Origin of the sequence: Paenibacillus ginsengarvi (assembly GCF_003626695.1) — a bacterium.
Taxonomy (GTDB): Bacteria; Bacillota; Bacilli; order Paenibacillales; family NBRC-103111; genus Paenibacillus_AB; species Paenibacillus_AB ginsengarvi.
Genome location: NZ_RBAH01000001.1, coordinates 57,079 through 114,749, shown reverse-complemented (window position 1 = coordinate 114,749; position 57,671 = coordinate 57,079). Strand labels below are relative to the sequence as shown.

At 54.4% G+C, this 57,671-nt stretch carries 57 protein-coding genes (2 of these 57 only partly in view); 56 read left to right on the top strand and 1 reads right to left on the bottom strand.

Annotated elements, in window-relative coordinates; genetic code table 11:
* The 37 genes from D7M11_RS00585 to D7M11_RS00405 form a co-directional block, all read left to right on the top strand.
* On the top strand, positions 1 to 1,070 hold the 3' portion of the coding sequence (locus D7M11_RS00585; protein ID WP_120745208.1) for a chemotaxis protein CheA. It extends 991 nt beyond the left edge of the window; 1,070 of the gene's 2,061 nt are visible here — the last part of the coding sequence; the start codon falls outside the window, past its left edge; it ends in the stop codon at positions 1,068 to 1,070.
* A 14-nt stretch (positions 1,071 to 1,084) separates the two neighbouring features.
* A complete protein-coding gene (locus D7M11_RS00580) occupies positions 1,085 to 1,546 on the top strand; it encodes a chemotaxis protein CheW (RefSeq protein WP_120745207.1) in 462 nt (153 codons plus the stop codon).
* 2 nt (positions 1,547 to 1,548) lie between these two features.
* The gene (locus tag D7M11_RS00575; RefSeq protein WP_120745206.1) at positions 1,549 to 2,169 is read left to right on the top strand and encodes a chemotaxis protein CheC; all 621 of its coding nucleotides are present in this window, start codon (positions 1,549 to 1,551) and stop codon (positions 2,167 to 2,169) included.
* Positions 2,166 to 2,660 (top strand): chemotaxis protein CheD, encoded by a 495-nt coding sequence (locus D7M11_RS00570; RefSeq protein ID WP_120745205.1) that lies wholly within the window; start codon positions 2,166 to 2,168, stop codon positions 2,658 to 2,660. Before D7M11_RS00575 ends, D7M11_RS00570 begins: the two co-directional genes overlap by 4 nt.
* Positions 2,661 to 2,662: 2 nt before the next feature.
* A complete protein-coding gene (locus tag D7M11_RS00565; protein ID WP_120745204.1) occupies positions 2,663 to 3,067 on the top strand; it encodes a hypothetical protein in 405 nt (134 codons plus the stop codon).
* A 14-nt stretch (positions 3,068 to 3,081) separates the two neighbouring features.
* Entirely contained in the window at positions 3,082 to 3,867 is a 786-nt protein-coding gene (locus D7M11_RS00560) for a FliA/WhiG family RNA polymerase sigma factor (protein WP_120745203.1), read from the top strand.
* 26 nt (positions 3,868 to 3,893) lie between these two features.
* Complete coding sequence (locus D7M11_RS00555) at positions 3,894 to 5,300, top strand: FapA family protein (RefSeq protein WP_120745202.1); 1,407 nt, start codon at positions 3,894 to 3,896, stop codon at positions 5,298 to 5,300.
* Positions 5,301 to 5,379: 79 nt separating this feature from the next.
* Positions 5,380 to 5,700: a hypothetical protein gene (locus D7M11_RS00550; RefSeq protein ID WP_120745201.1), complete on the top strand. Its 321-nt coding sequence runs from the start codon at positions 5,380 to 5,382 to the stop codon at positions 5,698 to 5,700.
* A gap of 97 nt (positions 5,701 to 5,797) precedes the next feature.
* The gene (locus D7M11_RS00545; RefSeq protein WP_120745200.1) at positions 5,798 to 6,400 is read left to right on the top strand and encodes a beta/alpha barrel domain-containing protein; all 603 of its coding nucleotides are present in this window, start codon (positions 5,798 to 5,800) and stop codon (positions 6,398 to 6,400) included.
* Positions 6,393 to 6,905 carry an MltG/YceG/YrrL family protein gene (locus D7M11_RS00540; RefSeq protein WP_120745199.1) on the top strand — a complete coding sequence of 171 codons (513 nt, stop codon included), beginning with the start codon at positions 6,393 to 6,395 and terminating at the stop codon, positions 6,903 to 6,905. Before D7M11_RS00545 ends, D7M11_RS00540 begins: the two co-directional genes overlap by 8 nt.
* Positions 6,906 to 6,950: 45 nt before the next feature.
* Positions 6,951 to 7,160, top strand: a complete 210-nt coding sequence (locus tag D7M11_RS00535; protein ID WP_120745198.1) for a hypothetical protein — start codon at positions 6,951 to 6,953, stop codon at positions 7,158 to 7,160.
* A 232-nt stretch (positions 7,161 to 7,392) separates the two neighbouring features.
* Positions 7,393 to 8,091, top strand: a complete 699-nt coding sequence (rpsB, locus tag D7M11_RS00530; protein ID WP_120745197.1) for a 30S ribosomal protein S2 — start codon at positions 7,393 to 7,395, stop codon at positions 8,089 to 8,091.
* A gap of 138 nt (positions 8,092 to 8,229) precedes the next feature.
* Positions 8,230 to 8,880 carry a translation elongation factor Ts gene (gene tsf / locus D7M11_RS00525; RefSeq protein ID WP_120745196.1) on the top strand — a complete coding sequence of 217 codons (651 nt, stop codon included), beginning with the start codon at positions 8,230 to 8,232 and terminating at the stop codon, positions 8,878 to 8,880.
* Between the two features lie 123 nt (positions 8,881 to 9,003).
* Positions 9,004 to 9,732 carry a UMP kinase gene (gene pyrH / locus D7M11_RS00520; protein ID WP_120745195.1) on the top strand — a complete coding sequence of 243 codons (729 nt, stop codon included), beginning with the start codon at positions 9,004 to 9,006 and terminating at the stop codon, positions 9,730 to 9,732.
* Complete coding sequence (gene frr, locus D7M11_RS00515) at positions 9,732 to 10,286, top strand: ribosome recycling factor (protein ID WP_120745194.1); 555 nt, start codon at positions 9,732 to 9,734, stop codon at positions 10,284 to 10,286. The genes pyrH and frr overlap by 1 nt, the downstream gene beginning before the upstream one ends.
* 73 nt (positions 10,287 to 10,359) lie before the next feature.
* A complete protein-coding gene (locus D7M11_RS00510; protein WP_120745700.1) occupies positions 10,360 to 11,124 on the top strand; it encodes an isoprenyl transferase in 765 nt (254 codons plus the stop codon).
* Positions 11,125 to 11,150: 26 nt separating this feature from the next.
* Complete coding sequence (locus D7M11_RS00505) at positions 11,151 to 11,945, top strand: phosphatidate cytidylyltransferase (protein ID WP_120745193.1); 795 nt, start codon at positions 11,151 to 11,153, stop codon at positions 11,943 to 11,945.
* Positions 11,946 to 11,974: 29 nt separating this feature from the next.
* Positions 11,975 to 13,120, top strand: coding sequence for a 1-deoxy-D-xylulose-5-phosphate reductoisomerase (locus tag D7M11_RS00500; RefSeq protein ID WP_120745192.1), 1,146 nt, complete (start codon positions 11,975 to 11,977; stop codon positions 13,118 to 13,120).
* 128 nt (positions 13,121 to 13,248) lie between these two features.
* A complete protein-coding gene (gene rseP, locus D7M11_RS00495; protein ID WP_120745191.1) occupies positions 13,249 to 14,511 on the top strand; it encodes an RIP metalloprotease RseP in 1,263 nt (420 codons plus the stop codon).
* Positions 14,512 to 14,615: 104 nt separating this feature from the next.
* On the top strand, positions 14,616 to 16,064 hold the full coding sequence (gene proS, locus D7M11_RS00490) for a proline--tRNA ligase (protein WP_120745190.1): 1,449 nt from the start codon (positions 14,616 to 14,618) through the stop codon (positions 16,062 to 16,064).
* 162 nt (positions 16,065 to 16,226) lie between these two features.
* Complete coding sequence (locus D7M11_RS00485) at positions 16,227 to 20,537, top strand: PolC-type DNA polymerase III (RefSeq protein ID WP_120745189.1); 4,311 nt, start codon at positions 16,227 to 16,229, stop codon at positions 20,535 to 20,537.
* Positions 20,538 to 20,720: 183 nt separating this feature from the next.
* The gene (rimP, locus tag D7M11_RS00480) at positions 20,721 to 21,182 is read left to right on the top strand and encodes a ribosome maturation factor RimP (RefSeq protein ID WP_120745188.1); all 462 of its coding nucleotides are present in this window, start codon (positions 20,721 to 20,723) and stop codon (positions 21,180 to 21,182) included.
* 36 nt (positions 21,183 to 21,218) lie between these two features.
* Complete coding sequence (gene nusA / locus D7M11_RS00475; RefSeq protein ID WP_120745187.1) at positions 21,219 to 22,316, top strand: transcription termination factor NusA; 1,098 nt, start codon at positions 21,219 to 21,221, stop codon at positions 22,314 to 22,316.
* A 60-nt stretch (positions 22,317 to 22,376) separates the two neighbouring features.
* A complete protein-coding gene (gene rnpM, locus D7M11_RS00470; protein ID WP_120745186.1) occupies positions 22,377 to 22,694 on the top strand; it encodes an RNase P modulator RnpM in 318 nt (105 codons plus the stop codon).
* On the top strand, positions 22,678 to 23,010 hold the full coding sequence (locus D7M11_RS00465) for a L7Ae/L30e/S12e/Gadd45 family ribosomal protein (protein WP_120745185.1): 333 nt from the start codon (positions 22,678 to 22,680) through the stop codon (positions 23,008 to 23,010). The genes rnpM and D7M11_RS00465 overlap by 17 nt, the downstream gene beginning before the upstream one ends.
* The gene (gene infB / locus D7M11_RS00460; RefSeq protein ID WP_120745184.1) at positions 23,003 to 26,236 is read left to right on the top strand and encodes a translation initiation factor IF-2; all 3,234 of its coding nucleotides are present in this window, start codon (positions 23,003 to 23,005) and stop codon (positions 26,234 to 26,236) included. Before D7M11_RS00465 ends, infB begins: the two co-directional genes overlap by 8 nt.
* 6 nt (positions 26,237 to 26,242) lie before the next feature.
* Positions 26,243 to 26,602: a 30S ribosome-binding factor RbfA gene (gene rbfA, locus D7M11_RS00455; RefSeq protein ID WP_120745183.1), complete on the top strand. Its 360-nt coding sequence runs from the start codon at positions 26,243 to 26,245 to the stop codon at positions 26,600 to 26,602.
* Positions 26,599 to 27,597 (top strand): DHH family phosphoesterase, encoded by a 999-nt coding sequence (locus tag D7M11_RS00450; protein ID WP_120745182.1) that lies wholly within the window; start codon positions 26,599 to 26,601, stop codon positions 27,595 to 27,597. Before rbfA ends, D7M11_RS00450 begins: the two co-directional genes overlap by 4 nt.
* Positions 27,594 to 28,532 carry a tRNA pseudouridine(55) synthase TruB gene (gene truB, locus D7M11_RS00445; protein WP_120745181.1) on the top strand — a complete coding sequence of 313 codons (939 nt, stop codon included), beginning with the start codon at positions 27,594 to 27,596 and terminating at the stop codon, positions 28,530 to 28,532. The genes D7M11_RS00450 and truB overlap by 4 nt, the downstream gene beginning before the upstream one ends.
* Positions 28,533 to 28,547: 15 nt before the next feature.
* Positions 28,548 to 29,525, top strand: coding sequence for a bifunctional riboflavin kinase/FAD synthetase (locus tag D7M11_RS00440; RefSeq protein ID WP_120745180.1), 978 nt, complete (start codon positions 28,548 to 28,550; stop codon positions 29,523 to 29,525).
* Positions 29,526 to 29,725: 200 nt separating this feature from the next.
* Positions 29,726 to 29,995: a 30S ribosomal protein S15 gene (gene rpsO, locus D7M11_RS00435; RefSeq protein ID WP_120745179.1), complete on the top strand. Its 270-nt coding sequence runs from the start codon at positions 29,726 to 29,728 to the stop codon at positions 29,993 to 29,995.
* Between the two features lie 205 nt (positions 29,996 to 30,200).
* Positions 30,201 to 32,306: a polyribonucleotide nucleotidyltransferase gene (locus D7M11_RS00430; RefSeq protein WP_120745178.1), complete on the top strand. Its 2,106-nt coding sequence runs from the start codon at positions 30,201 to 30,203 to the stop codon at positions 32,304 to 32,306.
* A gap of 167 nt (positions 32,307 to 32,473) precedes the next feature.
* Positions 32,474 to 33,490, top strand: a complete 1,017-nt coding sequence (locus D7M11_RS00425) for a polysaccharide deacetylase family protein (RefSeq protein WP_120745699.1) — start codon at positions 32,474 to 32,476, stop codon at positions 33,488 to 33,490.
* Between the two features lie 122 nt (positions 33,491 to 33,612).
* Entirely contained in the window at positions 33,613 to 34,872 is a 1,260-nt protein-coding gene (locus tag D7M11_RS00420; RefSeq protein ID WP_120745177.1) for a M16 family metallopeptidase, read from the top strand.
* The gene (gene dut / locus D7M11_RS00415) at positions 34,856 to 35,302 is read left to right on the top strand and encodes a dUTP diphosphatase (protein ID WP_120745176.1); all 447 of its coding nucleotides are present in this window, start codon (positions 34,856 to 34,858) and stop codon (positions 35,300 to 35,302) included. The genes D7M11_RS00420 and dut overlap by 17 nt, the downstream gene beginning before the upstream one ends.
* Before the next feature lie 164 nt (positions 35,303 to 35,466).
* Positions 35,467 to 36,366 (top strand): dipicolinate synthase subunit DpsA, encoded by a 900-nt coding sequence (gene dpsA, locus D7M11_RS00410; RefSeq protein ID WP_120745175.1) that lies wholly within the window; start codon positions 35,467 to 35,469, stop codon positions 36,364 to 36,366.
* Positions 36,363 to 36,965: a dipicolinate synthase subunit B gene (locus D7M11_RS00405; protein ID WP_120745174.1), complete on the top strand. Its 603-nt coding sequence runs from the start codon at positions 36,363 to 36,365 to the stop codon at positions 36,963 to 36,965. Before dpsA ends, D7M11_RS00405 begins: the two co-directional genes overlap by 4 nt.
* A gap of 61 nt (positions 36,966 to 37,026) precedes the next feature.
* Here D7M11_RS00405 and D7M11_RS36835 read toward each other — a convergent pair whose 3' ends face one another.
* Positions 37,027 to 37,197 carry a hypothetical protein gene (locus D7M11_RS36835; RefSeq protein ID WP_193556069.1) on the bottom strand — a complete coding sequence of 57 codons (171 nt, stop codon included), beginning with the start codon at positions 37,195 to 37,197 and terminating at the stop codon, positions 37,027 to 37,029.
* A gap of 46 nt (positions 37,198 to 37,243) precedes the next feature.
* Here D7M11_RS36835 and dapG point away from each other — a divergent pair, with 46 nt between their 5' ends.
* The 19 genes from dapG to D7M11_RS00310 form a co-directional block, all read left to right on the top strand.
* Positions 37,244 to 38,461 carry an aspartate kinase gene (dapG, locus tag D7M11_RS00400; protein WP_120745173.1) on the top strand — a complete coding sequence of 406 codons (1,218 nt, stop codon included), beginning with the start codon at positions 37,244 to 37,246 and terminating at the stop codon, positions 38,459 to 38,461.
* A 46-nt stretch (positions 38,462 to 38,507) separates the two neighbouring features.
* Positions 38,508 to 39,389, top strand: coding sequence for a 4-hydroxy-tetrahydrodipicolinate synthase (gene dapA / locus D7M11_RS00395; protein WP_120745172.1), 882 nt, complete (start codon positions 38,508 to 38,510; stop codon positions 39,387 to 39,389).
* Between the two features lie 196 nt (positions 39,390 to 39,585).
* Positions 39,586 to 41,262 (top strand): ribonuclease J, encoded by a 1,677-nt coding sequence (locus D7M11_RS00390; RefSeq protein WP_120745171.1) that lies wholly within the window; start codon positions 39,586 to 39,588, stop codon positions 41,260 to 41,262.
* A 197-nt stretch (positions 41,263 to 41,459) separates the two neighbouring features.
* Complete coding sequence (locus D7M11_RS00385) at positions 41,460 to 42,188, top strand: ClpP family protease (protein WP_120745170.1); 729 nt, start codon at positions 41,460 to 41,462, stop codon at positions 42,186 to 42,188.
* On the top strand, positions 42,185 to 42,403 hold the full coding sequence (locus tag D7M11_RS00380; RefSeq protein WP_120745169.1) for a YlzJ-like family protein: 219 nt from the start codon (positions 42,185 to 42,187) through the stop codon (positions 42,401 to 42,403). The genes D7M11_RS00385 and D7M11_RS00380 overlap by 4 nt, the downstream gene beginning before the upstream one ends.
* Positions 42,404 to 42,598: 195 nt before the next feature.
* Complete coding sequence (locus D7M11_RS00375) at positions 42,599 to 45,169, top strand: FtsK/SpoIIIE family DNA translocase (protein WP_120745168.1); 2,571 nt, start codon at positions 42,599 to 42,601, stop codon at positions 45,167 to 45,169.
* A 132-nt stretch (positions 45,170 to 45,301) separates the two neighbouring features.
* Positions 45,302 to 46,132, top strand: coding sequence for a spore cortex-lytic enzyme (gene sleB, locus D7M11_RS00370; RefSeq protein WP_120745167.1), 831 nt, complete (start codon positions 45,302 to 45,304; stop codon positions 46,130 to 46,132).
* A 149-nt stretch (positions 46,133 to 46,281) separates the two neighbouring features.
* Complete coding sequence (gene yfmF / locus D7M11_RS00365) at positions 46,282 to 47,562, top strand: EF-P 5-aminopentanol modification-associated protein YfmF (protein WP_240040907.1); 1,281 nt, start codon at positions 46,282 to 46,284, stop codon at positions 47,560 to 47,562.
* Between the two features lie 3 nt (positions 47,563 to 47,565).
* Positions 47,566 to 48,855 carry an EF-P 5-aminopentanol modification-associated protein YfmH gene (gene yfmH, locus D7M11_RS00360; RefSeq protein WP_120745166.1) on the top strand — a complete coding sequence of 430 codons (1,290 nt, stop codon included), beginning with the start codon at positions 47,566 to 47,568 and terminating at the stop codon, positions 48,853 to 48,855.
* Complete coding sequence (gene ymfI, locus D7M11_RS00355; RefSeq protein ID WP_120745165.1) at positions 48,852 to 49,601, top strand: elongation factor P 5-aminopentanone reductase; 750 nt, start codon at positions 48,852 to 48,854, stop codon at positions 49,599 to 49,601. The genes yfmH and ymfI overlap by 4 nt, the downstream gene beginning before the upstream one ends.
* A 111-nt stretch (positions 49,602 to 49,712) precedes the next feature.
* Positions 49,713 to 49,964 (top strand): DUF3243 domain-containing protein, encoded by a 252-nt coding sequence (locus D7M11_RS00350; protein ID WP_120745164.1) that lies wholly within the window; start codon positions 49,713 to 49,715, stop codon positions 49,962 to 49,964.
* Between the two features lie 305 nt (positions 49,965 to 50,269).
* Positions 50,270 to 51,043, top strand: a complete 774-nt coding sequence (locus D7M11_RS00345) for a DUF3388 domain-containing protein (protein WP_120745163.1) — start codon at positions 50,270 to 50,272, stop codon at positions 51,041 to 51,043.
* Between the two features lie 48 nt (positions 51,044 to 51,091).
* Positions 51,092 to 51,997 carry a helix-turn-helix domain-containing protein gene (locus tag D7M11_RS00340; protein WP_120745162.1) on the top strand — a complete coding sequence of 302 codons (906 nt, stop codon included), beginning with the start codon at positions 51,092 to 51,094 and terminating at the stop codon, positions 51,995 to 51,997.
* Positions 51,998 to 52,158: 161 nt separating this feature from the next.
* Positions 52,159 to 52,650: a YajQ family cyclic di-GMP-binding protein gene (locus tag D7M11_RS00335; RefSeq protein ID WP_120745161.1), complete on the top strand. Its 492-nt coding sequence runs from the start codon at positions 52,159 to 52,161 to the stop codon at positions 52,648 to 52,650.
* 107 nt (positions 52,651 to 52,757) lie between these two features.
* A complete protein-coding gene (gene rimO, locus D7M11_RS00330; protein ID WP_120745160.1) occupies positions 52,758 to 54,086 on the top strand; it encodes a 30S ribosomal protein S12 methylthiotransferase RimO in 1,329 nt (442 codons plus the stop codon).
* Positions 54,083 to 54,661 (top strand): CDP-diacylglycerol--glycerol-3-phosphate 3-phosphatidyltransferase, encoded by a 579-nt coding sequence (pgsA, locus tag D7M11_RS00325; RefSeq protein ID WP_120745159.1) that lies wholly within the window; start codon positions 54,083 to 54,085, stop codon positions 54,659 to 54,661. Before rimO ends, pgsA begins: the two co-directional genes overlap by 4 nt.
* Positions 54,662 to 54,711: 50 nt before the next feature.
* Positions 54,712 to 55,962, top strand: coding sequence for a competence/damage-inducible protein A (locus D7M11_RS00320; RefSeq protein ID WP_120745158.1), 1,251 nt, complete (start codon positions 54,712 to 54,714; stop codon positions 55,960 to 55,962).
* 248 nt (positions 55,963 to 56,210) lie between these two features.
* Entirely contained in the window at positions 56,211 to 57,260 is a 1,050-nt protein-coding gene (gene recA, locus D7M11_RS00315; protein WP_120745697.1) for a recombinase RecA, read from the top strand.
* A gap of 114 nt (positions 57,261 to 57,374) precedes the next feature.
* A protein-coding gene (locus D7M11_RS00310; RefSeq protein ID WP_120745157.1) for a regulatory protein RecX crosses the window boundary here: on the top strand, positions 57,375 to 57,671 show its start. Its footprint extends 396 nt past the window's final position; 297 of the gene's 693 nt are visible here — the first part of the coding sequence; it begins with the start codon at positions 57,375 to 57,377; its stop codon lies off the right edge, out of view.

Sequence of the window (57,671 nt, the reverse complement as noted above, 5' to 3'; positions counted from 1 at the left end):
GTCTCGAGCAGCTCGCGAGCGAGGTGCGCCGCAGCGATCTGACCGAAACGGTAGAGCATATGGCGCGGGTCAGCAGCGATCTGCAAAATATCGTGCTGAAGCTGCGCATGGTGCCGGTCGACAACGTGTTCAACCGGTTTCCGCGCATGGTTCGCGACCTGGCCAAGTCGCTCGACAAAAAGGTGGATCTGATCATAACCGGCGCCGAAACCGAGCTTGACCGGACCGTCATTGATGAAATCGGCGACCCGCTCGTTCACCTGCTGCGCAATTCCGTCGACCATGGCGTGGAAACCGTGCCGGAGCGATTGGCCGCGGGCAAACCGGAAACGGGTACCGTCCATTTGCGGGCGTTCCACAGCGGCAATCATGTCTTCATCGAAATCGAGGACGACGGCAAAGGCATCAACCGCAATAAAGTGCTCGATATCGCCTTGAAGAGAGGCGTGGTCAGCCCGGAGCAGGCGAAGACGCTGACCGACGAAGAAGTGTATATGCTGCTGTTTGCCGCAGGCTTCAGCACGGCCGATAAAATATCCGATATTTCCGGACGGGGCGTCGGACTCGACGTCGTCCGAACGAAGATCGAATCGCTCGGCGGACGCGTGCATGTCACTTCGAATTACGGCAAAGGAACGAACTTTTCCGTTCAGCTCCCGCTTACGCTATCGATCATATCCGCGATGCTGGTCCGGCTCGGGGACGAGAAGTATGCGATTCCGTTATCCTCGATCGTGGAAACCGCCGTCGTTCGCAAGGAGCAGGTTCGCAGCGTGCACGGCAATAAAATGATGGAATACCGCAGCGGCATCATTCCGCTTATATCGCTAAGCACGTTGTTCGATGTGCCTGGTTACTCCGAAGCGGATGAGGAGGAAACAGAAATTGTCGTCGTCCGCAAAGGCGAAAAGCTGGCCGCCTTGATGGTAGACGAGTTTATCGGACAACAGGAAATTGTGCTTAAATCGCTTGGCAAATATTTGACGAATTTGTTTGCCGTCTCCGGTGCGACGATTTTGGGAGACGGGCAAGTTGCGCTTATCGTCGATTCGAACGCTTTGATTAAATAATGGGGGGATTTAAGATGGCAGAAGAGCTGAAAGTGATCGTGTTTTCGCTTGCCCACGAGCAGTACGGCGTCGAGGTGGATAAAGTTCGGACGATTGAGCGGATGCAGCCGCTCACCCGCGTTCCGAAAACGCCCGCCTTCGTCAAGGGCGTCATCAATTTGCGCGGCGTCGTCGTGCCGGTTATCGATCTGAGAGGCCGCTTCAATTTGGAGGAGGCCGAGTATACCGACAATTCCCGGATTATTATCGTTGCCGTAGGCGAGATGGAAGTCGGGATGATCGTAGATTCGGCGAACGACGTAGTCGATGTGAACAGCGACGAAATCGAGCAGCCTCCGGAAATCGTAGGCGGCATTCGGGCCAAATATTTGCGGGGACTCGCCAAGCTTGGAGAAGGCAAAATCCTCGTGCTGCTGAATCTGGAGGAAGTTCTGAACAAGAGCGAAATTGTGCAGCTTGAACAGTTCGGTGAATAACGATGAGTGACCTACATAACCTGGAAGACTTTCAACTGGACGTATTGAAGGAAGTGGGCAATATCGGGGCGGGCAATGCGGCGACCGCCTTGTCAAAGCTGATGTCGCGGCCGGTCGACATGCAAGTGCCGCTCGTAAACCTGCTTCCGTTCGAAGATATTATCGAGATGCTGGGCGGTTCGGAACAGACCGTCCTCACCATTTATTTGCGCGTCACGGGCGATTCGCCCGGAAATATGTTCTTTCTGCTGACTCAGAATTCCGCCAAAAAGCTGCTCAAAAACTTGGCCGGCATGGAAAGCGACAATGCGGAGCAATTTTCCGAAATGGAGCTGTCCGCTTTAAACGAGATCGGCAATATTTTGGCTGGCTCCTACTTATCCTCGCTCGCCGATTTTACGAAACTGAGCATGTCGCCTACCGTCCCGTCTCTGACGATCGATATGCTTGGCGCCGTCGTCAGCTACGGACTTATGCAATACGGGGAAATGGGCGATAAAGCGCTGTTTATCGACACGAAGTTTTTGGAAGGTCAAGATGCCGTAGAGGCTCATGTGTTCTTCGTTCCCGATCCGGATTCTTTCGGCAAAATTTTCCGTGCCTTGGGAGTGCCTGTCGAATGACCCCAGACTCTTACATCAAGGTCGGCATGGCCGATTTGCAAGTAGCCTCAGGGGCCGGGATTTTGAAAACGACAGGGCTTGGCTCATGCGTAGGGGTTACGCTCTACGATCCTAAAACGAAGGTTGCCGGGATGGCCCATGTCATGCTTCCGTCCTCCGAGATTGCCAAGGAAGGGGCGATTAACACGGCCAAATATGCCGATACGGCCATTCCGGAGATGATAACCCGGATGAACCGGATGGGCGCGGTCAATTCGCGGATGATTGCCAAGCTGGCGGGAGGCGCGCAAATGTTCGCCTTCGGCACGACGAGCGATACGATGCGAATCGGCCCCCGTAACGTGGAATCGTGCAAAATGCAGCTCAAACTGCTATCCATTCCGATTGTTGCGGAAGACACAGGAGGAAGCTTCGGCCGAACGATCGAGCTGAACTCGGAGAACGGCATCCTTCTTCTGCGAACCGTACAACAAGGAGTTAAGGAACTGTAGCCATGATTGGAACTGTGCGCTGGAATCTTATTGTCGGGTTGGGCGGTTTTTTGCTTACCTTTTTCATGTCGATGTCCGAAAACTTTATATGGCGGGCACTGCTTCACGGCATGTACAGCTTTTTGATTTTGTTTGCCGTTGTTTATGCGCTTCGCTGGGTGCTCGGTACGCTGGCGGGGTTGAAAAACGTTGCCGCACCGAACGAGTCGGCGGACGCTTCGGCCGGACAAGCGGTCAACGAAACGACGCCTGACGATCAGGAGATGTTGAATCAGATGCTGAAGGATCAGCTGAGCGCGGGCTCGGACGATTCGTTCATTCCGCTCCAGCCGAAAAAACTCGTTTCCGTGTCCGATACAGCCCCTGAAAAACTTGCGGGCGCGCTGCGACAAATGAAAGAAGAGTAAGGAGTGCTGGCCCCATGATTCAATTGAAGCAATCCCCTTTGTCCAACATCGAGATATGGAATCAATGGAAAAGTGACGGTTTGCTTTCGGCCAAACAATCGCTCGTGGAACAATATTTGCCTTTGGTCGATTATGTAGTCGGCCGCCTCCTCGTCGGTTTGCCGAAAAATGTTTCACGGGACGATATTTCCAGTTATGGTATAATGGGATTAATCGACGCGATCGAGAAGTTCGATCACGAGCGCGGCTTACAGTTCGAAACCTACGCTTCCTGGCGCATTCGCGGAGCGGTCATCGACGGTCTGAGGCAGGGGGACTGGGTGCCTCGTTCCGTCCGCGAAAAGGCGAAAAAAATCGAGGAGGCGTACCAGACGCTGGAGCAGCAATATTTGCGTTCGGTAACGGATGCGGAGATGAGCGCATACTTAAACGTGAGCGAAAAGGAATTTGCCCATATGCTCCAGGAAATTTCGAATACGGCCGTTTATTCGTTCGACGACCCGATCAAGGAAGAGGAATCCGAGACCCGGCTATCGCTTATGGTGGATGAGAAGGCGAAAAATCCGGAAAGCCGGGTGAGCGAGTTTTTCTTGAAGGAGTCGCTGGCGAAGGCGATCGACAAGCTGACGGAGAAAGAACGTACCGTAGTATCGTTGTTTTATTACGAGGAATTATCGCTGAGCGAAATTGCGGAAGTGATGGCACTTTCTCCTTCGCGCATATCGCAGCTGCATTCGAAGGCGATCCTGCGGCTTCGCGGATCGCTGGGAAGATGGAAAGCGCAGCTCATGCAGCCATAACGTAATCTTTGAAGGGGGAGATTGAATTGTCCACCATATTGCCTTTGGAGCACTATTTGAATGTGAGCCTGGCCGAGGACAAATTTTCAGCCTCCATCCAAATCGCTACACTTTCGGATTCCTTCCAATTTACGGCCCACGACATCGTCTCGTTTCTAGATAAAAACAATATACGTTACGGCGTTCAACTAGACGTTATTAATCGAATCACCCGAGAGCCGATGTCATTCATGCAGACGAAAACCGTTGTCGCTGTCGGCGAAGTTCCCAGCGAAGGAATTGATGGTGAAATTCGGAATTTGTACGACTTGGATGAGCAAGCGAAAAGGCCGGCTGAGCTCGAGGATGGGACAGTCAACTACAAGGAGCTGGTTCGGCTGGCCAATGTCCGCAAAGGACAATTGATAGCTGAACGCACTTTTGCCAAGGACGGAGCGCCGGGAAGAACGGTGGGTGGCGATATCGTGCCGGGCCGAAAAGGGAAAGAGGCACGGTTCAAAATTGGCAAAAACGTCGTTGCCGACGGCGAGCAAAAGGCGCTTTATGCGGCAATCGACGGCATGGTCGTGATCACGGACAACGGTAAAATCAATGTATTTCCGATCTACGAAGTGAACGGCGACGTCGACTACCGGACAGGCAACATCGACTTTTTGGGCACAGTCGTCATTCGCGGAAATGTGCTTTCCGGCTTTACGGTCAGGGCGGCGGGAGATATCCGCATCACCGGAGGCGTGGAAGGCGCCGAAGTGGACGCGCTGGGCTCCATTGAAGTAGGCGCCGGCATTCTCGGTCATAACAAAGCGGTCATCCGGGCGGGAGTTACTCTGAAAAGCTCGTTCATTCAGGACGCTACGATCGAAGCCGGACAAGACGTCATCGTATCTCAGAGCATCCTTCACTCCCAGGTGCGGGCCGGGCAAGCGATCCTGTGCAACGGACCGAAGGGACTCATCGTAGGCGGAACGATTCAGGCGGGCGAGAGAGTGACCGCCAGAACGATAGGCAATACGATGTCCACGCCCACCTCGATCGAGGTCGGTGTCGTCCCGGAGCTGCGCAATGAGCTGACTTCGCTGCGCCAACAGTTAAGACAGCTGCAAGAAGGACTCGACAAAACCGACAAGGCGCTCGTTCTGCTCGATCAGCTCGCCGCAGCAGGATCGCTGTCGGCGGAGAAGCTGGCCATGCGCATCAAGCTGTCCCACACGAAGAAGCAGGCGATGGAAGAGCAGATTTCGCTCAAGGAGCGCATCCTGGACATCGAGAAGACGCTTGAGGATACGGACCGGGCGAAGGTGCAAGTCATATCCGTCGTGTACGGCGGGACGAAGATCGTCATCGGAAGATACACCCGATTTGTGAAGGACGCAATCTCCCGCGTGTGCTTCGTGTATTCCGATGGAGATATTGCGATGCAGCCGAACGTATAAGCCGTGTTTGGCCTTATCATTACCGTTACAAAATAAGCTGCACGCCCAGGGCATATAAATCCGTATGGGAGGGATAGGCATGAGTTTCAGATCGGTTGAAATGCAGATTGCGATACCCCGCACCAGCGAGATCGGAAGCGCGCAAACCCATTTGATGCACAAGCCGGCTTATGACCAAACGGCACTGGCTGACAAAATATCGCAGCAGAAAGAACGGGAGCTGCTCCAAAGCACGAAGGTTGAAGAGCCCTCGGCGGCGTTTGTCCGCGAGCATCTTAACGATAAAGGCGGCAAGCGGAAGGAACGTCAGAAAAACAAGTCCGAAAAGCCGCAGCAAGCGGCGGAGGCCGAGCGTGCCGCTCACCCTTACAAAGGGCAGCATATCGATTTTTCGCTGTGAGAATAAACAATAGCTCGCTTATACAGCTTTCGCACATGCTCGCAGATGCGGAAGCTGCTTTATTTAGAATCGAAGAAAGCACAAAGGATGAGAACCCGTGGCAGATGCTTGGTTGTATATCGTCCTGCTTGGAGGAGTCATTGTCGTTTACGCCAAGTTCGTTCCGAAGCGCGAAACCGATACCAAGCAGACGCATGTGATCAAAGAAATCGAACAAACGATGGAACAGTTTTCCGCCGATCTGGAGGAAGAAAACCGCCAGTTGCTTCAGCTCGTTTCCGATATGAAACACGACCATCAGGCGCACACCGCCAAGCTGGAAGGCCGGCTCGAAGCCGTAGAACTGCAAAATCGCGCGATCGGAGAGCAGATCGCCGTTTTACAGCGTTCTGAGCAAATCCGTAAGGAAGAACAGGAGGCCTTCCTTCGGACGCAGTCCGCTCCGACGGTTAAGGCAGATCATAGCGGAAGCGCCCTGCAATCGCCGGCAGGCGCCCCAATACAGGACGAGCCTGCGAATCAGCCAGACACGTCTGCCGGTCAAGGTCCGATGAGTATTCGGCAGCGATACAGCGGCGTGTTCGAATTGTACGACCAGGGCAAGTCGACCGAGTACATTGCGAAAAAGCTGGAAATGAACAAGGGTGAAGTGACGCTAATTATTCAACTGGCAGAGCGGGAGGCTCAGGCTCGTGTTTAAAAACAGACTGTTTTTGTATGGCCTGGGGCTTGGCCTTATCGTGGGCGCTGTCCTGCTCCAGCTGATGCTGAAGGTGGATCAGTTCGAAAACGGATCGCCGGACCCGGCAAGCGCAGCTACGGCGGAGCAGCTTCAAGCTTGGGCGGACAAGCTGAACTATAAGCTTTATCCGAAGGAGCAGACGATTTATACGGAGAAAGATTTGGAGACGATCCGAGCGAAGATCGCAGAGGAAGAGCGGACGAAGCTGGCCGCTCAGGCGCCCGGCTCGTTACCGCAAGCTCCGGCCAAAACGGTTCATTCAATCTATATATCCGAGCGGATGGAAGCCTACAATGTCGCGGATATGCTCGTCAAAGCGGGAATGTTTACCGACGCCTCGCAGTTTATATCCGCCTTAGCGCAAAAAAAGATGACGACCCGCATACGAGCCGGTTCGTATACGTTCGAAGGACCGGTTACGATTGACGACATCATTGCCAAAATCACCATCGCCTCGCCGTAAATTTCACATCATTTCTTCATTAAAGTAGAAAGGGCGTGGAGCCAAGTGGCGAAGTTTTCGGTTTTATTTTATTTTGTCGGCGGAGGAACGCATCTGATGGAAGTACAGGCGGATACGTTCACGCAAGTGTCGATGAGCATTACGCAAAATCGCGACGGCTGGTTCGGCAAGCAGGGAGATTTGATCCATTTGGCTAACGTGGCGCGGGTACAAATCAGCGAGTCGGAGGAACGCGGACCCAGAATCGGCAAATAATCGTGTCGAAACGGGGACAAAAAACACCCGATGATGCGAACCTTGTTGCAAACCGTGTTTCATTTGTGGTATAGTAATTCTCGGTGTCAAACCACACACGCCTTTTAATTCCGCTGAAGGTGCTCCGACAGCTCCGCTTAACCGCAGGAGACCGACTCGTTCGGAAGGAGTCTCAACGGAAGATGCGAAAGGCGGCGGAAACCCAAAACCAATTACAAGGAGGTGCGTGAAGATGGCAGTAATCTCCATGAAGCAGCTTCTCGAAGCTGGGGTACACTTCGGTCATCAGACTCGTCGCTGGAACCCGAAAATGGATCGTTACATCTTCACCGAAAGAAACGGCATTTACATTATTGACCTGCAAAAAACGGTCAAAAAAGTGGAAGAAGCGTACAACTTCGTAAAATCGGTCGCTGACGACAACGGCACGATCCTGTTCGTAGGAACGAAGAAACAAGCGCAAGACTCCGTAAAAGAAGAAGCAGAGCGCTGCGGCATGTATTACATCAACCAACGCTGGCTCGGCGGCACGCTGACGAACTTCGATACGATCAAGAAGCGGGTTAACCGCCTGCACGATCTTGAGCGTATGGAAAACGACGGCACGTTCGAACTGCTTCCGAAAAAAGAAGTCATTTTGCTTCGCAAAGAAATGGAACGCCTCGAGAAATTCCTCGGCGGCATCAAACATATGAAAGCTTTGCCTAGCGCCCTGTTCGTCATCGACCCGCGCAAAGAGCGCATCGCAGTTGCAGAAGCGCGCAAATTGGGCATTCCGATCGTCGGTATCGTTGACACGAACTGCGACCCGGACGAAATCGACTACGTTATCCCGGGCAACGACGACGCGATCCGCGCCGTTAAACTGCTCACAGGCAAAATTGCCGACGCAGTCGTAGAAGCTCACCAAGGCGAGCAAACAACAGCTTAATTCAAATCGATGGACAAAAAAAGGGTGGTGAAGGTTATTTAACCTCTCGTCGCCCTTTTTTGAAGAGAATAAATATAATAGGCTAGGCTCGTTGGTACGGAAAACGGACAACGGGAAAAACAAAGGAGGTCTAGGCGAATGGCAGTAACGGCACAAGCAGTAAAAGAATTGCGCGAAAAAACAGGAGCAGGCATGCTCGATTGCAAAAAAGCTTTGGAAGAGGCTAACGGAGATTTGACGAAAGCTTCTGAAATCCTTCGTGAAAAAGGACTTGCGGCTGCAGCGAAAAAAGGCGACCGCGTTGCAACGGAAGGCGCAGTCGAGTCGTACATTCACGCAGGCGGCCGCATCGGCGTTCTCGTCGAAGTCAACTGCGAAACCGACTTCGTAGGCAAAACCGATTCGTTCCGCGAATTCGTTCGCGACATCGCTATGCAAATCGCGGCAACGAGCCCGCTGTACGTCGGTCGCGAAGAAGTGCCGCAAGAAGCACTTGACAAAGAACGCGAAATCTTGAGAAACCAGGCGCTTAACGAAGGCAAGCCGGCTCACATCGTTGACAAAATGGTGGAAGGCCGTTTGAGCAAGTATTACGAAGAAAACTGCTTGCTCGAGCAAGCGTTCATCAAAGACCAGGACAAAACGATCAACACGCTGCTGAACGAAAAAGTAGCTACGATCGGCGAGAAAATTTCGATTCGCCGTTTTGTACGTTTCGAGCTTGGCGAAGGCCTCGAGAAAAAGCAAGACAATTTCGTTGAAGAAGTTATGGCTCAAGTGAAACAATAAGGTCGTTCGCAGACAACCAATACCGCCGCTTTTTCTGGTATTGGTTGTCGCATCATAGTCTGGAATAAGGAACACGCGGTGTTCCTTATTTTGTAACGGAAAGCTGCATAGGAGGAGACCCTATTGGAACGACCGAAGTATAAACGAGTGGTGCTCAAGCTTAGCGGGGAAGCGCTCGCCGGCCAGCAAGGCTATGGGATCGACTCGAAGATGATCGCGGAAATCGCGGCGCAAGTAAAAGACATCCACGATCTGAACGTGGAAACGGCCATCGTTGTCGGCGGAGGCAACATCTGGCGCGGTATTGCCGGAAGCGCTAAAGGCATCGACCGTGCGACCGCCGATTATATGGGGATGCTTGCGACAGTCATGAACTCGCTCGCTTTGCAAGATGCTTTGGAACAGATCGAGGTTCCTACGCGGGTGCAGACGTCGATTACGATGCAGCAGGTCGCGGAGCCGTACATTCGCCGCAGAGCGATTCGCCATCTGGAGAAAGGGCGCGTCGTCATTTTCGCAGCCGGTACCGGTAATCCTTATTTCTCCACCGATACGACGGCGGCGCTGCGTGCAGCCGAAATCGAAGCGGAAGTCATTCTTATGGCGAAAAACAAGGTCGACGGCGTATACAGCGCCGATCCGTTCAAGGACCCGACCGCAGAGAAGTTCGAAACGCTAACTTATATGGAAATGCTCAATAAAAACCTCGGCGTTATGGATTCCACCGCATCGTCGTTGTGCATGGATAACAACATCCCGCTTCTCGTCTTTTCGATTACGGAGCGCGGTAACATTAGAAGAGCCATTTTGGGCGACAAAATCGGAACGATCGTGAAAGGAAGTGTGGAGTAATGCCACAATCGATCAAGAAGTCTGCCGAAGACCGGATGGAAAAAGCGATCGCTTCGCTGAAAAAGGAGCTTGCCAGCCTGCGCGCCGGCCGGGCTACTCCTGCGCTGCTCGATCGCGTTCAAGTTGAATATTACGGTTCGATGACCCCGGTGAACCAGCTGGCGAACATCAATACGCCGGACTCCCGCACGATTATGATTCAGCCGTGGGACAAGTCCTCTCTAAGCGCGATTGAAAAAGCGATTCTCAAGTCGGAGCTGGGACTGACGCCTTCGAACGACGGAAGCTCGATACGCCTCAGCATTCCACCGCTGACGGAAGAGCGCCGTGCCGAGCTTGTCAAAATGACGAAAAAATACGGCGAAGAGTCGAAGGTAGCGATCCGCAACATTCGCCGCGACGCGAACGAGGACATCAAAAAGCTGGAGAAGTCGACGATCTCGGAGGACGAATCCCGCCGTCATCAGGACGATATTCAGAAGGCGACCGATAAATTTATCGCGGAAATCGATAAAGTGCTCGTAGGCAAAGAAAAAGAAATTATGGAAGTGTGACAGCTACAAATCGGCCCCCCGTTCCTAAAGGGGGATTTTTGTGTTCGCTTCGAACAAGGGTGGGGAATCAATCATGTTCCATCTTTTCAAACGGACTCGATCCGACCTTGAGAGGGAAGAAGCTTTCGAGCTGATGCCGGATAATGTGCCGAAGCATGTCGCCATCATTATGGACGGCAACGGACGATGGGCAAAAGGGCGCGGCCTGCCGCGTATTGCCGGCCATCACGCCGGAATGAAAGCCGTCAAACGGGTTACGATCGCAGCTGACGAGATCGGTGTCGAGGTGCTGACACTGTACGCGTTTTCCACCGAAAACTGGAAGCGGCCCCGTGATGAGGTCGACTTCTTGATGAAGCTGCCTCAAGAGTTCCTGTCCATCGAACTGGACGAGCTGGTCGAGAAAAATGTCCGGGTCCGGATGACGGGTTGGAAGGAAGGATTGCCGGCCCATACGCTGGAAGCGGTGGAAAAGGCGATCGAACGCACGAAGCATAATACCGGTCTCATCCTTAACTTCGCGCTTAATTACGGAAGCCGGCACGAGATCGTCCAAACGGTTCGCGATATTGCCAGCGAGGTGCGGCAAGGCGAGCTGAAGCAGGAGGACATTTCCGAGGAGCTGATTTCGAACCGGCTGCTGACGGGGGCGCTGCCAGACCCGGATCTTATCATTCGCACGAGCGGAGAGATTCGAATCAGCAACTTTTTGCTCTGGCAAATGGCTTACTCCGAGCTTTGGTTTACGGACATTTACTGGCCGGAATTCACCGAAAGACACCTGGTGCAGGCGGTGTGCGAATACCAGCGTCGGGCAAGGCGTTACGGCGGCTTGTAAGGCGCGTACCCTACGGAGGAGATCGCTTGAAACAACGACTTGTGACCGGCCTTATTGCCGGCGCCGGATTTCTGGCCGTCCTTTTTGTCGGCAAGCTGTATTTTGCCGGCTTGATTCTGGTACTGGCGGCCGTCGGTTATTACGAATATTCGCGGATGAACGGTCATCCGCCCTTTCGCCTCACCGGGCTGCTCGGCTTTGCCGGCACGCTTTACATCGCGTTTCCGTGGGAAAGCTATCCCGATCTGCGTGCGCTTGCACCGGAATCGGCCATATGGCTGGCGCTGTTCCTTTTGTTCGCGCTGACGGTCATCTCGAAAAATAAAGTAACGATCGACCAGATCGCGCTCGTGTTCCTGGGAGTCCTTTATATCGGCACAGGGTTCCATTACATGATTTCGACGCGGCTTGGAGATCACGGGCTTTATTGGACGCTGCTGACGTTTGTGTGCATCTGGGCGACCGACTCCGGCGCTTATTTTTGCGGCCGGGCATTTGGCAAAAGACCGCTATGGCCGACCATCAGTCCGAAAAAAACGGTGGAAGGCGCTTTGGGCGGAGTCGTCATCTCCGTCGTGGTTGCCCTTCTCTTTTCCATATATGCCCCTGACCTGCTTACGTGGGGCCGGGCCATCGGACTCGGTCTTGTGATTGCCGTGGTAGGTCAACTAGGAGACTTGATTCAATCGGCTTATAAGCGGATTCGCGGCATCAAGGATACCGGCTCGATTCTACCGGGACACGGCGGCGTACTGGATCGCTGCGACAGTTGGCTGATCGTATTTCCGTTCGTGCAATTGTTGTCGCTTCTTCCGCAATAACCGATTCCAAGCAGATGAGGTGGACGTTTTTGAAACGAGTTTCTATACTAGGCAGCACCGGCTCGGTCGGCACGCAAACGCTGGACGTCATATCCCGTTACCCGGAGCGTTTTCAGATCGAGGCGCTGGCGGCGGGGAATAACGCGAAACTGCTCATCGAACAGGCAAACCGGTTTCGCCCGAAGCAGGTAGCGGTTGCGACCAGAGAGCTGGCAGAGCAGATAGCTTCGCATATGCCGTCTGGAACGGCCGTTCTGCACGGCCCGCAAGGACTGATCGAAACAGCGTCAGGCAATGACGCGGACGTTGTCGTCACGGCGATCGTCGGTAGCCAGGGACTCAAGCCGACGCTTGCGGCTATTGAAGCAGGCAAGCAGATTGGACTGGCTAACAAGGAGACGCTCGTGAGCGCGGGACATCTCGTTACCGCCGCGGCGAAACGGAAAGGCGTCAAGCTGTTGCCTGTGGACAGCGAGCATTCCGCCCTTTTTCAGTGCCTGAACGGCGAGCCGGCGTCGGCGCTGCGCAAGCTCATGTTGACCGCATCCGGCGGATCGTTTCGCGATCGTACCCGGGACGAGCTTGTCGGGGTGACGGTGAAAGAGGCGCTGGCGCATCCGAACTGGTCGATGGGAGCGAAGATTACGATCGACTCCGCCACGATGGTGAACAAGGGACTCGAAGTGATCGAAGCCCACTGGCTGTTCGATGTCCCGTATGAGCGTATCGAAGTCGTTATTCATCCCGAGAGCATCATTCACTCGTTTGTGGAGTTCGAGGATCGCAGCATGATCGCCCAGATGGGACTTCCGGATATGCGGGTTCCGATCCAGTATGCGCTTACATATCCCGAGCGGCTTGTGTCTCCAGCGGAGTCGCTTGATTTGACCGAGCTCGGCAAGCTTCATTTCCGCAAAATGGATCTGGAGCGTTTCCCGGCTTTGCGGATGGCCTTCGAATGCGGTAAAACGGGAGGAACGGCAACGACCGTTTACAACGCGGCGAACGAGATTGCCGTGTCGCGTTTTTTTGCCGGAGACATCGCTTTTCTCGATATCGAACAGGTGATCGAGGAGGTGCTCGGGCGGCACCAGGTCATAGCGTCACCGACACTGGAGCAGATCGACGAAATCGAGGAATGGGCGCGAGCGGCGGCAAACAATTACGGAAAATGACGTTAGTTGGTGGAGGGCAGTTCTGATCCCGGCGGCAAGCTTGTATTATAGTAAAGAATAATGTTAATCTTAGTACAAGCAAAAACGAATAAGCGGAAAGCTCTAAATCGCATTGCCGCGGGAGGAAGATGCTTTTGTCACCTCAGGTTATATTTCAGATCGTGCTCCTGTTTTTCGTGCTCGTTACGATACATGAATGGGGACATTTTTATTTCGCCAAAAGAGCCGGCATTCTTGTTCGCGAATTTGCCATCGGTTTCGGTCCGAAGCTGCTGTCGTTCGTTCGCGGAGAGACCCGGTATACGCTGAGATTGCTGCCGATCGGCGGTTTTGTGCGAATGGCCGGGGAAGATCCGGAAATCGTGCAAGTCCAGCCCGGCCAGACGATAGCAGTCGAGCTCGAGCAGGGCCGAGTCAGCCGTATTTACCTGGACCAGCTCGATCAGCGAACCGGTGTTGTGCAGGGCGCGGTAGAACGCATCGATCTGGAAAGAGAGCTCTCGGTTTCCCTCGACGTAGACGGAGAAAAGCTGACCTATGCGGTTCATCCGCAGGCATTCATGATCACAAAGGGTAAAGAAACGCAGATCGCTCCGTGGGACCGGCAGTTCGGCAGCAAGACCGTCGGCCAGCGGGCGCTTTCGATCTTTGCCGGACCGTTCATGAATTTCATTTTGGCGCTTGTTTTGTTCATCGTTGTCATGTTCCTGGCCGGGATGCCGACCAATGTGAAGATCGACCGCGTAGAGCCGGAGTCTCCTGCGCTCAAGGCAGGGCTTCAAGCCGGTGACGTCATCACATTAGTAAACGGACAGCCGATCAAGGACAATACAAGCGAGCTTACCAGGCTCATCCGCGCCTCGGCGAACAAAAAGATGGATTGGACGATCGTTCGCGGCGGCAAGGAGCAGCAAATTCAGGTTACGCCCGAGATCAAGGAAGACAACATTCCGCTCGTCGGTGTCAGGCTGACATCCGATAAACGGAATCCGTCGTTCGGAGAAGCGGTTACCGGCGGATGGACGAATATGTTCGAAGCGAGCAAGCAGATTATGACCGGATTCAAAACGCTTGTCCTAGGGCAGTTCAAGCTCGACGATCTCGGCGGTCCGGTGCGGATCGTGGAAGTAACAAGCGAACATGCCAGCGCCGGCATCGCGCAGTATACGTTTTGGGCTGCCATCATGAGCCTTTATCTCGGCATTTTCAACCTGCTGCCGTTTCCTGCGCTCGACGGAAGCCGTCTCGTCTTCCTCGCCTTCGAGGCGGTTCGGGGACGTCCCGTTGATCCGGGCCGGGAAAGCATGGTTCATTTTGTCGGCTTTGCGATGCTGATGCTGCTGATGATCGCTGTAACCTATAACGACATTTTGCGTTTGATCAAAGGCTGACCGAATATAAGCCGGCAGGACACAAGAGGGTCTTGTGTCCTGCTGTTTAGGTTTGTGGTGCCGTGCAGGCTGCCATAGTAGCGTTGAATAGGAGATTGCTAACCATGTCCAAAGAAAAGCAATTCGTAAAAGAAATTACGCCCCAAGGCGAAGACTTTTCCCGCTGGTATATCGACGCCATCAGCAAAGCCGAGCTGATGAGCTATTCGCCGGTTCGCGGATGCGTCGTGCTGCGCCCGGACGGCTATGAAATATGGGAGAACATCCAGCGCGAGCTGGACCGCAAATTCAAGGAAACCGGCCACCGCAACGCTTATTTCCCGCTGTTCATTCCGGAGAGCTTCTTTCAGAAGGAAAAAGAGCATGTAGAGGGCTTTAATCCCGAGCTGCCCTGGGTCACCGAGGCGGGCGGAGAGAAGCTGGAGGAGCGGCTGGCGATTCGACCGACTTCGGAAACGATGATCGGGCATATGTACTCGAACTGGATCAACTCGTACCGCGATCTGCCGGTGCTGATCAACCAATGGGCCAACGTCGTTCGTTGGGAGAAGCGCACTTTGCCGTTTTTGCGGACGACCGAATTTTTGTGGCAGGAAGGTCATACGGCTCACGAGGACGAGGCGGACGCCCGCAAAGAAACGATGCAAATGCTGGAAGTATACCGGGATTTCGCCGAAAACTTCCTGGCCATACCGGTCATTATGGGACAAAAGACGCCGTCGGAGAAGTTTGCCGGAGCGGTGGACACGTATTCGATCGAAGCGATGATGAAGGACGGCAAGGCGGTTCAAGCGGGAACCTCCCACTATTTGGGCACTAACTTCGCGCAAGCTTTTGATATAAAATATTTGGACAGAGACAATACGCAGCAATTCGTACATACGACGTCCTGGGGAGTCAGCACCCGTCTGATCGGCGCCTTGATTATGGTTCACGGCGACGACCGCGGGCTCGCTCTGCCGCCGAAAGTAGCGCCGACCCAAGCGGTTGTCATTCCGATCGGGCCTTCGAAGACGCGGGATCAAGTCGTGCCGCGCGCCGAGGAGATGTTCTACGAATTGAAACGCGCCGGCATTCGGGTCAAGCTGGACGATAGTCCCGACCAGAGCCCGGGCTGGAAATTCAACGAATACGAAATGCGCGGCGTGCCGATCCGCATCGAATTCGGTCCCCGCGATATGGAGAACGGACAAGCCGTCCTCGTTTCCCGCGTAACCGGCGAGAAGCGGCCGGTGAAGCTGGATGACATCGTTCAAGAAGTCAGCAAAATGCTGGACGAAGTTCACGACGCTATGTACAATAACGCCAAAACGTTTATGGAGAGCAACTTCAAAGCGTTCGATACGCTGGACGAGGTGAAGGCGTTTATGGGCGCTCAGCGCGGCTTCGTGCTCGCAGGCTGGTGCGGCTCGGATGTTTGCGAGCGCCAGGTCAAGGAAGAAGCCGGTGCAACGAGCCGCAACATTCCGTTCGAGCCTGCGGAGCATAAAACGAAATGTCTCGTGTGCGGCGAGAAAGCCAAGCACACGGTCGTTTTCGGAAAGTCTTACTAATTTGCCGGCAAGCAGCCCCAAGAAGGGATCAGGCTAAGCTCCCGAGCTTAACTTCGCTTTTTGGGGCTGTTTTTTAGCCTCGAATCTCGTAATCTAACAATCTAGCAATCTAGCAATAAGATCATCAGGGCGGCTTCGCTTTTGACTGTGGGAGGGAAAAGAATGAGCAGCGCAGCGGACAAAAGGAAGCGATTCGAGCTTTTATTGCAGCAAGCGGAAGTGCCGGGTTCTGTCGTTACTTCTTATTTTGCCGACGGTTTTATCGAGCGGGTGGAATGCAGCCGGAGCAATCGGGAATGGACGTTTTACATAAACAAAACGACGCTCCTCCCGCTCGACATATACCGGTCGTTGATCCAGATGGTACGTGCCAAGTTCGCGCATATCGCCGGTACCCGCTTTGTCGTCCAGTACGATGGCTCGGTCGCCGATGAAACGGTAGTTAGCGAATATTGGGGCTTGTTTCTGGAATGGGTTCAGCGGGAGGCGGCTTCCGTCAACGGCTGGATGGGCAAAGCGAAATACGAGGTGGCCGGAGGCGTCGTAACGCTGCGGATGCTTGACGCGATCGGGCTTGAGATGGCCAAAAAACGCAGCATCGACGGTTGGGTGCAGCGCTTTTACGAGGAAAACTTCAGCCGCAAGTATATCGTCAAGCTGGCCATGAGCGAGACAGGAACGATAGAATTTGAGAAATTCGCGCAGCGCGTCGTAGAGGAAGAACGGAGCGTCATTCAGGAAATCATGACTTCCGTCGATCAGGAGGCCGAACTGCCGGAAGTGCCTGAAGGCGAGCTCAAGCTGATGATCGGCTACGAGATCAAAGATCCTCCGGTGCCGATCAAGGACGTTTTGGAAGAAGAGAAGAAGGTGACAGTCCAGGGGCTTATATTCGGATTGGACAAAAAAGAACTGCGAAACGGCAACACGCTTTTCGAGTTCAAGCTGACCGATTTCTCCGATTCGATCATGATGAAGGCGTTCGCCCGCAATAAGGAAGATCTCAAAATTCTCGGCTTGCTGGCCAACGGCAAATGGATACGTGCCCGCGGCAAGGTGGAATACGACCGCTTCATGATGGTGCCGGAGCTCGTCATGATTCCCGGCGACTTGACCGAAGTGGTAGCTCCCCCGGAGCGCAAGGACGATGCCGAGGAGAAACGGGTCGAGCTGCATCTCCATACGACGCTTTCTACGATGGACGCCGTCACGCCGATTGACGAATACATCAAAACCGCCGCCAAGTGGGGCCACAAGGCGATCGCCATTACCGACCACGGCAATGTGCAAGCTTATCCCGAGGCGAATAAAGCGGCCAAAAAACACGGCATCAAAATGATATACGGCATGGAAGCGAACGTCGTAAACGACTCCGTGCCGGTTGTTTTCAACGAAACGGACGAATCGCTTGCCGAGGCGACTTATGTCGTATTCGACATTGAGACGACCGGGCTTTCGGTCATTAACAACAAAATTATCGAGCTGGCCGGGGTCAAAATGCAGGACGGCAAGGTGATCGACAAGTTCGAATCGTTCGTTAATCCGCACGAGAAAATTCCGTATCATATCAGCCAACTGACGCATATTACCGACGATATGGTAGTGGGGGCGCCGGAACTGGAGGACGTGCTGCCGCGATTTATCGAGTTTGCGCAGGGCTCGGTTCTTGTGGCGCATAATGCGCGGTTCGATATCGGGTTTATTCAGGAGTTTTGCAAACGTCTCGGCTTGCCGCTTATGACGAATCCGGTGCTCGACACGCTCGAGCTGGCGCGGATTCAATATCCGACGCTCAAAAACCACAGGCTGAACACGTTGTCCGACAAGTTCAAGGTCAGCCTGGACAACCATCACCGCGCGGTAGACGACTCGGCAGCGCTCGGGCAAGTGTTGTTCCATATGCTGAAGGACGCCGCTGAGGCGGGGAAACAGACGCTGCGGGAGCTGAACGCCGAGGTGGGCAAAGATTTGTCCAACGTTCGCCCGTTCCACTGCTGCTTGTATGCCAAAAACGCCACTGGCAAAAAGAATCTGTACAAGCTTGTTTCGATGTCTCACACGCAGTATTTCAAGCAAGTGCCGCGCATTCCGAAGAGCAAGCTGATCGAGCACCGGGAAGGACTGATTATTTCGTCCGGCTGCGAAAAAGGCGAGTTTTACGAGGCGGTGCTGAACAAGTCGGTGGAGGAAGCGGAGCAGGTGGCCGAGTTTTATGACGTGCTCGAGGTGCAGCCGATCGGGGTCAACATGCATCTGGTCGACAAAGGGCTCGTCGGCAGCCGGCTGGAGCTGGAGGAAGCGAACCGCCGCATCGTAAAAATCGCGGAGAAGCAGGGCAAATGGATTATCGCAACCGGCAACGTGCATTACTTGCATCCGCGCGAAAAAATTCATCGCGATATTACGATTAACGGTATTACCGGATTCAGTCCGCTTAAAGATATGAAAAAGCCGGATGTGCATTTCCGGACGACCCGCGAAATGCTGGAGGAGTTCGCACATTTGGGTGAGGCGAAGGCGTACGAGGCGGTCGTCACGAACACGAATCTGTTCGCCGATCTGATCGAGAAGTACGACCTGTTTCCTAAGGAACTGTTTACTCCGATTATCGAAGGGGCGGAGGAAGAAATCCGGAATACGTGCTACCAGACCGCTCGCGATCTGTACGGAGATGAGATCCCCGAAGTTGTCGTAGCGCGGCTTGAGAAGGAACTGAAGCCGATTATCGAATACGGCTTCTCTGCGAACTATCTCATATCCGCACGGCTCGTGAAAAAGTCGAATGCGGACGGTTATCTGGTAGGATCGCGGGGGTCCGTAGGCTCGTCCGTCGTCGCTACGTTTCTGGGCATATCGGAAGTTAATCCGCTGCCGCCGCATTATACATGCGCCTCGTGCAAGCACAGCGAATGGTTCCTGGATGGCAGCATCCCGAGCGGCTTCGACCTGCCGAACAAGGACTGTCCGACTTGCGGAGCGAAGCTGAAGGGCGAAGGCCAGGACATTCCGTTCGAAACGTTTCTCGGCTTCAAGGGCGACAAAGTTCCCGATATCGACCTTAACTTCTCCGGCGATTACCAGCCCGAGGCGCATAACTTCACGAAGGTCATGTTCGGCGATAAAAGCGTGTTCCGGGCGGGAACGATCGGAACGGTGGCGGAGAAAACGGCGTTCGGCTACGTGAAAAAGTACGAAGAGGAGCAAGGCAAAAAGTGGCGCACGGCCGAAGTGCTCCGCCTTGCCGCGGGATGCACCGGAGTAAAGCGCAGTACGGGTCAGCATCCGGGGGGGATCGTCGTCGTCCCCGATTATATTGAAGTGGAAGACGTGACCCCGGTGCAGTATCCGGCGGATGATACTAAGGCGGAATGGAAAACGACACATTTCGACTACCACGCGTTTGAGGAAAACCTGCTCAAGCTTGACATCCTCGGACACGACGATCCGACGATGATGCGGATGCTTCAGGATTTGACGAGCATCGATCCGACGACGCTGCCGATGAACGATCCTAAGGTGATGAGCCTGTTCAACTCGACCAATGCGCTTGGCGTCACGCCGGAGCAGATCCGTTCCCCGGTCGCGACCTACGGCATTCCCGAGATGGGGACCAAGTTCGTCCGCCAGATGCTTCAGGAAACGCAGCCGTCGACATTCGCCGACTTACTGCAAATATCCGGTCTCTCCCACGGAACCGGCGTATGGCTGGGCAACGCTCAGGAACTGATCAAGAGCAACACGTGCAATATCAAAACCGTTATCGGCTGCCGCGACGACATTATGCTATATCTTATTTACAAAGCCGGGCTGGATGCGGGGCTCGCGTTCAAAATAACGGAAAGCGTACGGAAGGGCCGGGGCCTGACGGACGAGTGGATCGAGGAAATGAAGAAGCATAACGTGCCGAAGTGGTACATCGATTCATGCCTGAAGATCGAGTACATGTTCCCGAAGGCGCATGCCGCCGCTTATGTCATATCGGCCGTACGTACGGCTTACTTCAAGCTCTACCACCCGATCGCATTTTATGCGACGTACTTCTCGGTCCGCGCTTCGGAGGATTTCGATATCGAGCTGACCTGCCAGGGGTACGAGGCGATCAAGGCGAAGCTGATCGAGATCGAGGCGAAAGGGTTTCAGGCGGCGCCGAAGGAAAAAGCGATGGTGTCGGTGCTCGAGATGGCGCTTGAGATGACGGCCCGCGGATTTTCGTTCAAGAGCATCGATCTGTATCGCTCCGACGCGACACGGTTCAAAATCGACGGCGACTCGCTCATTCCGCCGTTCTCCTCCATTCAGGGGGTCGGCGAAAATGCGGCCCGCAACATTGCCGCCGCTTGCGAAGAAGGTCCGTTTTTGTCGATCGAAGATTTTCAGACGAAGGCGAAGGCGACAAAGACAATCGTCGAATTACTCGGCACGATGGGATGCTTCCGCGGCCTCCCGGAATCGAACCAGCTTTCTTTGTTTTAACGGTTTTGTACCGATCGGGCCGTCCTGAAACTGGTTGTAAGGAAACAACTGTTATGGTATAATCATTTCTGGCAATAATGAGAATGGATAGATCGGCGCGACAGGAGAGTGGGGAAACCCACTCTTTACGTTTTGGCGCACATTCGGAGGGCTACCCGGCGTAAGTAGCAGAGGAGGTCGACCATGGCACAGCAAATCAAAACGGCCGTGGAGGAAATGATTGCACCGTTTCTGGAGCAGGAAGGGTTCGAGCTGGTGGACATCGAGTATGTGAAGGAGGGCAGCAACTGGTTCCTTCGCGTGTTTGTAGATAAAGAGGGCGGGATCGATATTGACGACTGCTCGCGAATCAGCGAGTTTTTGAGCGAGAAGCTCGACGAGAAGGACCCGATTCCGACTGCATACTTCCTTGAGGTTTCGTCGCCCGGCGCGGAACGGCCGCTGAAAAAGCCGCATGATTTCGTTCGTGCGATCGGCAAAAACGTCTTCATTACCACCTACGAGCCTATAGGCGGAGCCAAGGAGTTCGAAGGCAAGCTGCTGGAGTACAAGGAAGAGCATGGGGTTGTCGTGCAGGTGTTAAATAAAAAGACGGAAATTCCGGCCGACAAAATCGCAAGCGCTCGTATGGCCATTTTGTTTTAACCGTTTCTAGCCAACGAAAGGGGGAATTCCCAAAACATGAACATGGAATTTATCGAAGCACTGTCGGATATCGAACGGGAGAAGGGAATTGCGAAGGAAGTGTTGATCGATGCGATCGAAGCGGCCCTGATCTCAAGCTACAAGCGCAATTTCAATACGGCGCAAAACGTAAGAGTGGATATTAACCGTCATACCGGACTTATTAAAGTGTACGCGCGCAAGACGGTTGTGGACGATGTGCTCGACCCCCGTCTGGAAATATCGCAGCATGCGGCACGTGAAATCAATCCGAGCTTCCAGCTCAGCGATATCGTGGAGATCGAAGTCACTCCGCGCGATTTCGGCCGGATCGCCGCCCAGACCGCCAAGCAGGTCGTCACGCAGCGCATTCGCGAAGCGGAGCGGGGCCTCATCTACAACGCGTTCATCGACCGCGAGGAAGATATCGTTACCGGTACGGTCCAGCGTCAAGATTTGCGCAACCTGTATCTCGATCTCGGCAAAGTGGAAGCGGTTCTTCCGCTCAGCGAGCTGATGCAGGGCGAGAAGTTCAAGCATCAGGACCGGATCAAGGCGTTTATTACAAAGGTCGAGAATACGACGAAAGGGCCGCAAATTATTTTGTCTCGTACGCATCCGGGGCTGCTGAAGCGTCTGTTCGAGCTGGAAGTGCCGGAAATATACGACGGCGTCGTGGAGATCCGTTCCGTCGCCAGAGAAGCCGGGTTCCGTTCGAAGATCGCGGTTTATTCGCGCAACTCGGAAGTCGATCCGGTCGGCTCCTGCGTAGGTCCGAAAGGAACGCGCGTACAGACGATCGTAAGCGAGCTTCGCGGTGAGAAAATCGATATCGTTCGCTGGTCGGAAAACGTGGAGGAATATGTAGCGAATGCGCTGAGTCCTTCCAAGGTGCTTGAGGTGAACGTATTCGAGGCGGAGAAGATGGCCCGCGTCATCGTGCCGGACTATCAGCTTTCGCTCGCGATCGGCATCAAGGGGCAGAACGCCCGCCTCGCCGCCAAGCTGACCGGCTGGAAAATCGACATCAAGAGCGAATCGCAGGCCGAACAGGAGCTGGGCCGGCCGCGTACTTTCGGCGAGGAGCTGCCGCAAGACTCGGTCAGCATCGATTAAGCCGGCGTCACCTCGCGAGCGTTCGTACCTGGCTAATTTATAGAATGGGTGGGGATCGCCGTGAAAGTAAGGAAAGTACCGCAGCGCAAATGCATCGTATGCCAAAAGTCATTGTCGAAACGGGAAATGCTCCGCATCGTTCGTACGCCGGAAGGGCAGGTAGAGCTGGACCCGTCCGGTAAAAAGAACGGGCGCGGCGCTTATCTGTGCGGAGATGCCGAAGCGTTCAAAAAAGCGAGAAAAACAAAAGCGTTCGAGCGGGCTTTAAAAGTAAACCTCACGCCGGAGCAGTATGACGAGCTGGAGCGGTCGTTTGCCGCCGTGCAGGATAAATATAAATCGGTAAGTTGTGGTAAAATCGATGAACAAGCAGAGTAAAGCCTTATCTTATTTGGGACTCGCGATGCGGGCGGGGAAACTCGCTTTCGGAGACGAGGGCGTGCTGGGGGCAGTCCGTTCCGGACAGGCTCGTCTCGTTGTTTTGGCGGAAGACGCGTCGGCCAATACGCGTAAAAAGTTTCAAGATAAATGCAGACACTACAATGTGGAATTGTTCGAATGCTTTAACCGCTACGAGCTCGGCGGCGCTATCGGCAAAGAAGCGCGAGTGCTCGTCGCCGTTCTCGATTCAGGATTCGCACAGTTGATCAGGCCGTGTCTCGTAAAACCCCCGGAGGTGGAACCTATTGAGTAATCAAGACAAGGATAAATTGAGGGTTTATGAATATGCCAAATCTTTAAATATGAGCAGCAAGGAAATTATTACGATTTTAAAAAGATTGGATGTGCCGGTAAACAACCATATGAGCGTAATGGAAAACGATTCGGTCGACAAAGTAGAGAAATTTTTCCGCGACGTTAAAGCTAACGCGGCTGCCAAACGGGCAGGAAACGAGAACTCGGGATCGTCCGCATCTTCGCAAGGCGGAGGCGCAGGAAGACGTCAAGGGCAAGACAATCATGGCGGCGAGCGCCAAGATCGTCCGCAAGCAGGCCAAGGAGGCGAGCGCCGTCAAGAAGGCGATCGTCCGCAGGGAGGCCAGGGAGGCGAGCGCCGTCAAGAAGGCGATCGTCCGCAAGGAAGCCAGGGAGGCGAGCGTCGTCAAGAAGGCGACCGTCCGCAAGGAGGCCAAGGAGGCGAGCGCCGTCAAGAAGGCGACCGTCCGCAAGGAAGCCAGGGAGGCGAGCGTCGCAACGACGGAGGCCGTCCGTACGGCGACCGTCCGCAAGGCAGCGGCCAAGGAGGCCGTCCGTATGGTGACCGTCCGCAAGGCAGCGGTCAAGGAGGCCGTCCGTACGGCGACCGTCCGCAAGGCAGCGGCCAAGGAGGCCGTCCGTATGGTGACCGTCCGCAAGGCAGCGGTCAAGGAGGCCGTCCATACGGTGACCGTCCGCAAGGCAGCGGTCAAGGAGGCCGTCCATACGGCGATCGTCCGCAAGGCAGCGGCCAAGGAAGCCGTCCACAAGGCGACCGTCCACAAGGCAGCGGTCAAGGAGGCCGTCCGTACGGCGACCGTCCGCAAGGCAGCGGTCAAGGAGGCCGTCCATACGGCGACCGTCCGCAAGGCAGCGGCCAAGGAGGCCGTCCATACGGCGATCGTCCGCAAGGCAGCGGCCAAGGAGGCCGTCCATACGGCGACCGTCCGCAAGGCAGCGGTCAAGGAGGCCGTCCATACGGCGATCGTCCGCAAGGCAGCGGTCAAGGAGGCCGTCCATACGGCGATCGTCCGCAAGGCAGCGGTCAAGGAGGCCGTCCGCAAGGCAGCGGTCAAGGAGGCCGTCCGTACGGTGATCGTCCGCAAGGCAGCGGCCAAGGAGGCCGTCCGCAAGGCGGTGGCCAAGGAGGCGCCAGCCGCGCTCCGGTCGCTTCATCGACAGCTCCAGTTGCCGGTACTCGTCCGCCTGCTCCTCGTACCGACCGCGATCGCGGTTATCAAGACCGGGATAGAGGCGGCGCACTCAAAAACAACGAACCTGGGTTCAATAAAGCGGTAGTGTTCCGTACCAGCACTGAAAACCTGGACGATATCAACCTCAGTCAGGGCCGGGCGAAGAAGCCGAAGCCGGGGCAAGGAAATCGGTCCGGCGGAGCGAACAATCGGGGCGGCAAAGGCGGCAGAGGCCGCTTTGGGCAGCAGGACAACGTCCGCAAGGAGAAAATCGACAATACGCCGAAGAAAATTATCGTTCGCGGAACGATGACGGTAGGCGATTTGTGCAAGCTGCTTCATAAAGACGCGTCTGAAGTTATTAAAAAGCTGCTCCTGCTCGGCACAATGGCGACGATCAACCAGGAGCTCGATCTGGATACGATACTGCTCGTAGCAGGCGAGTTCAAAGTCGACGTTGAAGTGAAGCTTCCGGTCGAGGAAGACAACTTTGAGACGATTGAAGAGAAGGACGACGAGGCCGATCTGATCGAACGTCCGCCGGTTGTGACGATCATGGGACACGTCGACCACGGGAAAACGACGCTGCTTGATGCAATCCGCCAGACGAACGTTACGGAAGGCGAAGCGGGCGGCATTACCCAGCATATCGGGGCGTATCAGGTCGAGATCAAAAACAAAAAAATTACGTTCCTGGACACTCCGGGTCACGAAGCGTTCACATCGATGCGCGCGCGCGGGGCTCAGGTGACGGATATTACGATTATCGTCGTCGCGGCGGATGACGGCGTCATGCCGCAAACGGTGGAGGCCATCAGCCATGCCAAAGCAGCGGGCGTGCCGATCATCGTAGCCGTGAACAAAATCGACAAGCCGGATGCGAACCCGGATAAAATCAAGCAAGAGCTTACCGAGTATGAACTCGTTCCGGAAGAGTGGGGCGGCGACACGATTTTCGTCAACATTTCGGCGAAGCAGCGGACCGGCCTGGAAGAGCTGCTGGAAATGATTTTGCTTGTCGCGGAAGTTCAGGAATTCAAAGCCAATCCGAACAAGCGCGCCCGCGGTACCGTTATCGAAGCCGAGCTGGACAAAGGAAAAGGTCCTGTCGCACGCGTTCTGATCCAGCACGGAACGCTCAAGATCGGCGATGCGTTCGTTGCCGGCGTTTGCTTCGGCCGCGTACGCGCGATGGTAAACGATAAGGGACGCCGTTTAAAAGAAGCGGGCCCGTCCACGCCTGTGGAAATTACCGGTCTCACGGAAGTGCCGCTAGCCGGCGATCCGCTCCTTGCTTTCGAGGACGAGCGGAAAGCGAGAGCGATTGCGGAGAGAAGAAATACGACTCACCGACAGTCGACGATGGGCGCGAACAGCCGCGTTACGCTTGACGATTTGTATAAGCATATTAAAGATGGCGAAATGAAAGACTTGTTCGTCATTATCAAAGGCGATGTTCAAGGGTCTGTCGAGGCGCTCAAAGGCTCGCTGGAGAAAATCGAAGTCGAAGGCGTTCGCGTGAAAATCATTCACAGCGGCGTAGGGGCGATCACGGAATCGGACATTATCCTTGCGTCCGCCTCCAACGCGATTATTATCGGCTTCAACGTTCGTCCGGAGCCTGCCGCCATGGCAACCGCCGATCAGGAGAAGGTCGATATCCGCCTGCACAGCATCATCTACAAAGTGATCGAGGAAATCGAGCACGCGATGAAGGGCATGCTGGACCCTGTATTCAAGGAAGTCGTAATCGGTCAAGCCGAAGTGCGCAACTTGTTCAAAGTGAGCAAAATCGGCACGATCGCCGGCTGTATGGTCACTTCCGGCAAAATTACGCGTTCCGCGGATTTGCGTCTCATTCGCGAAGGGATCGTCGTATTTACGGGCAAATTCGACTCGCTCAAGCGGTTTAAGGACGACGTCCGCGAAGTAGCGCAAGGGTACGAGTGCGGGATTTCCATCGAGAAGTACAACGATATCCGCGAAGGCGACGTCATTGAAGCGTTCGTGATGGAAACCGTAGAAAGGTGATGACGGATGGCTAAAGTTCGCGTAGGCCGCGTCGGCGAGCAAATCAAAAAAGAATTAAGTCAAATTTTGCAGGCGGAGCTGAAAGATCCCCGCGTAGGCTTCATTACGGTAACCGGAGTCGACGTGACGAACGATCTTTCCCAAGCTAAAGTATTCCTGAGCGTTCTGGGCACCGAGCAGCAGAAAGAAGAGTCGCTCAAAGCGATTGCCAAAGCGACCGGATTTATCCGCTCGGAGCTCGGCAAACGGATCCGGCTCCGGATCACGCCCGAGCTGCAATTCCAGATCGACAGCTCCATCGAATACGGCAGCCGGATCGACCAATTGCTGCACAAAATTCAGGAAGACGGGAATCCGAACGTATGACGGAGCTTTTCCGGGCCCGTTCGTATCCCGAACAACTGGCTGCCGCGCGGGCGTTCATCGAGGCGAACGACGATTTTCTCGTAGTCGCCCACGTGAACCCCGACGGCGATGCCGCCAGCTCGACCGTCGCGGTTGGCTGGCTGCTGCATCAGCTCGGCAAGCGGTATGCGATGATTAATGAGGGCAATATGCCGGACAAATTCGCTTATTTGTGGGGATTTGACCGGCTTGCCTCCATGGACGAGGAAACGCCCGACCGGCGCTTTCCGAACGTCATTTGCGTAGATTGCGGCGACGAGACCCGAGTTGGACGGGTAAAGCAGCTGTTCGCGGACGAGGCGGCCGTTTTAAATATCGACCACCACGCGTCCAACGACTATTTCGGCGATGTGCAGTTGATTCGCGCGGATGCGGCTGCGACAGTAGAACTGTTGTATGAACTGGCGCACGAAATGAAGCTGCCTATTCAGCTCGAGCTGGCAACTGCGATCTATAGCGGCTTGCTTACCGATACCGGGGGATTTCGCTTCTCGAATACATCGCCGCGAGTGATGCGGATCGCATCCGAGATGCTGGAGGCCGGGGTGAACGGGCATCAGCTTGCCGAACGGCTGCTGGAGAAAATTACATTTTCCCATATCTCCGTTCTGAAGCTGGCGTTAGGCACGCTATCGTTCGCTTGCGATCGCAAAATCAGCTGGATGACCGTCTCTTCCGAGATGATGAAGACGACGGAAGCAGATAGAGAAGATATGGACGGGCTCATCATGTACCCGCGCAATATCGAAGGCGTCGAAGTCGGGCTGCTGTTCAAGCAGACGGACGAGGGCACGGTTAAGGTGAGCTTTCGCTCGAACGGAAACGTGGATGTCGCCGCCATCGCCAAATCGTTCGGCGGCGGCGGGCATGTCCGGGCTTCCGGCTGCACGCTTTCAGGCGAGCTGGACGATATTGTGAAGCGGGTCGTAGAGGAAGTAGGGCAATTTTTGCTATGAGTTACGATGGCGTATTGCCGGTCAACAAACCGGCCGGGTTCACCTCCCATGACGTTGTGGCCAAAGTGCGGCGCATCGTCGGATTGAAGCGGATCGGTCACACCGGAACGCTCGATCCGGGGGTTACAGGCGTACTGCCGCTTTGTCTCGGCAAAGCGACCCGTTTTGTCGAGTATATCCAGGAGCTGCCAAAAGAGTATGAGGCTGAACTCACATTCGGCTACAGCACGGATACCGAGGATTGGACCGGAGAGACGATCAAGAGGCTGCCTCCGGGACAAGTTCATATAAACGAAGCCGAATTGCGCAGGACGATCTCTTCCTTCGTAGGCACGATCGAGCAAGTGCCGCCCATGTATTCCGCCGTCAAAATCGGCGGTAAAAAGCTGTACGAGCTGGCCAGAGAAGGCAAAGAGGTCGAGAGAAAGGCACGCAAGGTCGACATCTACGAAATCGAGCTGCTGCAGCTTGATTTGGCGGCGGACTACCCGACGATCCGGTTTCGCGTCCTGTGCTCGAAAGGCACTTACATCCGGACGTTGTGCGTGGATATCGGCCTAGCGTTAGGTTTTCCCGCTGTTATGACCAAACTGGTTCGCAGCCGTTCCGGTTCGATCGGGCTGGATATGTGCTTAACCTTGGAGCAAATCGAGGAGTTGCACCGCAGCGGCCGTTTGGCTGCGTCGGTTATGCCGGGAGACCGGGTCGCCGCACATTTGCCTCTATGCACCGTATCCGTACAGGAAGCGGTTGCCGCTATGCAAGGAAAAACCGTGCCGCTGCCGAAAGATGCCGACACAGGAGCGGGAGAGTTGTTTCGGGTATACGATCCGCAGGAACGGTTTATCGGACTGTTCCGGCTTGATCGTGCCGGGGGCATGCTGCGTCCCGAGAAAGTGTTTGCGCAAAGCTTATCACGGCCGGACGCCGATTAGCAGGTGAGAATGGATATGCAAGCGATAACGATGAATTATCCGTTTACGTTCCCGGCGCCGGGCTTGCCTCAGAGCGGGCAAGTGCTGGCGATCGGTGATTTTGACGGGCTGCATCTCGGACACCGCGAGGTCGTCCGGAGAGCGGTCGAGACGGCAAGGAAGCTGCATCTTCCGGCCGCGATTATGACCTTTCACCCGCATCCCCGGGAGGTGCTGGGGCAGGACAAATACGTGAGGCACATTACGCCGCTGAAGGAAAAGCTCGCTTTGTTCGAGCAGGCGGGCATCGATGTCGCTTACGTTGTCGGCTTCGACCTGCCTTTTTCGCAGATCAGCCCGTCCCAGTTCGTCGACGAGGTGCTTGTGCCGCTCCGGGTCAACACGGTTGTCGTCGGCTTCGATTACCGCTTCGGCCACAAGGGAGCGGGGGATGCGGACTCGCTGTGCGAGCTGGCCGCAGGCCGGTTCGCCGTCGAAGTCATCCGCCCCTATCGTATGGATGACGAGAAAGTAAGCAGCACCTTGATTCGCGGCTTGCTGGAGTGCGGCGACGTGGGCAAAGTGTCGCAGCTTCTGGGACGCTACTATCGCATGTCAGGCACAGTCGTGCACGGTGCAGCCAGAGGACGGCAGATCGGGTTCCCGACGGCCAATATCGAGCTGGATGAACTGTACGTCGTGCCGGCGAATGGGGTTTACGCCGTTCGGCTCGAAGTGGGCGGCGGCCACTATGAAGGCGTCATGAACATCGGGACGAAGCCGACATTTGACGGTAACCCGGCTCACCGGTCGCTGGAAGCGCATCTGTTCGATTTTCATTCGTCGATTTACGGCGAGCGAGTTGCAGTCGAACTGATCGCCTACATTCGCCCGGAGCAAAAGTTTGCTTCCATAGACGAACTGGTCGCGCAAATCGGCCGGGACGTCGTGACGGCGAAGGAGCTGTCGGGATACCGGACGGCAGATGCGGGAACAGGGCTCGCGAACGGGTAACGGCGGCGGAACGGTGGCCATCACGGCGGTCCGGTAGTTTTACGTCATCGGACATTTACTTTGTGTCCCGGCTTATGCTATACTATATTCCGTTGCCCGGGCTACTAGCCTGCGGCAAGCGAACCTTAGCTCGGTCGCTAGATCTCACCGTCTTCTTCTGGGCTAACGGCGATTATAAGACGAACAGGGAGGTGAAAGGGATGGCACTGACTCAAGAACGCAAAAACCAGCTGATCCAGGATTACAAGAAGCATGAATCCGACACGGGATCTCCGGAAGTGCAAATCGCTATCCTTACGGAAAACATCGTAAACTTGACAAACCATCTGCGTGTGCACAAGAAGGATCATCATTCGCGCCGCGGATTGCTCAAAATGGTCGGTCAACGTCGTAAGCTGCTCGCATACTTGAAAAATAATGATGTTAGCCGCTACAGCGCTTTGATCGAACGTCTTGGACTTCGCAGATAATGTAAACACGCGAACGAAAAACAACCTTGTCGGCTTTATGCCGGCCGGTTGTTTTTTTCTGGCCGTTTAACCGATTGCAAGGGCTAGTTACCGCCACATTCCCCGTCAAAGAGGGAATTTTCTTTGACAAGAAGGAAATACTGGTTGGTATGCAGAATTAAAAAGAGTCGCTAGCAGATCATACATAAGAGCAGGAGGGGATTACATGACAACCAAAGTAAGCATGGAGCTTGGCGGACGTCCTTTGGAATTCGAAACCGGACGTTTGGCTAAGCAGGCCAACGGCGCCGTGCTGGTACGATATGGGGAGACGGTCGTATTGTGTACCGTTACCGCTTCCAGCGAGCCAAAGGATTTGGATTTTTTCCCGCTTACCGTTAACTACGAAGAACGCTTGTATGCCGTAGGCAAAATTCCGGGCGGATTCATTAAACGGGAAGGCCGACCGAGCGAGAAAGCGATCCTTGCCGGACGTTTGACGGACCGGACGATTCGTCCGCTGTTTCCGGAGGGCTTCCGCAACGATGTGCAGATCGTCTCGATGGTGATGAGCGTCGATCAAAACTGCTCCCCGGAAATCGCGGCGATGATCGGAACATCGGCGGCGCTGGCTATTTCCGACGTTCCGTTTAGCGGGCCGATCGGTGGCGTCGTGGTCGGACGCATCGATGGACAATTCATCATTAATCCGACCCACGAGCAAGAAGACAAGAGCGATATGTACGTCGTGGTCGGCGGTACGAAAGACGCGATCATGATGGTGGAAGCGGAAGCGAACGAAGTACCGGAAGAAGACATTTTGCAAGCGATTATGTTCGGCCATGAAGAAATCAAGAAGACGGTGGCGCTGATCGAGAAATTCGTCGCCGAAGCCGGCAAGCCGAAGATGGAAGTCAAGCTGCATGCGGTAAATGCAGACGTGAACGCCGATGTCCGCGCCTTTGCAAGCGCGCGTCTCGTGGAAGCGATCCGTATCCCGGAGAAGCACGCCCGCCAAGAAGCGATTGATGCGATCAATGGCGAAACCGTTGACCATTTCGTACAGGTGTATGCGGAAACGCCGGAGAAGCTGGCGGATGTCAAGGAAGTGCTGTACGACATCGTCAAGGAAGAAGTGCGCCGCCTGATTACGCATGACAAGGTGCGCCCGGACGGCCGCGGATTGAGCGAGATTCGCCCGATCGAGTGCGATACCGCCATTTTGCCCCGCACGCACGGTTCCGGTTTGTTCACCCGCGGTCAGACGCAGGCACTCAGCATTTGTACGCTCGGAGCGCTGGGCGACGTGCAAATTTTGGACGGGCTCGACCTGGAAGAAACGAAACGGTTCATGCACCATTACAACTTCCCGCCGTTCAGCGTAGGCGAAGCCAGACCGCTTCGCGCACCAGGACGCCGCGAAATCGGACATGGCGCGCTCGGCGAACGGGCATTGTCGAAAGTGATTCCGCCGGAATCGGAATTCCCGTACACGATTCGTCTCGTATCCGAGGTGCTGGAGTCGAACGGTTCAACTTCGCAAGCCAGCATTTGCGCAAGTACGCTGGCGATGATGGACGCAGGGGTGCCGATTAAAGCGCCAGTTGCAGGCGTAGCGATGGGGCTTATTAAGGACGGGGCTCATTTCTCCGTGTTGACCGACATTCAAGGGATGGAAGATCATCTCGGCGATATGGACTTCAAAGTGGCCGGAACGTCTGCAGGCGTAACCGCTATCCAGATGGATATCAAAATCGACGGCATCGATCGTTCGATCTTGACCGAAGCGCTGGAGCAGGCGAAGGAAGGCCGGATGTTCATTTTGGGCAAAATGATGGAAGCGATCGATCAGCCGCGACAAGCGCTGTCGCCGTACGCGCCGAAAATTATCATCATGCACATCAATCCGGACAAAATTCGCGAAGTTATCGGAGCCGGCGGCAAAATCATCAACAAGATCATCGAAGAAACCGGCGTAAAAATCGATATCGAGCAGGACGGCACCGTCTTTATCGCATCGTCCAACGCCGAGATGAATGAGAAGGCGAAATCGATCATCGAAGGGATCGTCCGCGAGGTTGTCGTTGGCGAAACGTATTTGGGTACCGTCAGACGGATCGAGAAATTCGGCGCTTTCGTCGAGATCTTGCCGGGTAAGGACGGTCTCGTGCATATTTCGCAAATCTCGAACGAGCGGGTAGCGAAGGTGGAGGACATTCTCAAAATCGGCGATCAAATAACGGTTAAAGTAACCGAGATCGACAATCAGGGCCGGGTGAATTTGTCCCGCAAAGCTACGCTTGCGCCGCCTCAAGTGCCGACGCAAGGCTGATTAGCCCTACAAATCGCATATTGTAAAACAAAGAGCCAGAGCAGTCTGTCTCTTTTTTTATTAAAAAAAGAAAGCTGACGGCACAGGGCAGCAGGAAAATCATGGACATAACCAAGGGCTGTCCCTCATAATTATGGTACAAACTTAGGGATGGGGTTATGAAAACCATGATAAGAGTTAAAATGCTCGTTATCGGCGGTATTTTCAGTCTCGCGACTTGGGGGGTGCTCTCCTCCGGGGATTTGGCCGCTTATGTGCAATCGCTGGACTCAAACCCGGGAACGGCTTATCGTCATATCGAGGCGTCCGAGGCGGACTCGAAGACGGCTTCGATCAAACCGGACGAGGAGCAGCTTCATCTTGCCATTCAGGAAGAGGCGGCAAAACGAAGGGAAGCTCCGATCGACGCAAAGATAGACCGAGTATGGAAAGCGATTCCCGGCTACAACGGCATCGAGGTGAACGTCGAAGAGACGATGAGGCTAGCGATGCAGCGCGGGACGGATACGGGCATTCCTTTTGTTTATAGGGAAGTTGCCCCAAGTGTCCGCTTGGAGGATCTAGGCGCCGAGCCGATCTATAAAGGCAATCCGCACAAACCGATGGCCGCGCTTATGATTAATGTCGCTTGGGGGAACGAATTTCTCCCGCCAATGCTGAGTGTACTGGAGAAGGAAGGGGTTCGCGCCACCTTTTTCTTCGACGGCTCCTGGCTGAGCAAAAACATTGATACAGCCAAAATGATTCAGGAAAAAGGTCACGAGCTGTCCAATCACGCCTATTCGCATAAAAATATGAGCGGTCTCGGCCGAGAAGAAACGATAAAAGAAATCGAGCGCACGCAGACGCTGCTCAAAGAAAAGCTCGGTGTCGACAATACGCTGTTTGCGCCTCCCTCCGGGGATTTCAGCAGCTTGACCGTCAAGGTTGCGCATGAGCTGAAGCTGAAGACGATCCTGTGGACCGTTGACACCGTAGATTGGAAAAAGCCGGCGCCGGAAGCGATCGTACGAAAAATCGCCACACGCGTGGAGCCCGGCTCCATGATTTTGATGCATCCGACCGAATCTTCGTCCGGGGCATTGGAAGACATGATACGGGTGATCAAAGAAAAGGGCCTTGTTCTTGGCACCGTATCCGAGCTGATCTCTCCGAACCGGGTACCAAAGGTTGAGACGGAGTAAGTTTTTTGTTACTATCATGTGAGAACGAAAGACCGAAATGTCGTCCACCTGCGCTAACCTGTTCAGGCTCATGATGCAGCAGTCGATTCTTATACGTTCTCATAATAAGGGGGAGCCTCATATTGATCAAGCAGACGCTTAGCAACGGACTCCGCATCATATCGGAGCCGATACCGACCTACCGCTCCGTATCGTTCGGAATTTGGATCAAGACCGGTTCGCGAAACGAAGGACCCGCGAACAACGGCATTTCGCATTTTATCGAACATATGCTGTTCAAAGGGACGGACCGCTATTCGGCACAGGATATCGCCGAAATATTCGACGGGATCGGCGGCAATGTCAACGCCTTTACGGCTAAAGAGTATACATGCTACTATGCCAAAGTGCTGGATACCCATCTGCCGCTTGCCGTAGACGTATTGTCGGATATGTTCTTCAACTCGAAGATGGATGAAGCGGAGCTGGACAAAGAACGCAATGTCATCCTCGAAGAAATATCGATGTATGACGATACGCCCGACGATCTGGTGCACGACTTGATAGCGAAAGCCGCTTATAGCGATCATCCGCTTGCTTACACGATTTTAGGCACGGAAGCGAACTTGCGCGCGATGCGTCCGGAGACGCTGCGGCACTATATGCAGGATCGTTACTCGATACCGAACACGGTGATTTCGCTGGCCGGGAATATCGATGAGGGCATCTACGATTTGATGGACCGGCACTTCGGGTCGTTCCGCAATATGGGGGCAAGCAGCAAGCTGGCCGCTCCCGTTTTCGGCGGCAATGTGTTGTTTCACGAGAAAAAAACGGAGCAAAATCATATATGTTTGTCGCTTCCCGGCTGCTCGCTGCACGACCCGATGCTGTACCCGATGATTCTGCTTAACAATCTGATCGGCGGCGGGATGAGCTCCTATCTGTTCCAGGAAATCCGCGAGAAGCGGGGACTAGCATACTCCGTTTATTCGTATCATACGGCGCATGCGGACAGCGGCGAGTTCACGATCTACATGGGGACGGCGCCGAAGCAGACGGACGAAGTTCTGAAAGTTACGATGGATGTGCTGCAAGACATCGCAGGTCGCGGACTGACCGAAGAGGAGCTGCGCAAAGGGAAGGAGCAGCTCAAGGGCAGCTTCATCCTCAGCCTCGAGAGTACGAGCAGCCGCATGAACCGGCTCGGCAAAAACGAACTGATGCTCGGCGCGCATCATTCGCTGGACGAAATACTGAACATGATCGATTCCGTAACGCAGGACGATATCCGGGCACTGATCAATCGGTTGTTCGCGCAGCCGTTCGCGCTGGCCATGGTCGGCAAATCGGACAAAGCGATTCAAACTTTCAGGAGGGACTCTCTTGTTATACCAAGTTAAACTTAAGCAGCTTCCCGGCAACGAAGATGTTCATATCCCGCAAAAAATGTCCGCGCTGGCAAGCGGCTTCGACTTGTACGCGGCCGTTACCGAACCGGTAACGCTTCAGCCCGGCGAGCGATCGCTCATACCGACCGGTGTCGCGCTGGCGATGCCGGAGCAGCTCGAGGCGCAAATACGCCCTCGCAGCGGACTCGCACTGAAACACGGGATTACGTGCCTCAATTCGCCCGGCACGATTGATGCCGATTATCGCGGAGAGATCAAAGTGCTGCTGATCAATCTGGGGCAGTCGCCTTTTACGATCGACCGCAACGAACGGATCGCCCAAATGGTGTTTCAATTAGTCCCGCAAGTTTCGCTCGAACAAGTGAACGACCTGGACGAGACGGTACGAGGCGCGGGAGGTTTCGGTCATACCGGCCGGTAATGGCAGCGAGTAAAACGATTAAAATCGCCACCTTCTTCTAATGGAAGGAAGGCGATTTTTTTTGTCTTTTGTTTTCTGATCGGCATAGCTCGTCTTGGGCAGTAACCCATCCCGCCTTACCCGCATAAGATGTCGTATACTCGAAGAAGGAAAGGGGTGTAAACATGCTGACCGGCATTCAAATAACGCTGATTGGCGGAGACGCCCGTCAATTGGAAGTGATCCAGAAATTTTCGGAACTGGACGCGACCGTCACCCTGATCGGGTTCGACAATTTGCAATATGCATATAGCGGCGTTACGAAAGTGTCGTTATCCCCCCAGGTGCTGGAAAAAGCGGATGCCGTCATTTTGCCGGTTGTCGGCACGGATGACAATGGCGTCGTGGAATCGATCTTCTCGACAACCGACATGACGATCCGCGACGAACATATTGCCGCTCTGCCGTCACATGCCAAAATATACACCGGAATGGCGAAGCCGTATTTGAAGAAGCTGGTCTCGGAGCATAACACCAAGCTGGTCGAACTGCTCGATCGGGATGACGTAGCGATCTACAATTCGATACCGACGGCAGAAGGCGCGCTTATGATGGCCATTCAAAATACGGATATTACGATCCACGGCTCGACCAGCATGGTTCTCGGCCTAGGGAGAACCGGCATGACGATGGCGCGGACGCTTCAGGGACTTGGGGCCAAAGTGCTTGTCGGCGTCCGCAAGCCGGAGCATTTTGCAAGAGCGTGGGAGATGGGATTTACGCCGTTTTACTTGGCCGATCTGGCCCATCAGGTGACGAGTATCGACTTGCTTTTTAATACGATTCCGACTATGATAGTCACAGCGCAAATTATTGCCAGTATGCCTCATCGCGCCGTCATTATCGACCTTGCGTCGAAACCCGGCGGCACCGATTTCCGGTTTGCGGAAAAGCGGGGCGTGAAGGCCATTCTTGCGCCAGGACTTCCCGGAATCGTCGCTCCGAAAACAGCTGGCCGCATTCTCGCGAATACGATAAGCCAGTTGATCTTGGATGACGTTACTACCGGGAGGAATGCGCCATGAATTGGACGGGGAAGACGGTCGGCTTTGCCTTGACCGGTTCTCATTGTACATTTGAAGAAACGATGCCGCATATTCAGCGCTTCGTGGACGCGGGAGCAAGGGTCATTCCGATCGCTTCGCAGACGCTTATGACGACGGATACCCGGTTCGGCACATCGGCAAGCTGGCAGCAGCAGTTAAAGCAAATAACAGGCAATGATATCATTTCTTCCATCGTCGATGCGGAACCGCTGGGACCGTCTAAATTGCTGGATGTGATGCTGATTGCGCCGTGTACGGGCAATACGACAAGCCGACTGGCGAATGCGATGACCGACAGTGCCGTACTGATGGCGGCCAAGGCGCAGATGCGGAACCAGAGACCTTTGGTGCTTGCCATTTCCACGAACGACGGCTTAGGTCTGAACGCCGCGAATATCGCCAAGCTGCTAGTAGCCAAACATATTTACTTCGTTCCGTTTGGTCAGGATAATCCGGCCCAAAAGCCGAATTCGCTGGTGGCCCGAATGGAGCTCATCATGGATGCGTGTGCTTCGGCGCTTGAAGGGAAGCAGCTTCAACCGCTGCTTATTGAGAGATTTCAAGATTTTATATCCTGACCGCATCGTCTTCGGACGTTTTCTGTAAAAGCTGTACGTGTACGGAAACGGTTTTTGTTATTTAATGGAATAACATGCTGGATGACGATTCGCTTTGTTGACACAGCTGCTTGCGTGCGAATACCGGTTGTTTGCGGACGTCCCGAGTCGGTTTATGGCGAATGGGGTACATTTGCATGCCGTCATCCGGTTTTTTCCAGCGGCACGTCGCCGTCGTCCGGTATTTCGCCACCCGAGCAGCGTAAACGGCATCGCTTATCCGGCTTGGAGGGAAGACTATGCGTACTCTCGTGCAGAAGTTCGGCGGCACTTCCCTCTCCGACTCCCGGGCCAGATCTCATGCCATCGGTCATATGAAACGCGCTTTGGCCGAATCGTACCAGCTTGTCGTAGTCGTTTCCGCAATGGGCAGAAAAGGAGAGCCTTACGCCACCGATTCATTGCTTGAGCTCATTCGTCTGAACGGCAACTGCATTCCTGCAAGAGAGAAAGATATTTTACTGCACTGCGGGGAGCTAATCTCAGCCGCCGTCTTGTGCAGTCTGCTCGAAGCCGAGAGCATTCCAGCCATTATACTGACCGGCGCTCAAGCCGGCATCCGGACGAACGAGCGGTACGGCGACGCTCGCATCGAATCCATTCAACCTTCCCGCGTCGTACAGGCATTGTCCGAGGGGAAGGTTGTGATCGTTCCCGGCTTCCAGGGCGAAACGGCTCACGGCGATGTGACGACGCTGGGCCGGGGAGGCAGCGATACGACGGCGACGGCACTCGGCGCGGCGCTTCGGGCGGAATATGTCGACATTTTCACCGATGTGAGCGGGGTATTTACCGCCGATCCGAAAATTGTAGACAAGGCCAAGCCCATCGAGCGGGTCACGTATGCGGAAATATGCAACATGGCTTACCAAGGAGCTAAGGTAATACACCCGAGAGCGGTAGAAATCGCCATGGAAGCGGGGATTCCGGTGCGGGTGCGCTCGACTTTCACAGATGATCCGGGGACGCTTGTTACCAAGGCGGACGACTCGGAACGCTCCGAACGGATGCTTCATGACCGCTTCGTCACGAGCATCGCCCATGTCGCTCCGATCACGCAAATCAAAGTAGCCGCGCAGGAAGGACAATACGATTTGTCCTTGAATGTGTTTAAAGCGATGGCCGCCAATCAGATCAGCGTCGATTTTATTAATGTCAACGTATCGGGAGTTTGTTATACCGTATTCAACGACGAATCCGAACGGGCGCTGGCGATTTTGCGAAGCATGGGCTGCCTTCCGGAGTTTGTGACCGGCTGCGCCAAAGTTTCGATTATCGGCGGCGGGATGAACGGTGTACCGGGTATTATGGCGAGCATCGTCGAGGCGCTGACGCAGCGGGACATCCCGATCCTGCAGTCGGCCGATTCGAACGCGACCATATGGGTGCTTGTTAAGGAAGCAGACGCGAGCCGGGCGATTCAGGCGCTTCATCATTCATTTCAACTGGATAAATAATCGCTGCGGGGCATGCGGCTTCGCCAAACGTTAAGGAGGAACTTTTGTGGACTTCGGAAGAGTCATCACCGCAATGGTGACCCCATTCGACGACAATCTTCAAATCGACTGGGATGGAGCTAGACGACTAATCGACTATTTAATCGAAGAGCAGCAATCGGACAGCTTGGTAATTTGCGGAACGACAGGGGAGTCTCCGACTCTTACCGAGGAAGAGAAGCTCGAGATGTTCCGGGTTGCGGTTGATCAGGCGAAGGGCCGCGTCAACATAATTGCGGGCACCGGCAGCTACGATACGGCCCATACGATTCATTTGACAAAGCAGGCCGAAGCGATTGGCGTAAACGGCGTACTTCTCGTTGCTCCTTATTATAACCGCCCTTCGCAAGAAGGCATTTACGAGCATTTTAAGGCGGCTGCGCAGGCGACGAAGCTTCCGGTTATGCTGTATAACATCCCGTCGCGCACAGGCATAACGGTAGCCGCTTCGACTACGCTCAAGCTGGCCCAATTGCCGAACGTTGTCGCAACGAAGGAAGCCCATTCCGATTTTGACCTCATCTCGGAGCTCACATCGAACGCTCCGGAGTCGTTTAAAGTGTACAGCGGCGACGATATTTTGACGCTTCCGATGCTGTCGGTAGGCGCTTACGGCATTGTCAGCGTGGCTAGCCACGTGATCGGCAAGGAAATGCAGCAGCTCGTCGGCGCCTACATAGGCGGCGAAGTGCGGCAAGCGGCCGAGTGGCATGCGAAGCTGCGGCCCATTTTCAACGGCTTGTTTAACTGTCCGCACCGCGTTCCGAATCCGGTACCGGTTAAATATGCGCTCGGTCTTCATGGAGTGCCCGTCGGCGGGGTTCGCTTGCCGCTTGTACCCGCTACCGAGCAGGAAGCCGGCTTTATTCGCGAGTTGTTCAAACGCTGATCGGGCCTTTAGTAAAATAAGCAAAACGAGAACCGGTGCCGGGGAGCATCGGTTTTTTGTTTTGGGGCAGGCTAATAGTACTCGACTTGTATTTGCATATGCGCTTCATGTATAATGAAACACAAGTGACTGGTTCGGGTTATCTTTGGTCTGGGTATATAAAGATCGTCGCCAAAACAACTTAGGAGGGTTAGATTTGTCTAAAAAAAATATAGATAAAGTATCCATTTTCGCTCTGGGCGGCGTGGGCGAAATTGGCAAAAATATGTACTGCGTTCAATACGGGAACGATATTGTCGTCATCGATTCCGGGCTCAAATTCCCGGAGGAGGACATGCTTGGCATTGATATCGTCATTCCCGATATCTCCTATTTGACGGAGAACCGCGATAAAGTCAGAGGGATTTTGATTACGCACGGCCATGAGGACCATATCGGCGGCTTGCCGTACGTTCTCCGGAATTTAAACGTTCCCGTATACGGAACGAAGCTTACGCTCGGTTTGATCGAAGCGAAGCTGAAGGAAGCGAATTTGCTCGGCGAAACGAAGCGGATCTTGATCAACGCCGATTCGGAAATTCAGCTCGGGTCGATGAAAGCAACCTTCTTCCGGGTGAACCACAGCATTCCGGATTCGGTTGGCGTGTGCCTGGATACACCGGAAGGACTTGTCGTTCATACCGGAGACTTCAAATTCGATCAAACGCCGGTTAACAACCAATATGCCGATTTGCACAAAATGGCCCATATCGGAAGCCGCGGCGTACTGGCATTGCTGTCGGACAGCACGAATGCCGAACGTCCGGGGTATACCGGATCGGAGCGTACGGTTGGAGCGGAGCTGGAAGAGTTGTTTCGCAAAGCGAAGCAGCGTGTCGTCGTGGCAACGTTCGCATCCAACGTGCATCGCGTTCAGCAGGTAATCAATGCGGCGGAAGCTACACGGCGAAAAATGGCCGTTATCGGAAGAAGCATGGTTAACGTGGTCAACATCGCAAGCGAGCTCGGCTACTTGCATATTCCGGACGGCATGCTGATCGAACCGGAAGAAGTGAACAAGCTTGCGGCGGACCGGGTCGTCATTCTTTCGACCGGAAGCCAAGGCGAACCAATGTCCGCTTTGACCCGCATGGCTCGCTCGAATCATCGGAAAGTGGATATTTTGCCGGGCGATACGGTTGTTATTGCCGCAACCCCGATTCCGGGCAACGAACGTTTCGTCGGACGAACGGTCGATGAGCTTTTCCGGATCGGCGCAAACGTGATTTACGGTTCCGGCTCGGTAACCGGCGTTCACGTTTCCGGACACGGAAGTCAAGAAGAGCTGAAGCTGATGCTCAATATGATGAAGCCGAAATATTTCATCCCGATTCACGGCGAGTACCGGATGCTTCGCCAGCACGCTAATCTTGCAGAATCGGTCGGCGTCGACCGGGAAAACATTTTCATCGTGGACATCGGTGACACGGTGGAAATTCAAGGCGGCGTTGCCCGCCGGGGACCGCGAGTTCCTTGCGGCAACGTGCTGATCGACGGACTGGGCGTAGGCGATGTAGGCAATATCGTGCTTCGCGATCGCAAGCTTTTGTCCCAGGACGGCATTCTGGTCGTAGTCGTTACGCTAAGCAAGCAGGACGGCACGATTATGTCGGGTCCGGATATTATTTCCAGAGGATTCGTGTACGTACGCGAATCCGAAGGACTGCTGGACGAAGCGAACCGGATCGTCAGCAGTACGCTCAACCGGCTGATGGTGGAGAACGTCAACGAGTGGGCTTCACTCAAAACTCATGTAAAAGATGCACTCGGACGATTTTTATATGAACAAACCCGTAGAAGACCAATGATTTTGCCGATTATTATGGAAGTTTAAACGGTAAAACGCTAGTCACTGAACCCAATGATACCCGAACACGTTTATGGCCAAGCCTTCCCGACTGGGGGGGCTTTTTCTTTTCGGGGCCCGTCTTCGGTGTGAACTTGGAGCCCACAAACCTTTCCAAGAAGCCCTACCGGATAAAATCGACCGACCAATTCATACTATGGAAGACTACAGGAGGAGGGTCTTCGATGGCTAATACGCAAGCGAACGAAGCGGAGCAACCGGAAGTAGCGGAGAAAAAAAACACGGTGGTCGATACGATCCAACAATTGGGGCAAACGGCGACCCCGGCAGCGGAATCGAACATATACTGCATGACGATTATCGGGCAGGTCGAAGGACATATCGTCCTGCCGCCGCAAAACAAAACGACCAAATACGAGCATCTGATCCCGCAGCTCGTCGCAGCCGAGCAAAATCCGAAAATCGAGGGCGTCCTGATTATATTGAATACGGTTGGCGGGGATGTGGAAGCAGGGCTCGCGATAGCGGAGATGATCTCCTCTTTGTCGAAGCCTAGCGTTACGCTGGTGCTCGGGGGAGGGCATAGCATCGGTGTGCCGATCGCCGTTTCGTCGCATCATTCTTTCATTGCCGAGACGGCGACGATGACGATCCATCCGATTCGGTTAAACGGCATGGTTATTGGCGTTCCGCAAACGTTCGAATATTTGGAGAAAATGCAGGAGAGGGTCCTTCGCTTCATCACCAATCATTCCCGTATCCCGGAAGGCAAGCTGAAGGAGCTTATGTTCAAAACCGGCGAGCTGACACGCGATATCGGCACGACGGTAATAGGGGCGGATGCCGTCAAATACGGGCTTATCGATGCCGTAGGCGGCGTAGGCGAAGCGATCAGAGAACTGAACAGGCTGATCGAGCAGCACCGCGGAGTCAGAGGAGGGCTTGTGCAATGATATTGTATACGAGCGTTCCGATCGAAACCGTGATGGAGGGGTTCGAGGACAAGCAGCCGGAGAGGTCGGAAGTGACGGTTAACGGAATTCTGATGCAGATTGAACTGGTTGCCCCGTACCAAGGTAAAATTGTCCGACTCTACAGCCCGGACCCGATGAATTACTTAAATCCGGACTATGCTCCGGGGAAAATCATTGAGTTCAAGCCGGTATAAACCGGGCTGCCGGATAGATAATGAGAGATCTCGGTTCCTTAAGAGAGAACCGGGAATCTCTCTTTTTTTGTCGAAAAAACCGAACAGGTGTTTTTATTTACGCCGAATATTGGAAAGTATGATATAATGAAATACGTTTCTATTACTTTGCCCCTTGCCGCTTACAGCGGATTCCATAACCGGAGGTGTACAGTTTTGGCTAAAAGACGGAAAAAAGGCGGATCGCTAACGACCCATCTCAAATACGAACTATACGGCATCCTCATACTTATTTTCTCCGTCATCGCGCTTTCCAAAGAAGGCTCTGTCGGCAGATCGCTCAATTTCTTGTTCCGCTTTTTCCTGGGCGTTTGCGATTTTATCGTTCCGATTGTGTTTATATACATAGGCTTGTTTGTCATGGTGAAGCGATCGTGGCCGAAGGGCTGGAACGCGCGCAAATCGGGAGTGCTGCTGCTGATTCTCGGTTTTCTCATTATGAACCATATTACGTTGTTTCAACTGCTCGATCCGACCGGCGAACTGACGAGAGCGACATGGATCGTTAGCCAGACCTGGAATAGTCTGATCGACGGCATACACCCGCAAAACCAGCAGATGCTTCAGCATCAAGTGGGGGGCGGCATGATCGGGGCGGTTTTGTACGCTTGCCTGTACTTCCTGTTCGATAATCTCGGCGCGCGGTTGCTCGAATATTCGCTCTTTGCGATCGGTTTTATCCTGGTAACTGGCCTATCGTATGTCGATATGGGCAGCAAGGTGAGGCGGCTGTTCAGCGGCAGCGGCCTAAGACTTAAGGATACGTTCAAGGATATGTTTCAACTGATGAAAAATCCGGAGACGCCGAAGCCGGTTCGCACCCGTAAGGCGCTTCAGCCGCAGGTCGCTCTGGATGACGACTTCGAGGATGAGATCACGGCGCCGGTCATTATGCGCGAGAAGAAAAAGCCGGTCTTTTTCCAACTGCTGCAAAAAAAGCAAAAGCCCGCCGCTGCGGGATCGGACGATACGGAAGGGGAAGAAGAAGTCGTATACAGCGCAGACGACCGCGGTACGTCGGTTTTGCCGGCCGCCAGGAACGATTATGAGGATGAGGACGAGGGGGACAAGGAGCAATCTGAGTTTCCGCGCATTCGCGATTTTCAAGAGCATCTGGAGGAGCAGGACGCTCCGCTCGAAGCGTCCGAGCCGGTTCTGGCAGAGCCGCCGGCAGTTAAGGCGCTGCCGGCGGCTCAGGAGTATGTTCCTCCCTCCAATCAGATGAAAATCAAGCTCCCGGTCGAAGGGGAAGGCGAAATCGACGTAACGTTTGCGCCGCCGCGCGAAAAACCTCCGGCCAAGCCGTATTTGCTGCCGCCGTTCAACTTGCTGGCGAAGCCAGGCAATTCAGGCAAAGGCGGCGATGCCGTCGACTACAAAACGATCGCCCGCAAGCTCGAGACGACGTTAGAAAGCTTCGGCGTTCGGACGAAAGTGCTCGACGTCGTACGGGGACCGTCGGTCACCCGGTACGAGATTCAGCCGGACGTAGGCGTGAAGGTCAGCCGGGTCGTAAGCTTAACGGACGATATTGCGCTTGCGCTGGCCGCCAAAGACATTCGGATGGAAGCTCCGATTCCGGGGAAATCGGCGATCGGCATCGAGGTGCCGAATTCCGAGGTTGCGGTCGTTACGATGCGCGAAGTGATGGAAAGCTCGGTGTTCCAGGAATCCAGCTCGCTCCTGTCGATCGCGTTCGGACGAGACATATCCGGCCAGGCAATCGTCGGCAATTTGGCCAAAATGCCGCACTTGCTTGTTGCAGGCGCTACCGGTTCAGGGAAATCGGTTTGTATTAACGGGATCATCACGAGCATTTTGTACAAAGCGAAGCCGGATGAAGTGAAATTTCTGATGATCGACCCGAAAATGGTCGAGCTGAATATGTACAACGGCATTCCGCATTTGCTCGCGCCAGTTGTAACCGATCCGCGAAGAGCGTCGCTGGCGCTCAAAAAAATCGTCGGCGAAATGGAAAAGCGGTATGAGCTGTTTTCCAAATTCGGCACACGGAATATCGAAGGCTACAATAATATGATTGCCGAGAAGCCGGATGGAGAGAAGCTGCCGTTCATCGTCGTCATTCTGGACGAGCTTGCCGACCTGATGATGGTGGCGGCGAACGACGTGGAAGATTCGATCTGCCGACTGGCCCAGAAAGCGCGGGCAGCCGGCATTCACCTCATTATCGCCACACAGCGGCCGTCGGTGGATGTCATTACCGGGCTGATCAAGGCCAACATTCCGTCGCGGATCGCCTTTGGCGTATCGTCCCAGGTCGATTCGCGGACGATTCTGGATATGGTCGGCGCCGAGAAGCTGCTCGGCCGCGGCGACATGCTGTTCCTGCCGGTCGGAGCGTCGAAGCCGATTCGCGTGCAGGGAGCCTTTTTGTCCGACCCGGAAGTGGAAGCAGTCGTCGGCTTCTGCAAAAATCAGGAGGAAGCCATCTACCAGGAGGAGATCGTGCCGGAGCTGGAGGAGCAGGCGGAAGCCGAGGACGAGTATGAGGACGAGCTGTACGACCAGGCCGCCCAGATCGTTATCGAAGCGAAGCAGGCGTCCGTCTCGCTATTGCAGCGGCGTATGCGGGTCGGTTATGCGAGAGCGGCCCGCCTGATCGACTCGCTGGAGGCGAAAGGCATCGTTGGCCCTTACGAGGGGAGCAAGCCGAGAGAAGTGCTGCTCACGATGGAGCAGTACCAGCACAATCGAATCCCGTCTTAAACGGGGAGAAAACAAACGAAACGTCCTGTTCTTTCGGAACAGGGCGTTTTTCTGCATAATACCGCTGGCCGCTTGTCATAATAAGGCATGAAAACAGCCCTAAATACGCAGACAGGATGGTTGAGGACAGCGATGAACAAGCGACTGATTGTCATAACGATATGTACCGTTATGTTTTTGCTGGCGGCTATTCAATTGAAGCACAGATGGAGTTCCGAACAAACGTTCGGAGAAAGTGAGATCCGCTATGGCACACAGGGCGGAGACGTTTACGAGCTGCAAGGCAGATTGAAGCTGCTCGGATTTTACAAGGGAGACGTAGACGGCGATTTCGGGTATGAAACGCTCCAATCGCTGAAGACATTCCAGCAGCAGTTCGGGATGAAGGTGGACGGAATCGCGGGTGGGAAAACGAAAGTAAAGCTGTGGGAAGCAACCAAAGAGTGGTCGCCCGACCGCACGCCGCGTAAAGGGGCGGAAAGCGAGGCCCCAGCTCCTCCTGCTGGTTCCCCGGCGCCGGGTTCGAATGAGGCAGCTGGGCAGGAAAACGCTCCCGCCAAGGAAGCATCCGGAAACGAATTATATTCCGGTTCGAACAATCTGGGGTTGTCTGACCAAGATATGAAGCTGATGGCCAACGCCGTTTTCGGCGAGTCGCGCGGTGAGCCGTATGTCGGGCAAATTGCCGTAGCCGCGGTCATTTTAAATCGGGTCAAATCGGCCAGCTTCCCGAATACGGTGTCCGGCGTCATTTTTCAGCCCGGCGCTTTCACAGCCGTTGCCGACGGACAAATTTGGCTGACGCCGAACGATGTGGCCTCCAAGGCGGTTAAGGATGCTCTGAACGGGTATGACCCGACCGGTGGCTGCACGTACTACTTCAACCCGGAAACGGCAACCTCCGCATGGATCTGGTCGCGGCCTCAGGTGAAGCAGATCGGCAAGCACATTTTTTGCAAATGATTCGCGGCCGCCGAGATGTAGCCTTTGCTTCAACTCCGGCGGCCGTTCGGTTGCTTCTTCGCTTGCAGGAAGAATATAATGGAAAAGAGGTCGATACAATGGCAGTAGATACAAGCCGACCATCAATCGAAGAAGGGAGCGTATTGCCGTTGAGCAAATCCAATTTTGAAAGAGAGACGATCGGCAATGTGAGGCTTCACGTCCTGCCGACGGATCAGTTCAAAACGTACGCCATCTCGGTATACATAGGGACTCCTTTGACAGAGTCCACGGTTACGCCCGTAGCTCTGGCCCCGTTCGTTCTCCGTAGAGGAACAGCCAAGCTGCCGGAGACGAAGCAGTTTCGCGAGCGTCAGGACGATCTGTACGGAGCCGGCTTCGGCTTTGACGTCTACAAGCGGGGAGACTACCAGATCGTACAATTCCGGATGGATATGATCCACGACGATTTCGTAAAAGATCATGGCTCGATGCTCGGGCAAGCGCTGCAATTCGTCGGTGAAGCGATTACCGATCCGGTGCGCGATCAGGGCGTATTCCGAGCGAAGTATGTGGAGGCCGAGAAAGATACGCTCCGCAAACGAATCGCCGCCATCGTAAACGACAAAATTCGCTATGCGGCCGAACGGATGATCGAAGAGATGTGCCAAAGCGAACCGTACCGCCTTCATCCGCTTGGCAGGACCGACGATCTGGCTCCCATCACGCCAGAATCGCTGTTCGCTTCCTACGAAACGTGGCTGGCCGACTCGCCGATCGACGTGTATGTCGTGGGCAATACGACTCTAGCCGAAGTGAAAGCTCATCTGGAATCCGCGTTCAAGTGGAAGCGAAAGGGAACCGCCGCTTACGACCGGAAGGCGGAGCACAAGCAGGTCGGCGAAGTCCGTACGGTCATCGACCGGATGGATGTGACGCAAGGAAAGCTGAACATGGGCTTGCGAACTTATGTAACATATGCTGATAAGGAATATCCGGCAGCGCTTATGTACAACGGTATTCTTGGCGGTTATCCGCACTCGAAGCTGTTCTTGAACGTAAGGGAAAAGGAAAGTCTGGCTTATTATGCTTCGTCCAGACTTGACGGGCATAAGGGCATTTTGACGATTCAGTCCGGCATCGAATTTGCGAATTACGAAAAAGCAGTAGCTATTATTAAACGGCAAATGGAGCATATGGCCGAAGGCCAAATCAGCGAGCTCGAAATGTCGCAGACGAAGGCGATGATCGCCAATCAGCTGCGTGAAAGCCAAGATTCGGCATTCGAGACGATCGCCCTTGATTTCAATAATCAGCTTTCGGGCACCGTAAGATCGGCCGCCCAGCTTATCGAGCAGGTCGAGCAAACGGACCGCGAGGCCATCCGCCGGGTTGCCGAAGGCGTGAAGCTGGATACGATTTATTTCCTTCGCGACCGGAAGGGGGAGTGAGACATGCAAACGATACCGTTCACCCGACTGAAAGAGACGTTGTATCACGAGAAATTGGCTAACGGATTAAACGTTTATATTCTCCCGAAGCCCGGTTTTCATAAAATATATGCAACCTTCTCCACCCGATACGGCTCGATCGACAATCATTTCCAGGTAGAGGGCAAAGCGGAAGCAGCCGTGCCGGACGGGATCGCCCATTTTCTCGAGCATAAGATGTTCGAGGAGCCGACGGGCGACATTTTCGCCACCTTCGCCTCGCAGGGCGCTTCTGCGAACGCGTTTACGAGCTTCGACCGCACCGTTTATTTGTTCTCGGCGACGGAGCAGGTGAAGGAAAACTTGACGACGTTAATCAATTTCGTGCAAAATCCGTACTTCACCGAACAAAACGTCGAAAAGGAAAAAGGAATTATCGGCCAGGAAATTAACATGTACAGGGATAATCCCGACTGGCGCGTTTATTTCGGCCTGATCGAAGCTTTATATCAGAAACATCCGGTTCGGATCGACATTGCCGGCACGGTCGAATCGATCTCGCATATTACGAAAGATACGCTTTACGAATGCTACCATACGTTTTACCATCCGAGCAATATGAGCCTGTTCGTCGTCGGCGGCGTCGATGTGGAGGAGATCATGCAGCTTGTGCGCGATAATCAGGCGGCTAAGACATTCCCGCCGCAAGGGGAAATCCGCCGGTTTTTCGAGCGGGAGCCGGACCCGGTGCACGAAGCGAAAAAAGTGATCGAACTGCCGGTATCGCTGCCTAAATGTTTGTTCGGCTTCAAGGAGCAGATCCAGTCCGGCGGGGGCAGCGAGGGGCTGAAGCGGGAAGTGACGTCGAAGCTCGTGCTCGACGCGCTGCTCAGCCCAAGCTCGAAGCTGTACCAGCAGCTGTACGACGACGGGCTCATCTCCGATCAGTTCGGGCATGAATACAATACGAACTCGAACTACGCCTTCTCGATTATCGGCGGCGACACGAAAGACCCCGACGAGCTTGTACGCCGCGTAAGCGAGGCGCTGGAGAAGGCCAAAACCGAAGGGATCGACGCGGAATCGTTCGAGCGCAGCAAGCGCAAAAAGATCGGCGGCTTCATGCGGATGATGAACTCTCCCGAGGCGATGGCAAACGAGTTTACGAAATACGAGTTCCGGGACGCAAACTTGTTCGACGTATTGGACGCCTACGAGGCCGTTACGCTGGAAGAAGCAAACCGGAGATTGCGCGAGCATGCCGACTTTGACCGATTCGCCATTTCGATCGTCAGGAGTCCGGTGACCGCATGATTAAGCCTTTGTCGGAAACGACCGTTCTGATTACGGGGGCGAGCCGGGGCATCGGGGCGGCTATCGCCGTACGCTTCGCCTCCGTAGGTATGAAGGTCGTCATTCATTACCTTCATTCGCACGAATCCGCTAACGAAACGGCTCGGGCTTGTCTGAACCTCGGAGCGAAGGTACTGACGGTAACGGCGGACGTACGCAACCGGGAACAGCTGAAGCGGATGAAGGAAAAGATGGAGAAACATGACATGGTGCCGGACATTCTCGTCAATAACGCCGGTGTCGCCCACTACGGCTTACTGCAGGATGTCACGGAGGAAGATTGGGAGCGCGTCATGGACGTGAACCTGAAAGGCATGTTTTTGTGCACGCAGCTGTTTATGGAGCCGATGATTCGGCAAAAATATGGAAGAATCATCAATGTATCGTCCGTATGGGGAATATCAGGGGCTTCCTGCGAAGTCGTGTATTCCACCGCGAAGGGCGGCGTCAACGCCTTCACGAAAGCGCTGGCCAAGGAGCTGGCGCCTTCGGGCGTTACCGTTAATGCGGTCGCTCCGGGCGTCGTGGAAACTTCGATGAACGCTAATCTCAGCGAAACCGAGAAGGAAGCGCTGCAAAATGACATTCCGGCCGGGCGATTCGCCCATCCGGACGAGATCGCCTCGCTCGTTTATTTTATCGCTTTGCCCGAATCCGGCTATATAACCGGCCAAATTATAAGTCCTAACGGCGGATGGCATACTTAACGAGCTTCGAGCAGCCTGAAATTGGACATTCTTTGCGGGCATACGGGGGGAACGTACGACGCATGCTAGTATTGGTTGTACCCCTAAAAACCGACAAGGAGGAACTTTTTCATGGCAACTGTACTTAAGAGCTTTGAGCGTTGGAAAGAGTTTTTGTCCGAGCGCGTGGAGCAGGCGCATAAAGCAGGCATGAGCGAAGAGACGATCAGCAAAATCGCTGCGCAGGTCGGCGAGTTTTTGGCGAACAAGATCGATCCCGAGAACAAGGAAGAACGGATTCTTAAGGAATTGTGGGATGTAGCGGACGACGAGGACAAAAAAGTGCTCGCACGCTGCATGGTGAAGCTCGTCAGCCAGTCTTGACCGGTTGTGTTCGGATGCGCATCGGTACGTTTTTGCGCGGTGGGAAGGAAGCCTCCTCTTGAAGGGGGCTTTTCCTCCTGCTTTGGCACTTTTTTTAATGATATAGAATTGCTAAATCGCGGTCGCTTATCCTTGAAATCGCCGATATACGTTTTTCTTATCATCATTCATAATTTCATTCCGCTAAAGCGGTCATCATGGAATTACAACGATGTTGTATTTTCTTACGCGAAGCTAGGAGGATAATAGCGAATATTGTAGAATTAGTTGTAAAGGGCCATACATCCGGAAAGGGAGATTACTCGATGGAAACGAAGCAATGGTACATGGAATACAAAATACATAAAAACCGTCCGGGTCTGCTCGGCGATATTGCATCCTTGATGGGGATGCTGGAAATTAACATTTTGACAATCAACGGCGTAGAAGACCGTACGCGCGGCATGCTGCTGCAGACGGATGACGACGAAAAAATAGAACTTATGGGTAAGATGCTGAAAAAAGTGGATAATATTACTGTATCGGCTCTTCGCGCGCCGAGACTGGTCGATATTCTCGCCGTTCGCCACGGACGTTACATTGAACGCGATTCCGACGATCGCAAAACGTTCCGTTTTACGCGCGACGAACTAGGACTTTTGGTTGATTTTCTCGGCGAAATATGCAAGAAGGACGGCAATCAGGTGATCGGCTTGCGCGGTATGCCGCGCGTAGGCAAAACCGAATCGATTATCGCCGGAAGCGTATGCGCCAAAAAACGATGGACGTTCGTCTCGTCAACGCTGCTGAGGCAAACGGTGCGCAGCCAAATGTCCGACGACGAAATGAACCCGCACAACGTGTTCATTATCGACGGCATCGTTTCGTCGATGCGCTCGAACGAAAAGCACCATATGCTGCTGCGCGAAATTATGGCGATGCCTTCGACTAAGGTGATCGAGCACCCGGATATATTTATTCGCGAATCGGAGTATACATACGATAATTTCAATGTAATCATTGAGCTTCGCAATACGCCGGACGAAGAAATATCGTACGAATCGTTTTTGAATACGGATCACGATAACGAAAGATTTTAAAGTTTGGCGTTTGAAAGCGGAGATTTGTTTACGGGAGGTGATGAAGCAGTGTCAGATTTGGGGCAGTTGCTGAAAAAAGCGCGTCTGGATCGAGGGATATCGCTCGACGAGCTCGAGGAAATGACAAAAATCCGGAAGCGTTATTTGGAAGCGATCGAAGATGGAGATTATAAAGTATTGCCAGGAAGCTTCTATGTGCGTGCCTTTATCAAAAGCTATTCGGAGTCGGTAGGGCTTGATCCGAACGAAGTGCTGGCGCTATACGGGAATGCGATACCGGCGCAAACGGTAGAAACGACGGCGGAGCCGACGATCCGACGCAAACGAACGAACGCGCGGAACACGGAGAAACTCAGCAAATGGGCGTCCAACATTTTGATGCTGTCGTTCGTCTTGCTCATTCTGGGCGTCCTCTACTATTTCATCGGCAACTCCTATAAGGGAGATGCCAGCAAGGAAGTGGATCCGGGCGAGAAAATAACGGAGAAAAGGGTGGACGAAACGAGCCTCGCCGGCGATGCCTCGGGCAAAACCGACAGCTCCAAGCTGCCACAAGGGAGCAACAAGCCGGCTGGCGACACGCAAATCAACCAGCCGGCGCCGCCTCCGCCGACACCGGTTGTGACTCTTGCCCGTACCGACGGCAATACCGACTACTATACCGTGACGAATGCCGATAAGGTGAGCGTACTTCTCAAAATAAACGGCGAGGAGTGCTGGCTGAAGATTGACAAAATCGTGCCGGCAACCGCCGAGCGGAAGCAGGAGCGGCAGGAAATCGAGGCCAAGCTGTATAAGAAAGGCGACACACGGGACTGGACTTCGGATTCCGGTGTTTTCATGCGGATCGGGTTTCCGCCTGCTGTGGAAGTCGTCGTGAACGGCACAGCGATTTCGCTCGGTACAAAAAAAGATGTCAAACAAATTCAAATCGATCTGGTGAAGACGATTTAAAAAAACGAGTCAGCCGTGTTGCACAGCTTAAAGATGTGGCATCCGTTTGCATGCGGATGTCTTTTTTTGCGGCACGCCGGTTGTTATAATGGTAGGGATACGAGGCCATGGGCCGATAGGGAACAGCCATTACTTTACAGGCGAAAGGTGGAGCTTTACAGATGAGTTCGGAAAGTTCGTTCGATATCGTTTCCTCGATCGACATGCAGGAGCTGAACAATGCCATCCAGCAGGCGGAGAAGGAAATCGCAAGCCGCTTCGATTTCAAAGGCTCGAAGAGCAGCATAGCGCTCGACAAAAACGAGCTGGTCGTCTCCTCGGACGATGAATACAAGCTGAACAGCGTGCTCGACGTGCTGCATTCGAAGATGGTGAAAAGAGGCATCTCGCTGAAAAACTTGCAGTACGGCAAAATCGAGCCGGCCGCTTCTTCAACCGTTCGTCAGCGGATCGGGCTGAAGCAAGGCATCGACCAAGAAAATGCAAAAAAAATCAACGTCATCATCCGCGATTCGAAGCTGAAAATCAAAAGCCAGATCCAGGGCGACCAACTGCGTGTATCCGGCAAAAACAAGGACGATCTGCAAAAGGCGATCCAGATGATCCGCCAAGCGGGAGTTCCTCTCGATTTGCAGTTTATCAATTTCCGGTAAGAGATGGACCGGGACGTTTTGTTCGTGTTTTTGACACCCTAAAGTCGATTGGTTTATACTTGTGTGGATCACGGCTAGGGCGGAATTCGGATTTGGGGGATATGGGAATGTCAGAAAAAGTAAAAGTGGTAACACTCGGATGCGAGAAAAACCTGGTTGATTCGGAGATTATGTCCGGCTTGATACACGAGCGCGGGTATTCCCTGGTCGACGATAAGGAAGAAGCTACTGTTATTATCGTCAATACGTGCGGATTTATCGATGCCGCGAAGGAAGAGTCGGTCAATACGATTCTCGATCTGGCCGATCTGAAAGAGACGGCGAACCTGAAGGCGCTTATCGTCTCCGGCTGTTTGACGCAGCGGTACAAAAAAGAGCTGATGAACGAAATGCCCGAGATCGACGGCATCGTCGGCACCGGCGATTTCGATAAAATCAACGACATTATCGACGAAGCGCTTGCCGGCCGCAAACCGATTCTCGTCGGCAACCCGGCGTTTAACTACGAGAAGCAGCTTCCCCGCCGGATGACGACTCCGCGTTATACGGCTTATGTCAAAATCGCCGAAGGCTGCGACAACGCCTGCACGTTTTGCAGCATTCCGATCATGCGCGGCAAGTTTCGCAGCCGTTCGATCGAATCGATTACGGCCGAGGTTAGCCAGCTCGCCGCCCAGGGCGTTCGCGAAATCAGCCTGATCGCGCAGGATTCGACGAATTACGGGACCGATCTGTACGACGGCTTTATGCTCCCGACGCTTCTGAACAAAGTGTCCGAAGTACCCGGCATCGAATGGGTGCGGCTTCACTATGCGTACCCGGGCTTTTTTACGGACGAGCTGATCGAAGTGATCGCCTCCAACCCGAAAGTATGCAAATATATCGATATGCCGCTTCAGCACAGCGAGGATCTTATTCTGAAACGGATGCGTCGTCCCGGCCGCCAGCGGGACTCCAGAGAGCTTGTCGCCAAAATCCGTTCGCGCATTCCGGATGTGGCGCTGCGGACATCGGTTATCGTCGGCTTTCCGGGCGAAACGGAGGAGGACTTCGCGAATTTGTGCGAGTTCGTCAAGGAAATGCGTTTCGACCGGCTTGGCGTGTTCGCCTATTCCAATGAGGAAGATACGCCGGCTTCGCGTCTGCCGGGCCATTTGTCGGATGAAGTGAAGGAGTTCCGCGCGACGACCTTGATGGAAATTCAGCGCGAAATCTCCCGTGAAGAGATCGGCAAGCGGATCGGTCAGGAATTGGACGTTCTGATCGAGCGATATGACGGGCGCAACGACGTATATATCGGACGTACGGAATTCGACGCTCCGGATGTGGACGGCGAAGTGTTCGTTACCCGGTGCACGGCCGATATCGGAGCTATGCAAAAAGTACGGATTACGCATTCCTTCGAGTTCGACCTTTCCGGGGAGGGAATTGCATGAATCTGGCCAATCGGATAACGGTGGCGCGAATTTTTCTCGTGCCGGTCATCATGTTTTTTTTGCTCGTGAACTTCAAGCTGCCGCCGATCCGGATCGAGCAGTTCAGCATTACGTACAATCAGATCATTGCGGTGCTTATCTTTATTATCGCGGCCAGCACGGACAGTCTGGACGGTTATATCGCCCGCAAGCACAAGCTCATTACGAATCTGGGCAAGCTCCTCGATCCGCTCGCGGACAAGCTGCTCGTGTCGGCGGTGCTCGTTTCGCTCGTCGACATGGGCAAGATGGACGCCTGGATTGCGATCGTCATCATCAGCCGCGAATTTGCCGTGACCGGACTGCGCTCCATCTGCGCGGCGGAAGGGATCGTGCTCGCGGCCAGCAAGCTCGGCAAATGGAAGACGGCAGCCCAGATTACCGCCATTATTGCTTTGCTTGTCAATAACTTTCCGTTTGCGTTTTTGAATATTCCGTTTGACGTCATTGCCAGCTGGATTGCCGCGATCATTACGATTTGGTCGGGCATCGACTATTTTGTGAAAAATTGGCATGTCATTCAGTTCGATAATTGACCTACCGCGCCAGGAATGGATCTGGCCGGACTTTGCGGAGGGGTAGACGAATGAAAGCGGAAATTATAGCGGTCGGCACCGAACTGCTGCTCGGTCAAATCGTCAACACCAACGCCCAGTACATCGCGCAGGGCTGCGCGAGTATTGGGCTTAATGTTTATTATCAGACGGTCGTCGGCGACAACAGGGAGCGAATCCGGCAATCGTTCAGCCTGGCGGCGTCACGGGCGGACGTCATCATTGCGACAGGAGGGCTCGGGCCGACGCAGGACGACCTGACGAAAGATGCGCTGTCCGAGCTGTTCGGCTTGCCCATCTCGATACACGGTCCGTCGATGGAGAAAATCACCGCCGTCTTCCAGTCGCGCGGCATCGAAATGGTGAAAAGCAACGAGCGTCAGGCGAACGTGCTCGAAGGCTGCACGCCGCTTGCCAACGATAACGGGCTGGCTGTCGGCGTCGCCTTGACCCACGAAGGCACCCATTACATTCTGCTGCCGGGACCGCCGAAGGAAATGAAGCCGATGTTTGACCAGTATGCCGTACCGTGGATTCGCTCCGTAATGGGAGAGGAAGCGTCGCCGCTGTATTCGAAAATGCTCAAATTCGCCGGTATCGGCGAATCGAGCCTGGAGCACCGGCTGATCGATCTGATCGACGGCCAGCAGGACCCGACGATCGCTCCGTACGCGAAGGAAGGCGAAGTGAGCATTCGACTGACGACGCGGGCGTGTTCCGAGGCCGAGGCGGAGCGGAAGCTTGCCGATACGGAGCGGGAAATCCGCAGCCGGGTCGGCGAATACATCTATGCCGATCGTGACGTGCCGATCGAGTACGAGCTTGTGTCGATGCTGATCGCAGCGGGCCGTACGGTGGCGCTGGCGGAAAGCTGCACGGGCGGGCTCGTCAGCGAAATGCTGACCGCGGTGCCGGGCAGCTCGGCGGCATACCGCGGCGGTATCGTGTGTTACACGAACGAGGCGAAGAAGGAGCTTCTCGGCGTTCCCGCACACGTGCTGGAAGGGGAAGGAGCGCCTGGCGCGATCAGCTCCGAGACGGCGATCCTGCTTGCACAGAACGCGATGGAGCGGACGGGAGCCGATTATGCGCTGTCCGTGACCGGCGTCGCGGGGCCGGCCGAGTCCGAGGGGAAACCCGTAGGGCTCGTCTATCTCGGCGTCGCGGAGCGTGGGAAGCCCGCTGAAGCGATGAAGCTGCAGCTCTCCGGCAACCGGGAGGCGATCCGTCTGAAGGCGGCGAAGCAGGCGCTGTACGTGTTGTGGCAGCGGCTGAAGCACTAGAAGGGCGGGCGATTGCCTGGCTTCAGGCAAATAAAGGTTGCGATCGCTCTGAAATTGCCTTATACTTGCTGTATTGGAACGGAAGAACCGTAACAACTGGCCGGTAATGCCTTTTGTTGCGGTTTTTGTTTTGCCGCAGCCGAACGCGTTCGAAAAAAAATGCGAATGTATGTTCGAAAAAACAGTTGGCAAACGGCGGAAAAGCGTGTATGATTATAACTAGAAACGATGAGAAGGAAGTGAGTATGTTGTCAGATCGCCGCGCTGCGTTGGAAAATGCCCTTCGCCAAATCGAGAAGCAATTTGGCAAAGGATCGATTATGAAACTCGGTGAGTCCACCCACATGAAGGTGGAAACCGTCCCAAGCGGATCGCTTGCGCTTGACTTGGCTCTTGGAGTAGGGGGATTCCCGCGAGGCAGAATTATCGAAGTATACGGACCGGAATCGTCAGGTAAAACGACGGTAGCGCTGCACGCGATCGCCGAGGTGCAACGCGCCGGCGGACAAGCTGCCTTTATCGACGCCGAGCACGCGCTTGATCCTTTATATGCAAGCAAGCTGGGCATCAACATCGACGAATTGCTTTTGTCGCAGCCGGATACCGGTGAGCAGGCGCTGGAAATTGCCGAAGCGCTTGTCCGCAGCGGCGCTGTAGACATTCTGGTTATAGACTCCGTTGCCGCTCTCGTGCCGAAAGCGGAAATTGAAGGCGAGATGGGCGACTCCCACGTCGGCCTGCAGGCGAGACTGATGTCTCAGGCGCTGCGCAAGCTGTCGGGTGCGATCAACAAGTCGAAGGTTATCGCCATCTTCATCAACCAATTGCGCGAGAAGGTCGGCGTCATGTTCGGTAACCCGGAAACGACTCCGGGTGGACGCGCACTCAAGTTTTATTCCACGATCCGGCTGGAAGTGCGCCGGGTGGAGACGATCAAGCAGGGCAACGACATGGTCGGGAACCGGACGCGGATCAAGGTCGTCAAGAACAAGGTGGCGCCGCCGTTTAAGCAAGCGGAGGTGGACATTATGTACGGCGAGGGCATATCCAGAGAAGGCAGCATTATCGACATTGGGACCGAGATGGATATCGTCAACAAGAGCGGCGCCTGGTATTCGTACGATGGCGACCGGCTTGGACAAGGCCGCGAAAATGCGAAGCAGTTTTTGAAGGACAACCCGCAAGTCGCTTCCGTGATCGAAGCAAAGATCCGGGAAGAGAGCAATATGTCGCAAGGCGCCCTGCTTCCGGTGTCGGAGGACGACGAGGACGAAGAAGATTTGCTTGCCCTCGAATAAGAGAACGAATAACGACAACGCACCTTGGGGATATACAAGGTGCGTTTTCCGTTTTATGATAGAGTTGTCGTTTGTGCGGCGGTTTCGCGGTACGGGCAAGTACAAGGAGGCTATATGACCAGCATCGAAGGCATCATCACTACCATTGAACGTCATTCGCGTAACGCCGGCCGGTACCTGATTTTTGTCGACGGACAGTACGCGTTTACCGTTTTTGAGGATGTGCTGATCAGACATCGTTTGTTCAAAGGGGAGACGATCGATCCGGGCAAAATGCAGCTCGTGCTCGAGGACGAAGAGCGGCAGAAGGCATGGTCCGATGCGCTGAAGCAGGTGGGCCGCCGGCCGAGGTCGGAGAAGGAGCTGCGGCAATATTTGAAACGCAGAGGGTACCTGCCGCCGCTCATCGAT

What these genes read in the sequence shown, in the direction of transcription:
- D7M11_RS00575 (WP_120745206.1), top strand. Translation starts at nt 1,549, where the DNA reads ATGAGTGACCTACATAACCTGGAAGACTTTCAACTGGACGTATTGAAG.
- D7M11_RS00425 (WP_120745699.1), top strand. Translation starts at nt 32,474, where the DNA reads ATGATAAGAGTTAAAATGCTCGTTATCGGCGGTATTTTCAGTCTCGCG.
- rpsB (WP_120745197.1), top strand. Translation starts at nt 7,393, where the DNA reads ATGGCAGTAATCTCCATGAAGCAGCTTCTCGAAGCTGGGGTACACTTC.
- D7M11_RS00550 (WP_120745201.1), top strand. Translation starts at nt 5,380, where the DNA reads ATGAGTTTCAGATCGGTTGAAATGCAGATTGCGATACCCCGCACCAGC.
- D7M11_RS00430 (WP_120745178.1), top strand. Translation starts at nt 30,201, where the DNA reads ATGACAACCAAAGTAAGCATGGAGCTTGGCGGACGTCCTTTGGAATTC.
- dapG (WP_120745173.1), top strand. Translation starts at nt 37,244, where the DNA reads ATGCGTACTCTCGTGCAGAAGTTCGGCGGCACTTCCCTCTCCGACTCC.
- D7M11_RS00570 (WP_120745205.1), top strand. Translation starts at nt 2,166, where the DNA reads ATGACCCCAGACTCTTACATCAAGGTCGGCATGGCCGATTTGCAAGTA.
- D7M11_RS00320 (WP_120745158.1), top strand. Translation starts at nt 54,712, where the DNA reads ATGAAAGCGGAAATTATAGCGGTCGGCACCGAACTGCTGCTCGGTCAA.
- rimP (WP_120745188.1), top strand. Translation starts at nt 20,721, where the DNA reads ATGGCACAGCAAATCAAAACGGCCGTGGAGGAAATGATTGCACCGTTT.
- D7M11_RS00450 (WP_120745182.1), top strand. Translation starts at nt 26,599, where the DNA reads ATGACGGAGCTTTTCCGGGCCCGTTCGTATCCCGAACAACTGGCTGCC.
- sleB (WP_120745167.1), top strand. Translation starts at nt 45,302, where the DNA reads ATGAACAAGCGACTGATTGTCATAACGATATGTACCGTTATGTTTTTG.
- proS (WP_120745190.1), top strand. Translation starts at nt 14,616, where the DNA reads ATGTCCAAAGAAAAGCAATTCGTAAAAGAAATTACGCCCCAAGGCGAA.
- D7M11_RS00350 (WP_120745164.1), top strand. Translation starts at nt 49,713, where the DNA reads ATGGCAACTGTACTTAAGAGCTTTGAGCGTTGGAAAGAGTTTTTGTCC.
- nusA (WP_120745187.1), top strand. Translation starts at nt 21,219, where the DNA reads ATGAACATGGAATTTATCGAAGCACTGTCGGATATCGAACGGGAGAAG.
- D7M11_RS00485 (WP_120745189.1), top strand. Translation starts at nt 16,227, where the DNA reads ATGAGCAGCGCAGCGGACAAAAGGAAGCGATTCGAGCTTTTATTGCAG.
- frr (WP_120745194.1), top strand. Translation starts at nt 9,732, where the DNA reads ATGCCACAATCGATCAAGAAGTCTGCCGAAGACCGGATGGAAAAAGCG.
- D7M11_RS00465 (WP_120745185.1), top strand. Translation starts at nt 22,678, where the DNA reads ATGAACAAGCAGAGTAAAGCCTTATCTTATTTGGGACTCGCGATGCGG.
- D7M11_RS00560 (WP_120745203.1), top strand. Translation starts at nt 3,082, where the DNA reads ATGATTCAATTGAAGCAATCCCCTTTGTCCAACATCGAGATATGGAAT.
- D7M11_RS00405 (WP_120745174.1), top strand. Translation starts at nt 36,363, where the DNA reads ATGAATTGGACGGGGAAGACGGTCGGCTTTGCCTTGACCGGTTCTCAT.
- D7M11_RS00385 (WP_120745170.1), top strand. Translation starts at nt 41,460, where the DNA reads ATGGCTAATACGCAAGCGAACGAAGCGGAGCAACCGGAAGTAGCGGAG.
- rpsO (WP_120745179.1), top strand. Translation starts at nt 29,726, where the DNA reads ATGGCACTGACTCAAGAACGCAAAAACCAGCTGATCCAGGATTACAAG.
- ymfI (WP_120745165.1), top strand. Translation starts at nt 48,852, where the DNA reads ATGATTAAGCCTTTGTCGGAAACGACCGTTCTGATTACGGGGGCGAGC.
- D7M11_RS00580 (WP_120745207.1), top strand. Translation starts at nt 1,085, where the DNA reads ATGGCAGAAGAGCTGAAAGTGATCGTGTTTTCGCTTGCCCACGAGCAG.
- D7M11_RS00335 (WP_120745161.1), top strand. Translation starts at nt 52,159, where the DNA reads ATGAGTTCGGAAAGTTCGTTCGATATCGTTTCCTCGATCGACATGCAG.
- D7M11_RS00510 (WP_120745700.1), top strand. Translation starts at nt 10,360, where the DNA reads ATGTTCCATCTTTTCAAACGGACTCGATCCGACCTTGAGAGGGAAGAA.
- dpsA (WP_120745175.1), top strand. Translation starts at nt 35,467, where the DNA reads ATGCTGACCGGCATTCAAATAACGCTGATTGGCGGAGACGCCCGTCAA.
- rseP (WP_120745191.1), top strand. Translation starts at nt 13,249, where the DNA reads ATGCTTTTGTCACCTCAGGTTATATTTCAGATCGTGCTCCTGTTTTTC.
- rimO (WP_120745160.1), top strand. Translation starts at nt 52,758, where the DNA reads ATGTCAGAAAAAGTAAAAGTGGTAACACTCGGATGCGAGAAAAACCTG.
- yfmH (WP_120745166.1), top strand. Translation starts at nt 47,566, where the DNA reads ATGCAAACGATACCGTTCACCCGACTGAAAGAGACGTTGTATCACGAG.
- D7M11_RS00380 (WP_120745169.1), top strand. Translation starts at nt 42,185, where the DNA reads ATGATATTGTATACGAGCGTTCCGATCGAAACCGTGATGGAGGGGTTC.
- D7M11_RS00565 (WP_120745204.1), top strand. Translation starts at nt 2,663, where the DNA reads ATGATTGGAACTGTGCGCTGGAATCTTATTGTCGGGTTGGGCGGTTTT.
- pgsA (WP_120745159.1), top strand. Translation starts at nt 54,083, where the DNA reads ATGAATCTGGCCAATCGGATAACGGTGGCGCGAATTTTTCTCGTGCCG.
- D7M11_RS00345 (WP_120745163.1), top strand. Translation starts at nt 50,270, where the DNA reads ATGGAAACGAAGCAATGGTACATGGAATACAAAATACATAAAAACCGT.
- rbfA (WP_120745183.1), top strand. Translation starts at nt 26,243, where the DNA reads ATGGCTAAAGTTCGCGTAGGCCGCGTCGGCGAGCAAATCAAAAAAGAA.
- truB (WP_120745181.1), top strand. Translation starts at nt 27,594, where the DNA reads ATGAGTTACGATGGCGTATTGCCGGTCAACAAACCGGCCGGGTTCACC.
- D7M11_RS00440 (WP_120745180.1), top strand. Translation starts at nt 28,548, where the DNA reads ATGCAAGCGATAACGATGAATTATCCGTTTACGTTCCCGGCGCCGGGC.
- tsf (WP_120745196.1), top strand. Translation starts at nt 8,230, where the DNA reads ATGGCAGTAACGGCACAAGCAGTAAAAGAATTGCGCGAAAAAACAGGA.